Genomic DNA, 46920 nt, shown 5'->3' with positions numbered 1-46920 from the left:
TCCGTAGCGTCTTCCTCTACAGCTTCCTCAGAATCTTCTTCTAATTCTTCCGTAGCATCTTCTTCCACGGCTTCCTCAGAATCCTCTGCGATCTCTTCCGTAGCGTCTTCCTCTACAGCTTCCTCAGAATCTTCTTCTAATTCTTCCGTAGCATCTTCTTCCACGGCTTCCTCAGAATCCTCTGCGATCTCCTCCGTAGCGTCTTCCTCTACAGCTTCCTCAGAATCTTCTTCTAATTCTTCCGTAGCATCTTCTTCCACGGCTTCCTCAGAATCCTCTGCGATCTCTTCCGTAGCGTCTTCCTCTACAGCTTCCTCAGAATCTTCTTCTAATTCTTCCGTAGCATCTTCTTCCACGGCTTCCTCAGAATCCTCTGCGATCTCTTCCGTAGCGTCTTCCTCTACAGCTTCCTCAGAATCTTCTTCTAATTCTTCCGTAGCCGCTTCCTCAATGGTGAATCCGCCTTTTACGACAGCACTTTCACCATTGGGGTTGGTCACAACGACGTCATAACTACCAGTCGGCTGTCCACTGAGATCGAAATTGCAAGTAATTCCAGCGTCATCAACCGCGACATCAGTGCCCGTTATCGTCGTGTCATCGCTGCCGTTCAACTCAACGGTAGCGTCGGGATCAAAACCCGTTCCCGCAATGGTTACGGTAATGACCTCACCATTACCGCCCTTTTCCGGAACGACGGCTGATGTGGAGTCGATGGCGGGCGCAGCAAAAATCGGGACTGCGCAAAGGAGAAAAAGAACCACAGCCAGTCTTGTAATTTTAAATGACATTGTTGAACCTCCTTTTACCAAGTCTAACCAACAATGTAACGGTCCATGGCATCACCTCGCTTGACAAATTCCAAGCCTAGCTTCAGGAAATATCGCATTGGGCCGAAAGCCCCAGAAACTATCCAGTTGGTAAGTAAAATGAGGTTTAAATATCGATAACGAATATTTAGAAAGGATGGAAAAATCATGAAACCCAGGTGAAAGTGAATATCTTGCAAACCTTATCGTAGAACCCGAGCGTTTAAAATGGAAGATACTGTTGACAGAAGACATCTGAATATTGCTAACTTATGGTAACCGATTTCTAATATATTACTTCTACATATCCTGTAATAATCCTGTAAAAATTTTTCGGCTTCGCGTGTTTATTTTGCAATATTTCTCCTAAAAAACCGAGGTCATGGCGGTTACCGGAGCTTTCAACGACCGCCGGACCGTTCAGTGATACGGCAATCCAGCGGCGGCTGCCAAGAAGTCATTGCAGATACGCCGCTCCGAGCCGCTTAGTCTTTTGAGTATCGGGGACCCAATAATATAAGATAGATCGGGTCAAGGGATCCCTGGCATAAGCTGACCGCCCCGGAAGCTGATGATAGCTGACCGCAGCTAAAGGGATCTGCTTGAATGTCCAGGCCAGCTTGAAGAGTTCTAGGTCAGATAGATTGGTATCCAGAATATCGGTTTTGGCCTTCCGAATCAGGCGGAGCAGATCGGAGAAGTGCTCCGGTTTGAGCAATTTCTCTCCCAAAGCTCTTAATACCAATTGCTGATTCCTTTGGCGACCAAAATCCCCATCGGATAGGGAAGCGCGCTCCCTGACCAGATCCAGGGCGGTCGCTCCGTTGATATGGCTTGTACCCGCCGGAAGGGTCTGATGGCCGTAGGTCAACTTCACCGGCTCCTCCAACGTGATATCGAGCCCGTCGATGCTATCGATAAAGTCGGCGAAACCCCGGAAATTGACCTTAATATAGGAAGTAATGGAACAATCCAGCAAGGCGGCGGTAGCCGCCAGCGTCGCCTGGGTTCCAGCCCCGTTGCCACCCGCCATCTCCCCGACGATGTGCGTGTGGTTCAGTTTGGTGTATCCGACACCGGCGACTTTTACCCGGGTATCCCGCGGAATGCTGATGAGGTTAATCTTTTTTTGGACGGGATTCACATGGGCGATCATGATCATATCGGCGCGCGCTTTATTGTCCGACCAGCTATCGACGCCGAGCAGCATCAGGTTAAATCCCTGGGGCCGTTGCGGCTTCCCCTCGGGGCGCTCCCCGGAGGGAGCGGGTTGCGACGGCTCCGCAGTACCTCGTAATGACTGCTGAAGAACGGGCCGCAGCAAACGCTGCGGATCAGCCAAAGCCCAAAGACCTAACGCGAATACCAGCAAAACCGGTATAACAATAGAATAGATTGTCCTGCCTCTCATCATTGCGTTCTCCCCATCGAAACATGCGGCGGGAGTCTTCCACCGGAGCGGTTCCCTGCTCTGCTGACCAAATCCCCGGCAGAATCGAGCCTTCGGAAACGATGTCCAGGCGATGTTCTCCTTCCCCAATTGGCTCCGTAGTGAAACAGCCATTCCAGGAATCAGGATCCGCAACGGTGCTGTGCCGAATCCTCGTCGACTCCCGATTTCTCCTGTTTTGGAAGGCCAAGGGCCCCTGTCCTATTGTCGAGGCGCCTCTCAGAAGCGACGCATCCAAATCCTGACAAAAGATACTATGCCATGATGAATCAAAATATGTCATAAAAGATGGATTGAAAAAAGTTACAAAAGTATCACGAGGACATACTGGGGTTATTCCAAATGCAATCTCGGTATGTTCACTCACGGGCTGCACCGAACGCGCCGGGGCGATGGATTTCTCCCTCAGACTACCGGACTGGGTATCATGAGGCGAGCAGTACTCCTAAATTACGCGCCAAGATCCGGTCCTGGCAATAATCAGTCATGCCCAAGCGTTTCAGGGTCTGCTGTGTCACCCCGGGCAACTGCTCCAAAGCGACGCCGCTCAGAATGGCGGCAGTCTCCGCTTCATGGAAGGTCTCCTTCATCACCACGGTGCGTAGCCGCTCCCGGTTTTGCGGACAGACGGTCTGGCATTTCATGCAGCCTACCAGCGCATGGTGATCATGGGCGTTTACCCAGTCGGGAAATTCGCCGCTGTTCTCATTCAAATAGGTGAGGCACCTCTCGGCATGAATCAGAAACCGTTCCGGATCAATACAACCGGTGGGGCAATTCCGCAAACAAACGCGGCAAGCCTCGCATTCCGGCATTTTGCTTGCTTCCTGCCACGAATCTTCGCTCAACGGCAGGTCGGTGAAGAAGGCCATGATCGTATAAAAGCTGCCCATGCCTTCAATATAGGAGATGTTATTCCGGCCGTAGCGGCTGAGCCCGGACCGGACCGCCAGCAATTTCTGGGGCAGCCGGGCCTGCACTCCATGATATCCTTTGCTTTGCAACGCGTGGGCCACGGTGGCGGCGACGCGGCCATCGTCCTCTGCAATATAGGTGGGGGGAACCAGTACGGGATGGAAACTTCCCCGCCATTCAAACTCCAACTGCATCAGCGGTTGCGCCGCCGCCACCACCAGAATCGAGCGGGCTTCCGGCAACTGCTTTGTATAGTCGAATTGCCAGTCGCTCAAATATCGTTGAATGAGCGTTTCGTCCAAAAGCCCCGCCGCGCGCCGCGCCGCGATCTCCTGCCGCAGCTCCTCCAGGTGCTCGATAGCGACCATCCGTCCCGGATAACCCTCCTCCGCCAGCATCGCGACGATCCGTTCCTCGTCCTGATTCATCAGTATTCCCCCCTCATGCAGTAACTATTGTAAAGTTGTATGGTAGTTACACGATCGTTTCAAGTATATCATTCTCCCGTTTCAGCGTCAAGCCGGCGGGTCAATTCCGAAAAAAGCGCCGCAGCGGCTACAATCCTCTGGCTCGACGGGCCGGGCGGGGGACCGGAAACTGCTGCCGGGCGATTGCGTTTGAAAGAACTCCCAAAAATGCCGATCCATGAAAAAACGCCGCGGATTCGATCGTCTCCCGCGACGTTTTCTTCACTCATCACCCCGTCGGTGATTCGTTATTAAAAAGGCTTTATTCGAACCGCCAGCGCACACCCTGCGGAGTATCTTCGATGAGCACTCCTTTTTGCTTCAACTCATCCCGGATCTGATCCGCCAGCGCCCAATTCTTGGCTCCTTTAGCCTGGGTACGCTGGGCGATGAGGGCCTCCACCTCCGCCGCGTCCACGGTCGCCGCCTTGGCACCGCCCTCGGCCTGGAACAGGCCGAGCACTTCGCCGCCGAGTTCCAGCAGGGTATCCAAAGCCTCCTGGAGCAGTTGCTGAGCCTCCGCCGTCAATTGGAAATCCTGACTCTGCGTCCAACGGTTGACTTCCCGCACCAGATCGTAAAGGCTCGCCAGGGCCTGCGGCGTATTGAAGTCATCCTCCATCCCGGCAATGAAATCGGCCCGGGTTTCGGCGATCTGCTGCCGCACTGCCGGAGCGGCCGCTCCGGCCTCCCCGGGAGTTCCCGCTTGCTTCAGCAGATGCTCCCAATTGAAACGGGCGGTCTCCAACCGCTCCAATCCCTTGGCCGCGGTCGCCAATTCTTCCTCGCCGAAGCTGATCGGATTCCGGTAATGGGTGCCGACCAGCCAAAAACGGACCACTTTGGGTGAGAACTTGCTCATAACATCGCGGATCGTGGAGAAGTTCCCCACCGACTTGCCCATCCGGTTGCCGCCCACGGTCACAAAGGCATTGTGCAGCCAATAATGGACGAATTGCTGTCCGAGATAAGCCTCGGATTGAGCGATTTCGTTTTCATGGTGGGGGAAGACCAGATCCTCGCCGCCGCCGTGCAGATCAAAACCGGCTCCCAGGTACTTCAGGGACATCGCCGAGCACTCGATGTGCCATCCGGGACGGCCCGGACCCCAGGGCGAATCCCAGGCGATCTCCCCCGGTTTGGCGGCCTTCCAGAGCGCAAAGTCCATCGGGTCCCGCTTGGCCTCGTTCACCTCGACCCTGGCTCCGGCCCGCATCTCCTCCAGATCCCTCCCGGACAGCTTGCCGTACTCGCTGAACTTGGCGACCTGAAAATAGACGTCGCCGTTCAATTCATAGGCAAAACCTTTGTCGACCAAAGTCTGGACCATCGCAATGATCTCCGGGATGTGCTCCGAAACCTTCGGATACCTCTCGGCCGGCAATACCCCCAGCTTTGCCATGTCTTCCAGACAGATCTGGGCATACTCCCCTGCCAGCTGCAAAGGATCCTTGCCCAGCTGTTTGGAACGGTTGATAATCTTGTCGTCGACATCGGTGAAGTTTTGAATGAAAGTCACCTGATAGCCCTGGTACTTTAAGAAACGGCGCACGCAATCCCAGAAGACCCAAGGCCGGGAATTGCCGATATGCGCAAAATCGTACGGGGTGACGCCGCAGGCATAGATCGACGCCTTGCCGGCTTCGCGCGGCACAAAATCTTCTTTCGTCTTGGACAACGTGTTAAAAACGCGAATTGCCATTGTTGCCTCCATCATTCGCTAGATTCGTGAAATAATTGCCGGTATGATAATGAAAATAAGTCCATTCAATCCCTTGCTCCGATATTCTCCACTTCCGCTACACTCCAGCGCATGGGCGGCGGAGTGAGTCCGGTCCTAACAGCCATTCCCCGACCGCAAGTTGATCTTTTTCTCCGCCTCCAGTTCCTCGATCCGCGTTTCCAATTCATTGATCTTATGCTGCAAACACTGAAGCATCTGGGCCACCGGATCCGGCAGATTGTTATGGGCCAGATCCGGGCCGTTCACCCGGACGCCGTTCTGAACCACCACGCGGCCGGGAACTCCGACCACCGTGGTATTCGGAGGAACTTCGCGCAATACTACGGCTCCGGCGCCGACTTTCACGTGATCCCCAATCTTGATCGAACCCAGAATCTTGGCACCGGTGGAGATCATCACGCCATTACCGATGGTCGGATGGCGTTTTCCCTTCTCCTTGCCGGTCCCGCCCAAGGTGACTCCTTGAAAGATCGTGACATCATCGCCGATCTCCGCCGTTTCCCCGATCACCACTCCCATCCCGTGGTCGATGAAGAGACGCCGGCCGATTTTCGCCCCGGGGTGGATCTCGATCCCGGTCCACAGCCGGCTCCATTGGGAGATGAAGCGCGCCAATAAAAACCAGTGCCGCTCATAAAGCCAATGGGAGACGCGATGCCAGAACAACGCATGGACTCCCGGGTAGCATAATAGCACCTCCACCCAGGAACGGGCCGCCGGATCGCGGTCGAATACAGTCTGAATATCTTCACGCAGATGATTAAACATGCGCCACCTCCTGATTTCCAAAAAGATCGGCCCTGCCCCAAGAAGGCGGCCGGGTGAAAAGACCATCGAGGTTCGCCCTCCGCCGCTTTCACTGATTCCGGCGATCAAAAAACCTTCGTCTCCGACAGAGACGAAGGCCTGCTTCGCGGTTCCACTCTGATTGGGTGTTATCCACCCCGCTCCAACGCTATAACGGGCTGACCCGTGCCCGACTACTTTTTTTAAGTTCATCGGACCGCTCCGGGGCGCAGGATCTTCACGGTCCGCCAGGTAGTTGCACCCCCCTACCCTCTCTGCGACTTTCCAATGAGATCGTTCCCCATCGTCACTTTGTGTTATCCTATATTATATCCACCGCCTTTTGAATTGTCAATTGAACATCATTGGCCTGACCGAGCGGAAGCAAGAAAAAATCAGCGGCCCATGATTTTGCCGACGAAGGAAAAAAACTTACTGAAGATCGCTTTAAAAAATTCCAGCAACCGGTCGAAAAATGATGGTTCCTCCGGTTGGGCAGGTTCTGGCGGCGGCGCGGAATAGTTTCGGAGCTGTTTTTGAATCGCGTTCAGATTCAGGTTGAGCTGCTTTATCTTGAGCATCAGCTCCGCCAACTGCTCTTTGTCCGATTTGCTCAGCCTGAGGTCCTGCTCCTTGGCAGACTCCTCGATGATCTTGGTGACATTCTCCTTGGTGGCATTCTGCTCGCCAATGACCCGTTCCTTGGCCCTTCCCACCAGCACTGCCGCTTTTTCCTTGCCTACCTTTTCGCCGAGATTGCCGGTGGCGATCAGCTCCTGGGCGGCGGTTCGTTGCACGGAAGAACTGATGGGTTTGCCTGTCAATGATTCGAAGGATTTAAAGATCCCGACCAGTGCGGCGGTTCCGGAGACCGGCTGGGGCGCGGTGGCGAAGATCCGGGCATCGGTTACCCCCGCTGTGCTCAACGCATTGGCGTAGATGTGCGGCGTGATTAAGGTGATGTTTTTGGTGTCGACTTTGATGCCCACGCCGGCGGCCAGCTTTTCAATGTAAGCCGATGATACCGCTTTGACCCCGATCTGCTCATCGGGAACCAAACCGCGCAATAAATTCCATTCTTCTTCATTGGTCACGGTAATGGACTTGATCTCTTCCAATGAAACTCCGGCCGGGAGTGGAAAATCCTTAATAATCTCCGTCCGCTCGGCCGGGGTCAAATCACGCCCGTAGGAGATGATTCGCAGCTCCCCCTGCGCTCCGAAGACCGGGAGAAGCCAGACCAGGCTGAGCCCGAGCCAGAATAGGCAGAATAATTTTTTCATACTGATTCGCCATCCTTCAATCCGCCGCCGCCCCAGCTCTCATGCTTACCTCCTGCTTCGGGCCGCGGCGGCTCCTATAGAATCGATTGCCTACGATTGGGTAGCCGTCTGCAGCGCCAGCACTTCCATTTTCACCCGAACGACCCCCCGGATCCCGATGGAGGCTGCGGCGGACCAGGATAAGTCCAGCAGCCTGCTCTTGATCCACGGCCCCCGGTCATTGATCACCACCACCACGGAGCGGTTATTCATCAGATTGGTCACCCGGATCCGGGTTCCGAAAGGCAACGAGCGATGAGCGGCAGTATAACGGTTTTCGTCAAAGTATTCGCCGCAGGCGGTGCGGCGGCCCCGGAATTTCCGGCCGTACCAAGAGGCCAAGCCGACAGCGCTCTCCACTGTCACATACGGGCGGAGCATCCGGTCCGCCACCGCGGTCAAACGGGTCATCCATAATCTCGCCAACCGTTCCTGGGAGACGCGCTTCCGGTAGGCGGTGTAGGGATCCGCCAGCGCCAGCAATTGGCCGCGATAGCTTATTCCGATCGCCTTTCGGGAGCGGTAGAGCTCCAACGCGGCAGGGTCAAAATCGCCTTGTTCATAGATATTTCTTAGCCGGATCGCGATCAGCCGCACCCGCTGCGCCACGCTCATCCCTTGATAAGCGTGGTCCAGCTCGATTACGGGTTCGTTCTGGATCACCACATAGCCCGTTCCGCCCGAGACGTAGAAAACGACCGGTTCCGCCGCCAGCGCGGGGACCGGCCGGCATAGCAACGCGCCGAGAATGAAAAGCATCTTTACCCATTTCATGGAATTAGGTTATCCATCTTTCTGGGATGCCATACATCCGCCTTGGCGGCCAGCTTATTCGGAACCTTGACCTCCGGCGATTTTCGTGAACCCCCGTAAAACACCGATCAAAAAAACCGCCCCTCGGGACGGTTTTCTGACCTTTCTATCGGCACATCCTATATATGTTGCAACAAGTTTTTGTACTTTCAAAATCATTGCAACATATTTCCTTGATTCATAGGTTGAAATAAATACCGCGATTTGCCCTTTTCCAGCCATGCTTCACAGATGGAAAAGCTTACTCAAATATTTATTTCAACCTATATGCCATCATGATTTCGTGGCGACGACCCCCGTTCGGATCAACGCCGGGTCAATTCATGCCACAACTCAGGAATCTCGGCCTGGATATATTCCAACAACTCATGGTCGCCGATGACCGTATTCCGGCCGCCCTCGTAAAGATGGTCGACCCATTCCTTGATCTTCAACAGGCGCGCGTCACGTTTTTCCAACTTGCGCTCTTCCTTGAGATTGAAGTAACTGTTGACCCAGTGGGCGATCCCGGCGGCTCCCGAGTGTTCGTTGACCGCTACCACCACTTTGCGGTTGAGGAGCTTCTCGGTATTAAAGATGTTATAGATCTCCTCATCTTTTAAAAGTCCGTCGGCATGGATCCCCGAGCGGGTGAAATTGAATTCCCGTCCGACCAGCGGCGTCATCGGAGGCACGGTGTAGCCGATTTCTTTGGTGTAGTATTCGGCAATCTCGGTAATCACCGTCGGCTCCATCCCGTCCAAAGTGCCGCGGAGCGAGGCATACTCAAAAACCATCGCCTCCAGCGGGCAATTGCCGGTCCGTTCACCGATCCCGAGCAGGGTCGTATTCACTCCGGAGCAGCCGTAAAGCCAAGCCGTTCCGGCGTTGGATACCGCTTTGTAAAAGTCATTGTGTCCATGCCATTCCATCTGTTCGCTGGGGAGTTGGGCATGATGCCAGAGCCCGTAAATGATCCCGGGAACGCTGCGCGGCAAGGCTACGCCGGGATAATTGACGCCAAAGCCCAAGGTGTCGCAGGCCCGGACTTTGATGGGGATCTTGGCTTCTTCTTGCAACTTCATCAGTTCCAGGACGAATGGCACCACGAAACCGTAAAAATCGGCCCGGGTGAGATCTTCCAGATGCAGCCGGGGAACGACCCCGATCTCCAAGGCGCTTTTGACGATGGATAAAAACTGCTCCATCGCCTGTTTCCGGGTCATCTTCAATTTCTTGAAGATATGGTAATCGGAACAGCTGGCCAGGATGCCGGTCTCTTTGATCCCCATCTCCTTGACCAGGTAAAAATCTTCCTTCACCGCCCGGATCCAACTGGTGATCTCCGGGAAACGGTATCCAAGCTCCATGCACTTGGTGACCGCTTCTTTATCTTTCTTGCTATACAGAAAGAACTCGGTCTGGCGGATGATCCCCTTGGGTCCCCCCAAACGGTGCAAGAACTTGAATAAATCGACGATCTGCTGGACTGTATAAGGTTCGCGGGCCTGCTGGCCATCGCGGAAGGTGGAGTCGGTAATGAAGATCTCTTCCGGCGGGCGCATCGGCACATGCCGGTGGTTGAAAGCGATCTTGGGAACTTCCTCATAGTTGAATAAATGACGGTACAGATGCGGCTCCGGGACATCCTGGAGGCTGTATAAGTATTCGGTCTGTTCCAGGGTATTGCTGCGTTTGCTGAATTCTAACATTCCTATCACCAGCCATCTTTAAATTTCTCATAATATTCAACCAAGGGGCCGATATTCCTCTTTTGGAAGACAATGAATCCTGTATACAATTTTTTCTGGCCGATTTCAGCCAGTACGATCCCGCCAGGTTTGAAAGCGCCATTGGTCCATTGGGAACGGAAGCCATGAAAATAATTATTTATGATGGAAAAATGTATTTTTATTAACCGACGGCCCTTGAATAACAAACAGCGGCGTCAAGCCGCTGTGGATGAATATCGTGGCGATGCCGGTTTTCACAGCATCCGTTCGACAGCCTTGAGCCAAGCGTGATTCGGGTCGTCATTGGGGGTCAGGGTGCGGCCGCTTCGGCCCGCCATCACCCATAAATAATAAACCTGATATCCGGGAGCCGCCGCCACCGGATGATAACCCCGGGCAATGGCGATCGTGTCGCCGTTCCGCACGGTATAGCTTTCATCCAGCGACAGATCGTCGGTGTAAAGCACCTGAATGCCGAAGCCCTGAGGCGGATCCACCTTGAAATGATAGACTTCCTCCATCCAGACTTCCTGGGGCGGATTATCCCGGTCGTGTTTATGCGAGGGATAACTGGACCACTGCCCGGGGCAGGCGAAAGTCTCCCCCACCAGGATCCGGTCCACCCGTCCGGCCACGTTGTGCGTAAAGATGTCCACCACGTCGCGATTCCAGTTGAGCCGGCCCCGGTGATTGGTGATGGTCTCTTCCGGCCGGATGAGGAATGGTTTCAACTTCTGGCCGGCTTTGACCTTGCAGACGGCGATCTCCAGCGGGCCCGGGCCGGCGTTTTTCACCTCGTACTTTGCGTCCCGGGGAATGTAGACCGCGACTGGTTTGGCGCTGAAAACATCTTTGCGGATGAGATCGGTGAATTTCTCTCCCTCACAGGCGATGTCGCACTGGCCGGAGAGCAGCACCAGACCCAGCTCGTACTCGCCGGAGGTTAAATCGATCGCTTCGCCGGACTCCAACTGAATCAGGCCAAAACGGATTAACTCCAGTTTCGAGGCGTCACCGACCACCTCCGAATAACCTGATTTTTTACGATACTTAAAAAACTTCTCCATAAATCTCGCCTCCGCTGAACATTGATTCGATACCAATTCGAAGCGTTGTGATAAACCCTGCCCGAAGGCCAGTGAACACAAAAACTCAGAGAAGCAAGGGATAAAGTCGATTTTTAAACCTTTTACAGGCTGAATCGGTTGGAAAGAGACTTTATCCCATGGCTTTTAGACTCGGCAGCGGTAAATGAAAGCCTCGATCGTCTTCCCCGCGCCGTTCGTATCCAGCCGCCCAATCTCGGCGACATTCCCAAAAACCTCGTTGAGCAGTTGCATCAATCCCGGCGCCTGGTCCGCCGACCAGAAGGTGGCGATCCCGCCGGGATTCAACAGTGCAGCGACGCGGCTCAGCATGGCCGGGGTGTAGAGGCCGGCGTTCCCGGCGTGGCTCAGCCAGTCGGGACCGTTGTCGATATCGAGCGCAATCAAATCGTAACGGGCTTCGCAACGGGCTAGGAACCGCAGCAGATCGTCATGGACGATACTGGCCCGTTGGTCATTGATCCACGCGGCCGTCTCCGGCAGCAGGCCGCGCCGGTGCCAGTCGATGAGCGCCGCTTCCAGCTCCACCACCCGCACCGCGGCGACCCGCGGCTCAGCCAGCGCGGTCCGGAGTGAAAAACCCAGGCCCAGTCCGCCGATGAGCACTGTCAGAGCGTCCGCGGCTGCGAGTCCCTCCAATCCCAGTCGTACCAGCTCCTCCGAGGACGGACCGCTGGCCGAGGACATCAGAAACTGACCGTCGACGATCAGCTCATATCCGGCGCTGCCCTGACGCAAAATGGTCTCGCCGTGCTCCGACTGTGTTTGGGCAATGATCATCCGTTCTATCCTCCAAAATGAAAACCCGCCCCCAGGGGACGAGCACATTTTCCCATCACGCTATTTCTTTGGTATTTTAGGATTAATTATAATACCGCCGCGCGCTCCAGTCAATCCGGGCTTTGTCCGCAACCCGCCGCCTTTCCGCCGCGCGCTTCCGGCCGGCTTCCCCGATGCTCCGTCCTTCATCCCGGCCCCCGTAATATATTAGGCGATCCCCTCTCATGTAAGGTATGGTCTTCGGTCCAACTCGGATCTTCTTCATCCTTGTTAGGATGAAAGCCATCCTTGTAAGGGATCCCATGATCCTTTCAACGGATCCTTCGATCCTTTCTTCCCGAAAGGTCATCCTAGCTTCCCGGAGCCTCGGGGAACCTTCCCCAAAGCTCCGGGATAAAGGACCAAGACTTGAAGATGCGGGACGAATCCTTCGGGAAAGAGGACCAAGACTTCGGGAAACAAGACCGAGCTTCGCGGATGCATCCCCGGAGTTTCGGGAAACTGCCCCGACTCCCATCCGGCTTCGTTCGGTCATCATGGGTTATCTTTGCTCCACTGATGAAATAGGGTTTGCCGCTTCTTCAAAAAATTCAGCCGTCCCCCAGAATGACAGGAAGGCTTACCCTGCCGGCGCCAACTGTTTGGAGTAGGCATTTCAAAACCATAGGGTTAAAGTGAAGCCGCCGGGGTGTTGATCCCGACGGCTTCAGGGTTCATGATTCGCGATGGACATCCGGAGTTACCATTGCATCTGACACCACAAACATTCTCCGTCTTGATTATAGGTCTCAAATGCATACTCACATCTTTTTGTATTGTAGCATGTTAAGCAAGTGCAGCGATTGATGTCCAATCCTTTTTGGGACCATTCACTTTGCCAGCCGTCTGTCATTTGTAACAAACCCATAATCAACACCTCCCATAGCCATTATATAATATTTGCCATCGCTTCGGGAAGGCTATTATCTTGTTGCCACTCCAATATCGCGTATTCTCTTCCCTTCATTCCAAAGAAAAAGCAGCCGCCATCCTCGGCAACTGCCTGAAACTATCGGAAGCCTTATTTCTTCTGAAGAGGAATGATGATTGCCCATGTCGTGAGAAAAGAGGAGCGGAGCGGCGGAAATCAACGCGGCGGACCGCCCGGAAAGAGCTTTTTCAGGCGCGGGCCGATTTCCACGAAACCTTCTTTACAATAAAAGGCGATGCTGCGGGACCAGTGTTCGCGTTCCGGCGCCCCGACCTCCAGCCTCTGCCAACCCCGGCTGAGGCCGAATTGCTCAACTTCCTCCAGCATCAGCCGGCCGATGCCGGAAGACCGGTATTCGGGCATTACATAAAATTCATTGATGATTCCAAAACGGCCCCGCGCATAGATAGCCAGGGATTGAACGACCGTGATCAGTCCCACCGCTTTCTCCCCGTCCCAAGCGATAAAGGCCCGGTGAGCCGGATTGCCGATCAACTCCTTATAAATCTGGCGCGACGCTTCCCGATCCAGCTCGACTGGGACGCGGTCCAATTCGCTGAGCAACCGGACGACCAGCTCCACAACCCGGTCGGCGTCGGCGATTTGGGCTTCCCTGATTGAATAGGACATTGCCTGCTCCTATAAAAAAATTTCGACCGGATTTGGATGAACGTAGACGCTCAGTCCGCCGGCGACAGTTGTTTCGAATAGGCATTCAAAAACGTATCCGCTTTCCATCCCAGGTGATGATAGTAGGCTTTCGCCGCATCATTGCCTTTCAAAACCAGCAGGCGGCAGCGTTGAATCCCGGCCTCCTTCAGGCGGTCCAGCGCCAACTGGAGCAAGGTCTGTCCGATACCCATTTTGCGGCAGTCGGCGACCACCGCCAGATGATAAATGGCGCCCCGCCGGCCGTCGTGGCCGCAGAGCAGGGCGCCGACGACCCGGCCGTCGCGGCGCGCGATAAAACTAAAACCGGGATTGCGGTCCAAAAAGGCGCCGATGGCGGCGGGCGTATCATCCTGCGGATTCAGCCCCAGTCCCGCAATGGCCCGCCAAAATGCCAGCACCTCCGGACAATCGGCTTTAGAAAACTCCTGATAGGCGATCATTTCGGGGAGTCACGCTCCATAATTTAATTCTCCGTAAAAAAACCGGATCAAGCCACTTTCCGTAAGATAAAAATCATATCCACCGTGATCGACCCGTCCTGTTCCGGATAGTCCTGCCGGAGCGGTTGCAAGATCGCCAGACCGTTCTTCTTGAAGGCTTCCCGCAGGAATTCCTCGGTATAATAATTGACCCAGACCCGGCTGTCCGGGGCGAAACTCATCGTCTCGACGCGGCTGGACGGCCCTTCCATGCAGCTGAGGTACAACAGGCCGTTTTCTTTCACGATCCGGCCGATATCCGCAATGAACTTCAGCGCTTCCGCATGATCCAGATACGGCAGGGCGAAAGCCGCCACCACCGCGTCAAAACTGCCCGGCGCGAAATCCAAGTCGCGGATGTCCCGCACCTGAAACTCGGCCTGCGGAACATTGGCGCGGGCCAGCTCGATCATTGCCGGCGCCAGGTCGAGGCCGGTGATGGCGATGTCGGGGTGAGCTTCGGCGAGGAATTTGGCCACATTGCCGGGGCCGCAAGCCAGGTCCAGCACCTTGGCGTCCCCGGACAACAGCTCGCTGAAGGCGGCGATGCTGTTACGGTAGAGTTTAAGATCCATAAATTTGGCGGCGAAACTCGCCGCCGCGCTATCATACATTTGAATGGCCAGCGCTGTTTTGTCCATATTTCCTCCTAAAATTATAAACCATGCGATAAGGTCTCATTTCAAACGCTATCCATATAATAAGTCGCAAATACGCAATCCTTGCCCCCGGTGGCAAAAGTCTCAACGATCTCCATTTTGCAAATTTTTTCAACAAACACATATTGATATACACTCAGTAGACTGCCTTTGCAGCAATGACACCAAGTAACTGACGGCGGAGCTTTCCAACCGTCTTTTACCACATGGCAACTGCAATGATCGGAAAAAGCAAAATGGGATATGATCTTTCCGTCCACCAGCCCGACTTTTTTCCCGCAACGGCCTCTACCGTTCAAAAAGTTTACAACTTCTCGAAGGTATGTATCATCGTCCGGCGCAGCCTTCCGCAACTCTTGAAACTTTTTAACCAGCGGTGAATACTTGTTACATTTGATACAAGTACAGTTTTCCCTGATCGTCACGAGCCGCTCCTTTTCGATGTTTTCCTCAAGCCGGTAAACCAATTCTTTGGCCCATTGCGAAGCTTGTTCGGGCGATTCGCTCCCATCCACGCCATCCAAGCCTCGCAATATTTCCCGGCTCTTTTCTTTTCCAAACGCCTTATCCAACTGTCCTCTTAACACCAAGTAATGTTTGAGGGCATTATGCATGTTTACACTTCCCGTTCAATGTACCGAGGATTTGGCCGCTCTTTAGTAACGGATAGCTTTGATATCAAAATTATGAAGGAGTATATTTCATTCATTTATCCGAAACTGGCTCCGCTTCATCCACAAATACCAAACCGACCATAACGAAAACAGTGCCAAGGGAAGGAACAGAATATCCCCCGGCGTAATCACACCGGAGTAGCTGTCGCGGACCCATAGATTGGTCATCGAGTAGATCCACAGGATATTGGCAGACTGGGCCGCGGCCCAACCCCAAAAACGCAACCGCGCCAAACCCGGAATGCTTACGGCCATGATGGGAACCGCCCAGATCAGGTCGGAAATCAAAAATCCCAGTGTGGAAGCACGGGATGCCATGGATAGCGCCGTGGGATTTTCCGGCGCCAGGAATACTCTCCAGAGGACCAGCAGCCAAAACAGAAGCGTAAGCACCGTGGCCAGGCAATTGACGACCATGATGGTTCGGATGCCCGGAGGCAATGGCGATTGCGACAATTTCATCATTCAGCGATCCTCTTTTCTTACGGTGTTTTCCGCCCATAGGGGCAAGCCTGAAGGCACATGCCGCAAACCCGAAGTTTCCCCGCCTTTTCCAAGGCATCAAAGTAGGCTTCACACTTGGACACATCCAAGCGCCGGTCGCGCGGCTCGCCGTCATAATAATTGCGGCCCTTGATCGCCTGGGCCGGGCAGGCTTTGACGCATTGCCGGCAGTCGCCGCAGCGGTTCTCCGAGACCCGCAGGTTCTCCGGCAGGGGCGCCGCAGTCAGGACCGTAGTCCAGCGGATACCGGGACCGTAATCGGGGTTGATCAGGAGGCAGTTCTTGCCGATCCAGCCGAAGCCCGCCAAACGCGCGACAATTTTATGGGAGACCGAAGCGCAGACGCGCTCACTGTCGATCCGTTCTGCGGCCGGGACCGGTAGCGTCGGATAGCCGCCGCGTTGAATGACCGAACTGACAATGGCGGCGAAATGGTCCAGCCGGGCGTTGGTGACGTCATAATGATGTTGATACTGGAAGACGTTCTCATAGGTCCCGCGGTCGTTCAAAAGCCGAACGATGCTCTTTTGCAACACGATGCCGATGGCAATGGCCCGGGGATAATCGCGGGACAGCGTCCCGCCGATCGCTTCAATCTGATCGTGATAGGCGGCGATTCCGGCGACTCCGATGAAATCAATGGCATGGAACCCCGCCAATTGTTTGATCTGTTCCAGCAGTTCCATCTCGATTACTCCATGAGAAATTCCAGATAACGATACGATTCAATCGTGAGTCAGGACCGTTCCCACTTTACGTTCGGACTTGGGGATCATCCACCATGAGACGCCCAGGGCCAACACCAAAGCTTGTAAGATAATCTCGGGTTGGACCGCTAAGAAAATGCGCGGATTCATGATTTCGGGCCGCAAATAGATCAACCCCTCGATCCCGCCGGTCGTCGGCCCGGTGGCCGAAAGATGGGAAAAGACGAAGTAAATACCGAAAAGCACCCAAACCCGCTTCCAATACCGCCAGCCTCTGAGTACCTCAAGGAACGGCAACAAAGCCCACCCCATCAACAAACCCCGCAAGATCTGGCCGGGAATCTGCCAAGTCATCACGTGTTGCCACAATAACGGTTCGGACTCGGTCCGCATAAACGTTTTAAAGATCGCTTCAGCTCCCTGGCCTTGATAAAACGGTTTGGTGAGCCATTGGTAAAAGAAAGCCCCGGCCAGAAAATAGCTGAGAACATGCACCGCCATGAATTTGGAGCAGAAGGCCGCCCACTTTTGAAACATCCGCCAGACCCCCTCCATTGAATTGAAAGGTGTTTGAATTGGAAGCGGCATCTACTCATACATTTTCGACCTGTCCCAGAAACTTCCTGCCGTTATTTCGACACGATGAAAATATTGCCATCAGTAGTCGCAGGCACCGGAAACCGCCTCCAGTCTCCGGATTACCGGCCGAACCCGGTGAGGACCAGTTTGGCCTCAAGACGCTCATCGTGGCGGTTGCTCCGCTCTATGGTTGTTCTTTCGCGATAAAGCTGGGCCATTTATCCTGCGCTTCCGTCCGTTCCAGAGTCGCCGGATCGATATCAAAGACCGTGGGAATGAATTCGAAATGAAGCCGCGCGTCTTTCAGAAAGAATCTGGCGGTGGAATCCAGGGCCACCGGGCGGTATCCGCCTTCATTGGCGGTCATGTCCCGGTATAACAGTTGTTTTTCTTCCCAACACAATTCAGCGGCGGAGAGCCGGACCCGATGAAGCCCATAGGCCATGGCGGCGACGGTATGATCTTTTACAGTACTGGAGATCAGGCGCATGATCCCGGTAATCTCGGAAGTGCTGCGTCGTTCGGCCATTTCGTACCGGAAGACGCTCACCCCGTTATAATCGCGGTTCACACCGGCCCGGCTGCCGTCGGCTCCCAACTCATAGACCGTTTCCTTGGCAATCACGCTGAGGTCGAAATAGAACCCCGCTTCCGAAGTGTACAATCCGCCGAAGATCATCTGATCCGAATATACCCCTTCCAGCCTCCCGTTTTCCAAAGAATAAACCAGCGGCTCGGTCGCTAATGTTTTGCCGATCACCCGCGTTTTCAAAAAAACCGCGATTTCTTGCTCTTGTTTTGTCATGAGCGCTCCCCATCCTCTCTTTTTCGCTTCAGTATAACCGATCGAACCTGACAACGGGATGTCATGAACCTGGATGGAATTGTTTCGACCCCCGCCCGTCATCTCCCTTTCATCTCAGAAACCCCATGAAAAACGGAAAAGCAGCCGCCATCATCGGCAACTGCCCGTCTCAAATTCCATCCTGTCCTATCGTTATCTGCTAGACCATGCGCCGGAATCGCATCTTCGCTGCGGTCGTTCCGTCAGGCCTGGCCGAGCGCTTGGTTCCGTTCCAGCCATAACGGATGATGTCCCGGATCGTCGGCCACTATCCGGCCCAGTCCCAAGATCCGGCCGGTGATGCAGCCCCGGCAATGATCGGCCTCCTCGTTGAGGCAGATCTTATTGGGGTAAATCTGATAATCCGCCCGGTGCAGGCGGGGCGTCAGGTTCGGCATCATCACGTTGGCCCCCGACTCAAGCGCCAACTCCCGGCCCTGCGGATCGATGCTGCCCAGCGCGGTCGTGGCCGGGATCAAGGCGTAGGGAAGCGCCAGCCGGGCCAGGGCCACCATCAGGCAGGTCTGGTCGACGATGCCGCCCGGACTGTCCGCCAGCGGCGTGGCCGGATGAGGAATGAACGGGCCGATGCCGACCATCTCCGCCGCCAGCTCCCGGGCCAGATCGATATCGGCCAGCAATGTCTCCGGCGTCTGGCCGGGCAGGCCGACCATGAAACCGGTTCCCACCTGATAATCGAGTTGCTTCAGCACTTTCAGCAAAGCAATCCGTTTGGCCAGGGTCTGGCCGGGATGCAACCGGCCGTACAGCTCGGGGTCGGCAGTCTCGTGGCGCATCAGATAGCGTTCCGCCCCGGCCGATCGCCACAGCTCGTATTCCCGGGGCTCCCGCTCGCCGACGCTCAGGGTGACCACCAGGCCCAGCCGTTTGATCTCCCGAATGATCTCCGCCAGCATCGGGCCGGTGAAGGCCGGATCCTCCCCCGATTGCAGCACCACCGTGCGGTAGCCGAGCGCGGCGCCGCGCTCGGCGGCGGAGACGATCTCCGCCGGGGTCATCCGGTAGCGCGCCAGTCTCCGGTTGTCGCGGCGCAGGCCGCAATAGCAACAGTTATTCCGGCAATGGTTCGAAAACTCGATCAAACCGCGCAGATGGACCGCGTCGCCCACCGCGCGGCGGCGCAAAAGATTGGCGCTCATCCGCAACTGCTGCGCATCCTCTCCGCCGGGTGCGGCGATGGTCCGCAAAATTGCCGGCCGATCCGCCAAAAACTCGGCGCCGTCCGCTATCAGACTGGCCGAATCGCTTCGATCACCGTCATGCCGCTCATGGAACGCTTCCATCATGGAACACCTCAATCAAAGTTTCTTGGTGAGGGTGGCCCTGGCGCTGACTCCGGCGATGTTGCCGAGCCTGCCGGTGAGCGAGTTGATCTCGTTCTCGGTGCCGTCCACGATCAACGCCAGGACCCCCACATTCTTCTCCCGGTAGGGAATCCCCATCCGTCCCACCACGATCGTCGAGGCCTCGCTGATATAACCGTTCACCTTGGCCTGGGAATCGTGGGGATTCTCAAGAATAATGGCAATCACGCCCAACCGTTTGTCTTCGCTCATGATATCCTCCTGAAGAAGTGTTTCCGCTAACTTATAACGTAACCCGCCGGGTCCGCTTCATTTCATGATATCATGAAAAACGCCTTCCTCCTACTCCCCCGCGCCGGGTCAGCCCCCGGATGCTTTCGCCATCGCTCCGGTCTCCAGCAGATCCCGGACCTCCGGGAAAGGTTCCAGCACCCGCGGCAGAATCCCCTGGACATAAGCGATCAACACCCCGTAATTGACCATCGGCACCCCCTGCTCCCGGGCCAGCGAGAGCCGGTAGAGCATCTCCTTGTGGTTGAGCATGCAGGCGCCGCAATGGACGATCAGCCGGTACCGGCCCAGACAGGTCGGCAGGCTGAGCCCGCTGGCCCATTCGAACTCCAGCTCGCCGCCGACCAACTGCCGCAGCCAGCGCGGGATCTTGACCGTGCCGATATCGTCCGACTGCCGGTGATGGGTGCAGCCCTCGGCGATCAGCACCCGGTCGCCCGGCCGCAGCCCGGCGACGGCCATGGCCCCCTGTGCCAGTTCGCGCAGGTTCCCTTTGTAGCGGGCAAACAAGATCGAGAAAGAGGTCAGGGGAATCCCCGGCGGCGTATCCGCCGCTACTTTCAGGAAAACCTGGGAATCGGTGATCACCAGGGCCGGCCGGCGGCCCAAGGATTCCAGGGTCGCCCGGAGTTCGTGCTCCTTGGTCACGACAACGATGGCGTCACGCTCCAGCAAATCGCGGATCACTTGCTGTTGCGGCAAGATCAGCCGGCCCTTGGGCGCGGCCTTGTCGATGGGGACCACCAGCACCGCCAGATCGCCCGGGCCGACCAGATCGCCAGTCAGAAACAGCTCGGCGTCATCGGCGGGCGCGAAACGGATCAAGGCGGTCTTCAGATCACGGATCCCGACACCGCCGGCCGCCGCCACTTCCACCAGTTCCAATTGGAGCCGGCGCTCCCACTCCAACCGTTCTTCCCGGGTATAGGCGGCCACGTCCCGCTTATTGATCACCCCGACCACCGGCAGGTTCTTGGCCCGAATGGCCCGAAGCAGCTCTTCCTCGAACCCGGCCGGTCCCACCGTGCCGTCGATTACCAACACCGCCAGATCGGTCCGGTTCAAGATCTGGTAGGTCCGCTCCTTGCGCAGCTCGCCAAGCTCCCCCTCGTCGTCCAGCCCGGCGGTATCGATGAGCGTCACCGGGCCGAGCGGCAAGAGCTCCATGGCTTTAAAAACCGGATCGGTGGTGGTCCCGGGAACGTCGGAGACCAAGGCCACCGCCTGGCCGGTCAGGGCATTAATCAGACTCGACTTCCCAGCGTTGCACCGCCCAAAGATGGCGATTTGCAACCGGGCCGAATTCGGGGTTTGGTTAAGATTGTTCATGGGAGACCTCCGTTTTCCGTATCGCTTATAGAAGTACAGTAGCGATATAGTTTAAAAAAGAAATCATCGGTAAGACTGAAAGCTTTGCCGGATTGGCTGTTGCGCCGTGAAAAGTCGCACATTGCGGCGTCACTCGGTCGCTGCGGTGCTCGATATACGGCGAGTATGATCTGCGCTCCTCGCTCGGTCGTTCCTTGCACTGTACGGCTTTTGACGACGCGAATGTGATTTCTGAAAGACAGCCAATCCGGCAAGGTTTCACCCCGGCGCGCTGGGGTGAGGCGCCGGACTACATACACGTGGTATAAAATAGATTTTTTCCTCGCACGCGAAATAATCTCCCAAACCATAAAACATTTTCGAACGGCGAAACAGTTCAATTCTTCCCCGCGATCCCCGGCCGGGTCAACTGGTAGGGGTCGAAGATCCGCTCCAGCTGCTCCGGGGTCAGCCAGCCCGATTCCAAGGCCGCCTGGCGGATGGTCCGGCCCTCCCGCCGGGCCCGGCGCACCAGTTCGGTGGCCCGTTCGTAACCGAGGTACGGGACCAGCGCCGTGGCGTAGCCGAAGCCCGCCTCCAGCAGCGCCCGGCAACGCTCGGGATTAGCGGTGATCCCCTTGATGCAGCGCTCCCGGAAGACTAGCGCCGCCCGCTGCAACAGATCCACCGATGTGAGCAGGTTATCGGCGATCAGCGGCAGCGTGGCGTTGAGTTCCAGCTCCCCGGCCTGAGCGCCCAGGGTGATCGCCAGGTCGTTGGCCATCACCTGATAGGCCGCCTGGCGGACCGCCTCGGGGATCACCGGATTGACCTTGCCCGGCATGATCGAGGAGCCGGCCTGGAGCTCCGGCAGGTTGATCTCAGCCAGGCCGGCCGCGGGACCCGAGGCCAGGAGCCGCAGATCGTTCGCGATCTTGGCCAGGTTGACCGCGGCCGCCTTCAACATCCCGGAGACCTCGGCGAAGACATCGTTATTCTGGGTCGGATCCATCATCTGCTCGGCCCGGGCCAGCCCCAGCCCGGTCACTTCACGCAGCTTCTCGATGACCGTGTAGATATAGCGCCGCTCGGCGTTGAAGCCGGTGCCGACGGCGGTGCCGCCCAGGTTCACCTGGCGCAACCGTTCCTCGGCCTTGTAGATACGCCAGCGGTCCCTGGCGATGGCCTGGGCGTAGGCGCCGAATTCCTGGCCCAGCATCACCGGGAGGGCGTCTTGCAATTCGGTGCGGCCCATCTTGATCACCCCGGCGAATTCTTCCTCCTTCCGCTGCAGCGCGGCCTGGAGGTCGGCCAGGGCTTCACTGAGCGGTTTCAACCGTTGCAGGACGGCGATCCGGATCGCCGTGGGAAAGACATCGTTGGTCGACTGGCTCAGGTTGACGTGATTCAGCGGGTGGATCAGCCCGTAATCCCCCTTGGCCGCGCCAAGTAATTCCAGAGCCCGGTTGGCCAGCACTTCGTCCAGGTTCAGATTGGCCGAGGTACCCGCTCCGCCCTGCAACGCGTCGACGATGAACTGCTCCCGCCATTGTCCGGCCAGCACTTCATCGCAAGCCGCGGCGATGGCCGCCGCCAGCCGCGGTTCGAGCAGCCCGGCCTCCCGGTTGGCCAGGGCGGCCGCCTTCTTCACCGCGGCCAGGGCCCCGATCAGCTGCGGATGGAGCGGCCGGCCCGCCAGTTCAAAATTCTCCGCCGCCCGCAGCGTGTGGATCCCGTAATAGGCGTCGGCCGGGACTTCCCTTTCTCCCAATAAATCATGTTCGATCCGGTATGTCATGCTCTTCTCCTCCAACGCCACTCAGAGATAGATGTCCCGCTCGCCCGCCTCGTAGCGCGTCAAAGCCTGCTCCACAAATTGCTTGGTCGTCTCATCCTCGATCTCCGCCACATATTTTTGGATCACCGGCTCGCCGGCGGCGCGCGTCTCGGGGCTGGCGTAATCCATCAAGTATTCCTTGAAGGTCAGGATGGCGTTGGGGATACAGAAATGATGCACGAAGCTGGACTTGGCGACCCCCATGAAATGCTCGCCGGTCCGGCCCTTCCGGTAACAGGCGGTACAGAGCGACGGGATGCTCTTGCCGCAGGTCTCCCGGATCACTTCGTCGAGCGAGCGGGTGTCGCCCAGTTGGAACTGTTCCTTGTCGGGCAATTGGTTGGCCAGCGACTCCTGGTAGCCGCCCACTCCGATCCGCGAACCGGCGTCGATCTGCGAGACCCCGAACGGGATCACCGCGCGGCGGACCTCCGGCTTTTCGCGGGCGGTTAGAATCAGGCCGGTATAGGGTACGCTCAGCCGCAGGATAGCCACCAGTTTCTTGAAGTCGGCGTCGCTCACCGCGTATTCGGGATGCTGGGCGTAAGGAGTCTCAAACGCCGGCTCGATCCGGGGGAAGGAGATGGTATGCGGCCCCACGCCGTTATACTTCTCTTCCAGATGGATGGTGTGGTAGAGCAGGCCCATGGCTTCAAAACGCCAATCGTACAGCCCGAAAAGCGCCCCGATTCCCACGTCGTCCACCCCGGCGTCGAGCGCCCGGTCATGGGCGTACAGGCGCCAGCGGAAGTGGCTCTTGATGGTGCCGGCCGGATGCAGCCGTTGATAGGTCTCACGATGGTAGGTCTCCTGGAAAACCTGAAAGGTGCCGATGCCGCACTCCTTCAACCGGCGCAATTCGTCCCGGGTCAGCGGCGCGCAGTTGATATTGGCGCGCCGGATCTCGCCGTGTTTCAGCTTGACCCCGTAGACCTGGCGGATGCTCTCGCAGATGTAGTCGATGTCCGTCTCGGGGGATTCGCCATACACCAGCACGGTCCGCTTCTGCCCCTCGTTGGTCATGATCCTGACTTCGCGGACGATATCCTCCATGCTCAAGGTATGGCGGCGAATGCCATGATTCGAACTGCGGAAGCCGCAGTAGACGCAATTGTTGGCGCAACGGTTGCTGATGTACAGCGGCGCGAAGAAGACGATCCGGTCGCCGTAGACTTCCCGCTTCAAGCGATGGGCCAGCTCGAACATTTCGGTGATGGAATCCGGGTCCTGATTCTGAATTAGTACCGCCATCTCCTCCGGCTCCAGCCGTTCCCTGCGTGCCGCCTTGTCGAGCACCCGCCGCACGGCGGCAGGTCCGGGGTTCTCCCACTTGCGCAGCTGCTCCCAGATCCGGTCCTCATCGATAAAATCGCGCTCCATGGCGTCGTACTCCGCGAAATCCTCTCGGTACTTCTCCAAGAAATTCATCCGGCGTCAGCCTCCTTAAAAAATGTTCGTGGTTGGTGGTTGGTGGTCGTTGGTTATTGGGTGTTCGTTCGCGGTCGTTAATTGGAATAACCAGGATCCGGTTTCGTTGGTCGGATGGGCGACCAAAGAAAAACAAAAAACCCTTTTTGAGAACGGAAACATTCTCAAAAAGGGTTATGAATACAGAGAACCGGCTATCGAGCTAATTCTCACGAAATTCACGCGCCTGATCGAATGTCCCCCGCCTCAGAAAACCTCTTCGGTTTCGGAACCCAATCATCCACCGATGAATTCATCACGATGACCGGAAACGCCACCCATGACAAATTGTTTCTTTCAGTATAGCAGATTGTGATGAAAATCACAATCCTGTTCCAAAAATTTTCCGCCCGTTCCCCTACCGGAAAGTCCGTCTCCACCCACCATCATAATTTCGCCAATTCCGCTTTTCTGGTCCGGAATTTAAGTTTTCAGGCCGGATATTTTAATTATCGGAGCGGAAAATATGATTTTATCGGAGCGAAATTCCATTTTCCCGGAGAGAAAATAGAATTATCAGGATTACTATTTTAATTCACCGGAGCAAAAATATACTTTCCATGAGCGAAATTTTGATTTTTCAGATCGAAAATCGAATTTCAAAAAGCGCATTTCGATTTTACCAGCCAAATTTATCATTTCTCGGAGTCCCGAACCATAAAAGAAATCCTCGTCGCCATAAAGAACAGCGGCGGAAGGGCAACCGAGCTTTTGGCTCCTCGCCTCCGTTCATCTGCCCGGCGGAGCATCAACCCCGGGAATGATTCACCGCGATGGCGATCTTCGTTAAACCGCTTTGCTGAATGGCATCAAGCAGTTCGACGACCCGGCCGTGCCGGACGCCGCGGTCGGCATTGATGATCACCGCCAGGGACGCCGCAGATTTTTTCCGTTCGAGCAGCCGCAGCACCGCTTCCCCGGGCGAAGCGATCGCTTCCTTATTATAAAACAGCTTGCCGTCCTGGGTGATGGTCACCGTCACCACCTCGGGAACCTTGTCCGGCACGCCGGCCGCCTTGGGCAGATTCACGGGCACGCTGTACTGGTGGGTCATGGATAGGCTCGCCAGCATGAAAAACACCAGCAAAAAGAACATCGTATCGATCATCGGAATGATTTCGATCCGCGCCTTGCGCGGCGCGCTTCGCGGCAGTTTCATCGCGCTCTCTCCGGTAACGGCTCATTGAACGCCAGTTCGAGCCGGGTCGCATATTGCTCGATCGTCTCCGTTTCCTGCTCGACGCGGCGCAGGAAATAGTTATACGGGATCAGGGTAACGACTGCCACGGTGATGCCGCTCGCCGTGGCGATCAGCGCCTCCGCCACCCCGCCGGTGACCGCGTGGGGCTGGCTCGATCCCGCAAGGGTCATGATCTGAAACGAACCGATCATCCCGATGATCGTCCCCAATAATCCCAACAGCGGCGAAAGGGTGATGATGGTTTCCAGCGCCGTCAAGCCCCGCTTCATTCCCGATATTTCAGCCAATCCCGCCGCCTCCATCGCCTTGCCCGGATTGCGGCGATGGCTCAAGCCGGCTTGTAATACCTTGACGACCGGCAGCTGGTTCCCGTCCGCCTTCGCCAGCGCTTCCTCATGCCGTCCTTGTCGGACCAGGGCCAGAACTTCATCGGCCGGTTGCCGGAAGCCGGTCCGGCGGAAGAAGATCAGCCTTTCCACGATGATGGTCACCGCCACCAGCGAGCAGATCCCCAGCGGCGCCATGACCCAGCCTCCTTTGATCAATACTTCAAACATATCAGTGCTCATCCTCTCCTATCGATTTCGGGGAAAATCCCTGATTCCGCCAGATCATGGTTTATGGGTCGGTGAGACGGAACCGGACCCGGACATCATGAAAACTGGCGATTGCTTTCCCGTTTTGGGTCGCCGGCGCGAAGCGCCATTTTTTCACCGCCCGGAGCGCCGTATCGTCCAGCAATGGAAAGCCGCTGCTCTCGCGAATGGTCACCGTGGCCGCGCCGCCGCGGGGGTCAACCAGCACCCGCACCACCACTACGCCTTCCCAACCCGCCCTGCGGGCCGCCTGCGGATAGCCGGGCGCCGCGCCGCGAACGATCCGGGCCGTGCTTCCGCCGGTTCCTCCACCCATACCGCCAGGCGCATTCGCTCCATTTCCGACCCCGTTTCCTCCGGTTCCGCCGCCCATACCGCTAAAGGCTTTTGAACCGTCGGAGCCGGCTTGACTGAAGCCTCCCGCCGGAGCCTCCCCGTTTTCCGGGGCTGTCCCGCCGGGCGCGGCCACCGCCGCGGTCGCTCCGTCCAATGCCGCGTTTCCGGACTCCGGCGCGACGATGAACGGTTCGACGGCATTCCCGTGCAAAACCGGAGGCAGCGGCGCAGCCGCGGCAACGGCTTCGGGAAGCGCCGCCGGAGGATGGGAGGCGCTCTCGGGTTGCGGTTCCAGCGGATCCGGGACGGCCGGTTGCGCCTGCGGCGGCGCGGATTCGATGCGATTGGGGCTACTCGCGACGGCTTGGCGCTCCGGCGGCGGTGGCCCGGATTCCGCGGCTCCCGCCGTGGTCCCGGTTGGGATTTTCAGACCATCCCCATCACCTGTCTCACCCGTGCTTAACAACTTGGCGGGCATAATCTCCACCAAAGCGGGGGGAACCTCGATACGCGGCGCATCCGTAACCAACCGTCCAAAGGAAGGCGTTACAGCCAATAAAACATGGACCAACAAAGAAATCGCTGCCGCCATGCCATATGAGCCCTTGCTTTTGATCGTTGCATCCCCTTTCTTCCCATGTCCCGCCATTCGTCTCTACTCCTTCCCGATGATCCTCCAAAATTACGGCCTGGTTTGTCCGGCCGTAAGCTCCTTGAGCGAAGCTACTTGGCAAACAGCCATTGCAAGGCGGACGGAAAACGCTTGGTGAAAAACTCCTGACGATGGACTGCGCCCTCGTCGATCACCAGTTTGCAATCGCCTGCCGTGAACCCTGCGGATCGCAGGATTTGGTGCGCTTTTCGGGTTTGGGGAACCATCTCTTTTTGAACATTCGTTTTGACGGTGCCCTCCAGGCTCCCCACATCCAGATAGATCTTCCGTCCGGCGGGCGCTATCCGTTGCGCCGCCATAAACTCGATCCATCCCTGATACCAGAAAGAACCGGAGATCGAAGCGATCCGGCCGAAGACGCCCGGATACAGGTAAGCGGCGTAGGTCGCGATCAGTCCCCCGAGCGAAGCGCCGGCGATTCCCGTATCCCCGGGCTGGCGGAGCGTATTGTATTCGCCGTCGATATACGGCTTTAATTCATGGGCCAAAAACGCAAGATAGTCGGCCCCCCGGCCGCCGAAACCGCCGTACCGCTCCGCCAAGGCCGGCGCGGGCCAAGGGGTATATTCGCTCCGCCGGTCGTTGCTTGCGACGCCGACCAACACCAGTTCAACCAGCCGGGCTTGTTCAAACAGGGCTTCCAAGTCCGCCAAGGCATGGCTGCCGGACGGATCGAACAGATCCCCTTTGTCCTGAACATAGACCACCGGAAACCCTGCTCCCGTCCTGCGGTACGAAGGCGGAAGATAGACGATGATCTCCCTGTCCATCACGTTGCCAGTCAATATTTTACCTTTCATATCGCTTCTCCCGAATGAAATCTAAATCTACCGGCGCATGGTCATAACCGAAGCAGACCGGCGTTCCGCGAAGCGGATCCGCCATCACCCGCGCTTCGATCTGAAAAACGCTCCGCAACACTTCCGTCGTGATCGTCGCTTGGGGATTGCCGGCCGCAAGAATCCGGCCCTGTTTCATCGCGACGATCGTATGGGAAAAACGGGCGGCATGGTTGATATCGTGCAACACCATCACAATGGCGCAGCGCCGTTCCTGATTCAGCCGCTCCACGATCTGCAGCATCTCCAACTGGTGGGCCATGTCCAAATAGGTCGTCGGCTCATCCAATAGCAGAATTTCCGTCTCTTGCGCCAACGCCATGGCCAGCCAGATCCTTTGGCGTTCGCCGCCCGACAGGCTCCCGATGGGCCGCTCCCGGAACGGGCTCACCCCCGTGAGCTCCATCGCCCGGGCAATGGCTTCCTTATCCTTGGCTGTCAACTGATTCATCTTTTGCTGATGGGGAAACCGCCCGAAAGCCACCAGTTCTTCCCCGGTCAATTCAGGGGGCGCGACCGGATGCTGGGGCAGGACCGCCAGCCGTTGGGCGACCTGGCGGGTGGGGAGCCGGCTGAGATCGGTTCCATGCAAATAAACCGCGCCCTGCTGCGGCCGGATGATCCGGCCCATGGCTTTGAGCAAGGTCGATTTGCCGCAACCGTTTGGCCCAATGATCGCCGTGATTTTCCCCGCCGCCACGGTCAGATCGAGATCGTGCAAAATGACATTTCTTCCGTAACAGACCCGCAGTTTTTCCACGCGTAAAATACTCATCTTCGTGAACCTTGCAAACCTTTCCTATGCTTTGGCAGTGAATAGCAGATAGATGAAATACGGCGCTCCGATTAAGGAAATGATGATCCCGACCGCGATCTCCGCCGGGGCGAAGAGGGTCCTGGCGATCCAATCGGCGCTGATCACCAAAAGCATCCCCAACATTCCGGAGACCGGGATCATTCGCCGGTGGGCGATGCCTGCCAGACGCCTGGCCATGTGGGGCGCGATCAAGCCGACAAAACCAATTCCCCCCGCTACTGAAACGCACGCGCCCACCAGTCCGACCGCGCTCAAAAGGAAAAAGGCTTTCTCCTTTTCGGCGGCCACTCCCAGGCTCCTCACGCTGCTCTCCTCCAATTGGAACACATCTAGCAGCTGCGCCTTGCGGATTAGTAACGGAATCAAAATGCCGAGCCAGGGCAGGAGCGCCGCAAGCTGCCGCCAGTTGGCCTTATCGACGCTTCCGGCGAGCCAGATCGCAGCCATCTGAAAATCCCCGCTGCTCATCTTCAACGTTACATACAGGATCACGGCGCCCAGGCCGGAACTGACCGCGATCCCGGTCAGCAATAACCGCTGCGGATCCAACCGGCCGTTTTGCCGCGCCAGATAATAGATGAGCAATGCCGCTCCCAGCCCTCCCATCAAGCCGCAGAAGGGCATGGCCATTACGGCAAGCCAGCCGGTGCCGGCGATCTTCTCCTGAAAGAAAACGATATACGTTACGATCCCCACCCCGGCGCCGGAATTGATGCCCAAAATTCCGGGATCGGCCAGTCCGTTGCGGATGATCCCCTGGATCGCCGCTCCGGCCACGCCCAACGCCGCGCCGACCAATCCGGCGGTGACGATTCGCGGCAAGCGGAACTCCAGGATCAGCAGATCGTACCGGCGGACCGGATCGATCCGCAGCAGCGTTTTCAAAACATCCCGGGCGGTCATTTCCATTACTCCATGAGTCAGGCTGAAATAAGTCACGAGCAAGACCAGCCCCAATCCGGTCCATAACACTGTCCGGTACCGTTTCCACGCTTCCTCCCTAGGCATCCTGGTTGCCACCCCGCTTTCGCGCGAGGTACAGGAAGAAAGGCACGCCGATCAAGGCGGTGACCACTCCGACCGGTGTTTCAAAGGGATAATTCAAGAAACGGCTGAGCAGATCCGAGCCAGCCAGAAAGATCCCGCCCAACACTGCGGCGCAGGGAATAACCCGTTTATAATCGACGCCCACCAGATAACGGACGATATGCGGGATGATCAGGCCCACAAAACCGATTTTCCCGGCCAAAGCCACTGCGACCCCAGTTAAAAGCATCACGGCCAAGGCGGCCACCCCTTTGATCAGCGCGGTCCGCTGGCCCAGACTGAGAGCCACCTCTTCTCCCAAGCTGAGCAAGGTGATGGACCGCGATGCCCAGAGCGCGATGCCGAAGCCCGCGGCCATGAAAAGAAGCGCCGGTTTGAGATACTCCGGGTTCAGCTGGTGGAGCCGCGCGTTATACCAAAAACTGATATCCTGGGCGACGTGGTAATAAAGGGCCAGGGCCGCCGCAACCCCGCTCAGGAAGGTCCCGGTGATCGTCCCCAGAATCGCCAGCCTGACCGGAGACAATCCGTTGGGCACCAGGGAGCCCATTCCGAACACCAGACCCGCGCCGAGGGCTGAGCCGAGAAACGAAAAAGCCATCTGTTCCAAAACCGTCGCATCGGGCATCACCAGCAGGCAAAGGGTGATCGCCAGAGCGGAACCGTCCGTCACTCCCATGAGGCTGGGAGAAGCCAGATAATTCCCGGTGATCCCCTGCATCAGGGCTCCCGAGACCGCCAGGGCGGCTCCGATCAGCAGCGTCCCGGCGGCTCTCGGCAGCCGAGAACCGATAATGATCTGGTGATTGACATTGTCCGGATCAAAGTGCAGCAACGCCGTTTGGACGGTATCCCAGTCCATCTGCTTCGCCCCGTAACGGATCGATAAGAAGACCATCACCAAAATCAGAACCGGCGCGGCGAGCAAAATCAGATACGGAAGATAAACTTTTAAACGCATTGTCTTGGACCCGCTTATCTTGAAAGAATTCGGAATTGTTGGATGCATGAAATCCGCCTATATGAAATTTCGCATCAAGGATCCCCATCATTGAATCAAGAGTTAACCATACCGCAACACTTCCAGGATTGATTTGTACGTTAAGTTAGTTTAAACTAACTTTAGGCCGCAAATCGCTCCCTCTTGCGGCGCCGGGATCCAGTGCGCAAGTATCGCGAAAAGCCGCCCTGAAAAGGTATGCTGTTGAGACTGTCCGTTGCGACGTAATTCATCATACCATTTTTTCAAAGGGTTCCTTATAACGATATTGCGATTTTTATAACCATATTTCAGAAGTTAAAGGAGGGATTGACAGTGCTGGTTCACGAGCATATCCGGGAGACGATTGAGAAGTTTTACGTTTGTACCCACATTCCCATCCGGTCGGTTGATTTTAATGGCATCCCCATCCATTCGGCGGGGTATTCCGGGGCAATGGATGAACTGTTTGAGCGCCAGCATGTTTTCGAGCAAGCGAAAAAGGAGTTAACGGCAGTTCACACCCGCTTTGTAACCATCACTGCGCCGGAGCATATTCATTTCACCGCTTGCCAGATTTGCGGCAAAAATATCAACCGGGGCTTCCATATCATCGGGCCTTATGCATCACAGCCCAAAGCCGCGAGAGATTCCCTCGTCTACAAGCCGGCTTATTGCATTCCGTACCTATTGGAGTTGTTGCGAACCATCGCCGCGGATAGCGCCTATTTTAAACAAAAGCTCAAAACCTACTACGAGCAACCCTATAGCTTGTATGTGAAAAAGGCCATTGACTACATGGATGCCCGTTATCACGAGCCGATGACGTTGGAGGATACCGCGCACTACCTTAAGATCAGCAAATCCTATCTGTGCAATCTCTTTAAAAAAGAAACCGGGAAGACTTTCTCCCAGTTTCTGAATGAATTGCGGATTGAAAAGAGTAAAAAAATGCTGGCCGAGGAGGATCTGCCGGTATTAGATATCGCCCTTGCGGTGGGTTTCAATAATCAGAACTATTACAACCTGATCTTTAAAAAATTAATGCGCCGGACGCCTTTGGAATTCAGAAAAAACAGCCTCCAGCGGAACGACGCGGTGTAAGCGCCGTCATTCCGGCGGTCAGCAATCGGGGGGCGGGCCGGCCCCGGCCCAACCGGCGCTCAATGCGATGAGGCCGTCGGCCAAGGTGCCGCGCCAACTCAAGAAGTCATGCCCGCCGACAAATTCGCGGTAATGGACTTCATAGCCTTTGGCCAGCAACACGTCGCGCAAATGGCGGTTCGCGGCCAGAATCGAGCGCCCGTTCCCCGTACGATCGATTTCCCCGGTTCCCGCATCCAGATAAAAACGCAACGCAAGTTTCGGACGTTGAATCACCAGCGCGGCGATATAGTTTCCTTCCCGGTAGGGGTTGAACTCATTCGACCGATCCGGTTTTACTGGCGGTTGCCACCAATAGGAACCCGATTGCGACAGCACATTGCCAAACCGCTCCGGGTAGCGCAGCGCGACATAGGTGGCTGCCAAACCGCCGTAGCTTGCCCCGGCAATGATCGTGCGGCCCGGCTCAGCCGTGACATTGTAATGCCGCTGAACCCAGGGGATCAGCTCTTTCACCATAAAATCGGCAAACAACGGATGGCACGGCAACTGCCGGCTGCGCGCGTCGCCGGGGCCGTTGCCGATCAGGATCGCCACCAATGGCGGTATCTTCCCGTCCGCCAGCAGGTTATCGAGAATGGTCGGTGTCGGTACGCGCGACAGGTACCACTGCTCGTCGAATACGAAAAGCAGTCCGTAAGGTTTGGCCCCTGCGGAGTAGCCGGACGGCGTATAGACCGATACATGCCGTTCATCTTGCAACAGTTCGCTTTTGAAGGTTACCCGCCGCAGCGCGCCCCGGGCGACATCCGGACGCTCCTGTGTCCACGGCTGGGGCGGCGCATCCGGCAATACCAGCGGCGACAGCGCCTCATAACGGCTGCCGGGCTCGTCGAAACAACGCCGGGGATTCAGCGGGTCCGCCTGAGAGACGGCAAAATAGAGCAATTTATGCTCCGGCGCGCTGTCGATATCCGGTGGAGCCAGCGACGGCGCGTTCACCAGCAACGTATAGGCAAACCGGCCTTGGGACGGCAAGCGAATGGTGGTGTGCCAGACATCGGTTCCCGGCAACAAGGCCAGGTCATAATCATTGGGAAGGGTCGTCCGGTATAAAAGATGAACCCGGACATTGCGGGTTGCCGCATTCCCGCGCCAGAGAAACGTACAAAGGGTCATCCGGGGATCCCGGGGGTCGGCCTCCCGGAGGGGCGTCCCTTCCGCCGCGGCCTCCCGCCAAAAGGAGGCTAGCGCCCGCTCCGGCCGGACTGTCAGAGCGGCGCGCAGCTGTTGGATGCGGGAACTCTCCAGGCGCGGGTTGGCTACGGGCCGGACCCGTTCCTCCAGGGACAATGTTTGAATGAGGGTTAGACGGTAGTTTCCCGCTCCGGCCCCGGCTGCCAATTGGACGCGGTATGTCCCGGCCTCCTCCGCCACAAAAGCAAAGGAACGGCTGCCGTCGTCATCGATGGTCCAGCCCCGTACCCGCCGCGCTTGCGGATCGAGAATGGTTAAAATGCCGCGTAAACCTTCGGCTTCGAGCGCGATCAAAGCGATCGCTTGGAGCGGCAAATCCAGCGGATGCTCGGTCGCGCTTCCGCCGCCGAGGAAACCTCGGACCGGTTCCGCTGACAACCGCGCGCCCCGGGTCGCCCGGCCCGGCTTCGCTTGTCGCTTCAAAATCCGTCCTCTCCTTATTCTTCAGATAATTTTGCGACAGCCGCTTTCAAAAACTCCAGTTTCCCGCCGAAGGACACCCCTTGGAGCAACGGATCCACCACATTGATGAAGACATGGCCGTTTTTCACAGCCTTCATGTTGCGCCAGACCGGATTCTGCCGCAATTCGTCCAAGATTTTGGGATGGGCCGGACTTTCGGCGACGGCGTATTGCACAAAAATATAGTCGGGATCCATTGCGCTGAATTTTTCCAGTGAGATGACTTCCTGGGTTTTGGCGGTTTTGAGCTCCTCCGGCACCGGCAGGCCCAAGTCGGTGTAGAGCAGGTCGTTGAAGAACAGCTGCGGCGGATAGACGCTGATATTGCCCGCCCGAATCCGCACCGCGACCACTTTCTGGTCCTTGACTTTTTCCGGCAGGCGCGCCTTGGCTGCCGCCAGGCTCGTTTGATACTCCTTGAGCAGTTCTTCCGCCAATGCTTGTTTGCCGGTCAACTCTCCGAGCAAACGGAGGTTGGCCGCACCGTCATCGGGAAAATGGGAGATCGGAATCGTCGGGGCGATTTTCTGCAATTGTTCCGCCGTCGCCGCCGGGAATTTATCGCTGCTAAGGATAACATCGGGTTGCAACTTGAGGATGGCTTCCAAATTCGGCTGCGTCCTTTCGCCAATCGGCTTGGCGTCCCGTAGAATCGCGGTGAACAGGGGCGGAAAACTCCCGCCGATCGTCATCGCGCCGGCGGGTTGAACCTTTAGCGCCAGCAGATCCTCCAGCGCCTCCAAAGCTCCGGTGACGACAATTTTCTCGGCTTTGACAGGAAGAACGTATTCTTTCCCGAGATAGCGAAAAATCTTTCTATCCTCTTCTTGATGTTCTGTTGCGACCGGTATCTTTGGCGGATCGGTCCGGCGGGGCTTCAAGGTTATGTAGACTCCGATAACCAGGCCGAAGATGGCGATAAATATCACCGGGTGTCTATTCCACATTTTTTTCAATCCAAATTGCTCCTTCTCAAATCATAAATATCGAAACAGCCAATTCAGGCCAATCCATTATTGGGATCAGCCTGAATTTAACGTCTTTGCTCGCCCGGTTTAAAACTGAAGCTGGGTGATGATAGCCCTGTTGCTCAGAACTTCATGGTTGCCGACAGTTTAACAGTACGGGGGGTGCCCAAGGTGGCATAATATTCGTTGAAGCAACCTGCCCAGTAGTGTTCGTCAAACAAGTTGATCACACTCAGCCGGTAGGTGACCGGGATCGTAGAAATGACGCTTTTGTATCGCGCGCCGATGTCATAACGCATCCAGCTCGGTATTTTGATGGTGTTGGCATTATCGATATATTGGGAACTGGTGTATATGGCCTGGAGCGAAAGGGCTAAATCCTGAACCCACGGCGTGTCCCACTCCGCGCCGATATTCGCCGTCCATTCCGGTACGCCAAACGAGGTATTGCCCTCATTAGCGCTTGCGCTTGTGCTGGTACGGACTATTTCAGCCTTCGTATAGGCAATGCCGCCCAAAAGGCGGAGATCCTTCGCTATGCTGCCAAAGATATTCCATTCAATGCCGCGGTTTCTCTGTTCGCCGTCATAAGAATAATAGTTTCCGCCGGAAGTCGTCGTAGTAATACCATTTGGCTTTTCGATTTGGAAAAAGGACAGCGTATTAGTGATTTTTCCCTTGTCCCACTTAACGCCGATTTCATGCTGTTTGGTTTTATACGCTTCCAGTAATTCACCGTAATTTACATACGACGAACTAACTACAGTTCCCGGTGAAAGCGCTTCAATATAATTAGCGTAGAGTGAAACCGATTCGTCCCACGGTTTGACGATGAGGCCGACCATCGGTGTAGTGGCGTCGGAGTCGTAATTGGTGATTGAAGTCGGTTCTCCGGTCTGGAGATTACTGGAGTACTTGTAGGTTGTCTCATCTATCTCTTGCCGACGTACTCCCAGCGTTAACTGTACTTTTTCCTCGTTAAAGGAAAGCGTGTCAGCCATCAAAAAACTGGAAAGTTCAGTAACGCGCGTCTTATTACCCTTGGCTGGCTGCGTTACGCTGTCATAGTAGTCGGCAACTGAGATCGGGTTATCAATGTTCGTTAAAATAGACCAGCTATTAATAGTAGGGAAGTAATTAGCAAAAGCATTGGAATAATCCGCATCCATAAGGTTTGCGCCTAAAACAAACTGATGCTTTACTCCACCGGTCTGGTAAGTGCCGCGCAACCCCAGTTCGGATGAGGTGTTCTCGGTCCAGAAGTTTTGCTTAAAGATGTTCCGGAGTTTAGCCGTTCCGTCATCGGACTGGAGCTGAACATGATTGCCGTTAATAAAGCCGGTTGCGTTGGCTGATAAGGTACCGATACCGAAATAAGCGGTTAAATTGTCCCGGATGTCATATTCACCTTTCAACAGGACACCCGTATTCTCCATCGTGGCTGATGTTCCCCTGTACATATTGGTTGAGCCGTCCGGCGCCTTCACGTACCCATTATTTAGGTAATACATGGAGACGGCGCCATTGTCATTCGTTACTTCTGAACGGTAGGCATCCAGGGAGAAACGCCATTTATCGCTGCGATAATCCACGGCCAAAGCGCCCAGCATCCTTTCCCCGGACTGGTCGTCGGTTGCGGTCTCGCCGTCCGCGTATACGCCGTTGAAGCGAACGCCCCATTCCTTGTTTTCGCCGAAGCGGCGTCCAATGTCAAGATGGCCGCCCCAGTGGGACGATGAGGCATAGCTGGTGGTAAAGTTGGTGATGTCCTCTTCGCCGGCGCGTTTGGGCACCAGGTTGATGGCGCCGCCCACCGAGGTGTTCACGCCGCCGTAAAGAAAGGAACTGGGCCCTTTGAGCACTTCCACCCGTTCCAGAAATTCGACCGGAACCTGGTAGTGCGGTGCCAAACCCTGCATGCCGTTAAAATAGAGATGCTCATAATTTACATCTAAACCGCGGATCATATAGTTTTCATTGTTATGGCCGCTAGAGGTAGCATAGCGAACGGACGGATCATTGACCAGCACGTCGTGCAGCGTGTCGGCCTGCTGGTCTTCGATGGTCTCGGCGGTATAACTGGTGACGTTAAAAGGCGTGTCCATCAGATCCTTGTCGCCCAGTACGCCGATATTGGCGTCGCGCGCCACCGGTCCGTCTTTGGTTCCCGTCACTTCCACTTCAGTGACCGCGACTTCGGTGGCGGAATCACCCGGTTGGGTCTTGTCACCGCCAGTCTCCTCCGTTTGCGGGGTCGATTCGGCGACAGCGGCCGTTGCCGCCTGAGCGTTACCCAGTGAACTAAAGGCCAGGGCGACGGCCAGCGCGATACAATACAGAAAAAGCTTCCGCTTCTCCTTTTTAGTGGTCATTTTGATTCTCCTCTCTTTTTATTCCGAACTATTTTTAAAAGCGAACCCATTCTCAGCTCTGCTTTCATTCGCCCCACTCGTAAGTTAGCCAAGACTAACTTATAAACCGAGCGAGCCCCTTTGGCGTTAACATAGCACCATAAACTCTTAAGTTCAGCGCTTGAACTTATGATCTAGGATAGCATTTTTTGCGGCAAACTCTTACAATCATATTGAGATTTTTTGCATCATATTTTCTATTTTTCGCATTCCATTGCGGATGCGTTGATCGTTGCCGTGTGCCTGGGGACGGGCATCACCATCCAAGTATGGGATAACAAGAAACGCCGCGACGGCCGTAGCATCCTTCCGGATTGCCCCGAACGCGCGGCGTTGAGTCAACTATACCCATTACCGAGTGGATCATTTGAACCCATCGACTTTCATAGTATGGAATGTAGCATCCACTGGCTCGAACCCAATTTTCTCTCCACCTAAAATCGACCGATGTTAGGAAGGTCTCCGCAATATGACTTCTTTCGGGGACCCTCCACCATCCGCCATGGGGGCCATACGCGAAGAAGGCGTCATTATAAAGCCAGAACTTGTAACAATCGTAAAAATCGTCCCATTCGAAATCCCAATCGTCAGTTTTCCAATTGCCATCGGCATCTTGATGTACAGTACCCTTGGGATCGTTTCTTGTCAGCGGTGTGTTTTCACAATACCCATACCAGTTAGTCCCATCCTGGGCGGGATCCCCCGCCACAAATCTTCCCAGCTCCAGATCATACCATCTCGCGTTGAAATAATATAGACCCACATCCGCATTGTATTCTTTACCGGTAAACCGGTGGCTTTCCTCGATGGTATTCTGCTCAATCGTAATGCCGTCAAAAGGTTTATATTCGGCGTTCCAAACCATCTGACCGCCTTGGTTGGTAATCGCTTTGATTGAACCAATCTGGGCTCTTTGCCACTCTTCATTTAGCCCATATTACTCGTATTCGATTCCGTCCTCTTTCATCTTGGTATATTTGAATTTCTTTAACAGCACGTTCCATCGGCTCATTAGTAAGCTGTGTGGCAAGATCTCCATTAAATATCATCGCTGTAGTTGCAGGTAATTTCATCACATTCTCAATCTCTTCATGACCACCCAATAGTAGCGATGGATTATACACAATATGAAAACGATTATCGAGATCACCTAACCGCTTTCTAGCTATCGATATCATTACATCATAAGGTGCAATTGCACATCGTAAAAACTCTTTCTCAAAAAATTCCTCAAAATCATTACAAATCATTTCTGCTTCCATGGTTGCAGCATATAGAAAATAAACCTTTGATGAATTGCCTTTAAGAAGTTCATCATAACGATATGCGTACTGATCTCCCCAAGCTGTCTCCCCGAAACACCAGAAATCAGCAACTTTATCCAACCAAGCAAATTTCCATTTCTGGTAATCATTCCAGTTTATCATTTCTAAATCGTTTTTGGGATCTAGCCCAAATAATCTGAAATACCCCCCATACACTTCTATCCCGTTGCTATAGGCAAGTAGTTCCTGGTGTTTTTGGGGTAGCCATATATTTTTTTCTTCTATGTTCCGTACAAGTTTGTCTGTTGCACCGAAATATAGCCTTGTGGATGAAAATTTTTTTAATTCATTAATCATCATATCTACTGTCATTGTTTCACCCCATCAACTAATATAACTTTTATTGTTTGCCCAACTCTACTTCCAAGTACTCCACCCACAACTTGATTAGACACTCCCGGCATATCAAGCCATCCCATAGGTGGTATTGCCGAGCCTGAAATTGCAGTATCAGGAACATGTCCTACTTGGCCGATATAAGGTTGACCAGCACGTGAAGCTCGTAACCTTTCTATTTGTGCCGCAGCAGATGCATCCCTTCTTAATTGTCCGGCAGTTGATTTAATAACTTGCGGGCCTGCTTGCTCGATATATTGATTTGCCCCTCGTGCATACGCTCTGATAGCTGCTGCCTCTTCAGCTGATAATCCAGCCGTTGAGATATTAATAGCATTTCCGGTTTGGGTTACAGCTGCTTCAGGAAGTAATTTTGAAAGTAAAGCCTTCCCTCCGCCAAAGATCGCCGCATTTACTAATAAATCTCCTAGAAATTCCCGCCATCTTGCCTCGGCTACTCTTAGATTGTACTCCTGATAGAATTCATGATACTTCCCTGAATGATCCTGGCTGTTACTAATCGAATCCATTGCACGCCAACTATTAAGACCAAAAACCGAATCCCTGGCGTTCTTAACTCCATACATATCCTGTAGTGTGCCGACTGCTATTGCCGTCTGATCATCATACCATCCGGTAACATCAATACCCATTTTTCCTTGGATGGTTTGCACCCTACGACTTTCATAGTAAGGAATGTAATATCCTTTGTCTGTAACCCACTTCCTTCTACCGGAAATGTTTTGGGAATCAAAATCTACAGCCCCTAAGAAGTCCCAAGCCGCATTTAGTTTTGCGATATCATTCCACCAACCACCGTTAGAACCATAAGAAAAGAAATCATCGTTATAAACCCAGAAGTTGTAACAATCATAATCATAATTCCATTCGTAATCCCAGTCATCATAATCCCAATTTCCATCTTCGTCCTGATGTATCATTCCAGTGGAATCAGTATTGATTAATGGGTTATTGACTCCATAAACGTACCAGTTAGTCCCATCCCGGGCGGGATCCTCCGCCACAAATCTTCCCAGCTCCGGATCATACCATCTCGCGTTGAAGTAATATAGACTCACATCCGCATCGTATTCTTTACCGGTGAACCGGTGGCTTTCCTCGATGGTATTCTGCTCAATCGCAATGCCGCCAAAAGGTTTATATTCGGCGCTCCAAACCATCTGCCCGCTTTGGTTGGTAATCGCTTTGATTGAACCAATCTGGTCGGTATGGTAGTAATAAACTGGCGTCCCACTGCCGATCGGCCCATCGACTCGGGCTAAATGTTTCCCTACGGCATAGATATAAGACCTAGTAATACCATCGGATCTTTTCTCTAAGATAGGTTCGGTTCCTTCAAAAACGTAACGGGTCTTTACTCCATCAATACATTTACTGACTCTTTGTCCTAACGGGTTATAAGTGTACTCAACGACCAAACCGTTTTTATCGACCTTGACCAAACGATTGAGTAAATCATAAGTGAACTTCCAATATTCAACTCCCGCGCCATTGGTGGTAAAAATGATATTACCGTTGCTTTCGGTATATCGATTACCCTTTTCAACTAAATTTCCCGCCTCATCGTAAACATAAGCATATTTCCCGTCCTTCTTTAACAAATTACTACCGGGATAATATTCATAGTGAACCGTGGCCGATGATCCGTCGACTATCAGAACCTTTTCGCTTCGGTTTCCATTGGCGTCATAATGGTACTCATCTTTCGAAAGGCTCGGAGCCCTGTACACCAAGAGTATCTTGGAAAGCTCGTTCAAAAAAGAGGCGCTATATTTCGCGTTAAAATCCTCGTCCCGTTCGTCGTAAAGAACGTGAACTTTAAAAAATCGCGCGGATACCGGGTTTTTTAAATCAAATTCCATCGTTCCGTCGGAGTTCTTTTTGAAATCCCATTGTTCGTTTGGGATATATGTATAATTGGAATTGTCCGCGGAAGTAAGAAGTTCAAACGATTCCCGGGATAAACGATGTCCCACATGAGAACTGTCAGGTACCAGTTTAATCTTTTTGATGTCAGAGATCTCAAAACCAAAGTCCAACCCAATGCTCGATGACTTATAATCCAGGTTGATAATGGCTGAAGGGTCCAACTCGAAGTTCAATTGGTTTCTTCCCGAAAAATCATTCTCTTTTAAACCTGCCGCTCCGTTAGCCGGGTTGCTCTCGACAACATTGCCGGTTTGAGTGTAACCGATTAACTGATCGACATCATCGTAATTATAAACGATATTCCGTTTGGTGACCTCATTACGAATACCGGTAATATTTCGTCGCTTATCGTAGGCAAAGTTTATATCTAGAATATCCGACGAACCGTTATTCACCTTTAATTCTTTTAACCCGCGATTCTCATCGTAGGCAAAAGATCCGCTCAACCCATTGTTATACAGGATTCTCTTTAGGGTACCGTCAATATTCAGCGCAATCCCTTTTGGCTTCGTAAAACCTTTGACCTCTTCAATTTCATTATATTGGTTATATTGATAAATGATTTTTTCGGTGGCTTCCGGGTATTTAATACCAGTTAATTGCCCGGCTTTGTTATAACTATATTCAGTGCGGTATGTTTGACCATCAAATTGCCATAACATTGAATTGATTCTGTTGGAAGGATCGTATACACCGTCATTGTAAATAATTGTATTGGCCGGATTACAGCTATCCATAACCCTCAGACGGTTGCCGGCCTTATCATATTGATATTGGATGGTAAAGACCGAGGTATCCTTTCCTTTTAAGCTCAACTGTTGTAATTGATTGTTTTTATTGTAGCTATAGCTCCTCAATGTTCCCCGGCGGTCCAATACCAATTCGACATTGCCGCTCAGATCATAATTATACTTTTCAGATCTCCCTAACGAGTCTACCCTTTCAATCAATCGATCCCGCTCATCATAGAGATTGATTTGATAAAGGTTATTCGGCGATATGACGGCAACTTGGTTGCCGTTTAAATCATATCGATATAGAATCTTGTTGGATAACGCATTTTGCGTCTCAATAAGCCAGCCCAACTTATTATATACATATTTCGTGGTTATCGGATGCCCATTATTGGTTATTATCCGCGTAGTTTTACCAAAGGCATCATATTCATAGTCAACGATATTCATATTCGGGTTGATGATCCGGCGTAGCCTGCCCAAGCTATCACAGATCCGCCTCGTCCCCATATAAACGTTATCCTGAACCCGGGTGTGAACTTCTGTTTGATTTCCAACCTTGTCATATTTAAAAAATTGACGGATTCCTCTGGGGTCCGAAACACTCTTCAACCAATTGCGAGGAAAATACTCATAGGAAAGTATCAAGCCATTCGGATCCCGTTCCGTTAGTTTATTCCCCACTAAATCAAATGTAATCTCCGTATAAGGATTATCATAGCTTGGCATGCCGGCAAAAGGGTTGACCGGGGGAGTGGTGTCCGGCTGAACGACCCGGTATAAACGGTTAACATCATCATAAAGATACCATGTCGTGAAGGTTTTATTGCTTCGCGGATCTTCCAATATTAATTGATTCTCAGCAAAACGATACCAAATAACCGGTGCATTTTCACCATTTCGCGGATCGATGACGGCAATTTTATTTCCTACTGGGTCGTACCGGTATTGAGTAATGTTACCGAGAGGATCTTTTTCACTCAATAACCAATTACGAGCGGAATACACATACTCGTTTACTTTATCCCTGCTTCCATCGTTGGGATCCATGATAATTCGAGTAGTGATTTTATTGCCGTTTGCATCGTAATAATTTTTTGTTATGGATGTTTTAATTTGAACCGTATTGGTCTGAACATCTTTTCGAGTCGTTTTGAAAGATGTCTGAATTAAACGGTTTAACTGATCATACTCGTACTTTATTTTATAATTATCCGGATTAGTTCCCGTCTCGATATTTCCATTGGCGCTAATTTCAGTAACAAGATTCCCCATCAGATCGTATTCAAATTTTATTACGGGAGTAACTGACTCGGGCGCGCGTAGGATGTTTTTATCAACTGTTCCCGGTTTTACTAGTGAACCGGTAACTGTCGGTTTTTTTATTTTCACCAAATGACCCCAAGCATCATATTCCTGGGTGGTTTCCCCGTAAGGATCCTTAATATATACTGTATTGCCCAAGGAATCATATTCATAGTTCCATGTATAGGTTTCTATACCATCGCCATATTTGCAATCTTGGATAACATTGAATATATTACCGTTCCAGTCTTTACTTATTTTTACTTTTCCACCATTTTCGTCTATGATTGTTTCAATTGTCCCCCACCAGTCTTCTATACTATAATCAATCTTGGCATAATTCGTCTTCGAACCCGGCTCTTCTCCTGGGAAAATTATTTTCGTAACTCGATCAAGTCCATCATATTCGTACCAGGTAGTATGAGCATCCGCGGTATCGGTATTTACCCCCAATGGACTGACTACTCTAGTGATTCGACCAAACTCATCCCGCCCATACATCGTTGTGGCTTCACGGATAGAACCACTTTGATCACGTAGAAATTCTGTTTTGTTTATTAAACGGCCTAGTCCATCAAAAATAAATCGAGTTTGTTGGCGATTTTCATTGTAATAATCACAGGTGTTTTGAGCATCATTGAATATATATTCCTGAAAAGGATTTTCAGTTTGAAACTTATTAACGGTTGAAAACGGTACATCGTTGTCATCAGGAAAAATAACCTTGACTATTCGATCTAAATTATCATATAAATACCAGGTAACATACCCTCGCGAGTCCATTTCCCATTCTTTCATCCCATATTGATTATAGCCATACTGACTGGTAATGTTTTTTGCATTACCGTCGGCATCTTTTACTTGGTAAGCTGTTTTTCTTGACAAAAATGCTTCATTGATATCATAAAAATATTCGGTGATTAGGCCGTTCGGTTCTGTTTTCGTCTTCAAATTACCATTCGAGTAGTAAGTATAACTGGTTACCAAAATTTTTGTCTCATCACTGATATGAATCGTCTCCGGTTTTCCGATAGCATCATTATATGTATATGTAGTCGTAATAACAGTAGTTTGCTGAGTTACCGGATTAAAGTTTTCCACTGTTTTCGTATCAATTAAGTCTTTAATTGTTGAATGAGGATGATATAAATACTGTTCAACATAATTATCGCCATAATATTCCACCCAGCTATATTCCAATATATTTCCCCACTCATCAGTTTTGTATTTTTTAGAATATGCCTCTTCGAAACCCGATGGAGAATGTATTTCTGATTTAAGGCACTGTGTAGCTAAGTCATACTCAAAATATATCTCGTCGTCGAAATAATTGATAATATACTGCAGAGGTAGAGAAGTTATATATTGGTCGATTTTTGGATACTCTCCCAAAGCGTCGTAACCGTAGTAACCATTTTTATCTTTATAAATATGAAGATTTATCTGTCTTCGAGTTTTTTCCCCGCAACTAACTCCGACATAATCAATAAAAGTATAGCTTGGTACAAAAGTTCCATCCTCCATAGAACCGAATTGATTATTTGTTTCATAATCATACAATTCAATCTTATCAGCAACTTGGTGTTGCTTTACTGTAATGGCATAACCGTAATAGCTTGATGTTATGTCTAGGACGTCTTCAATCATCCAACCTTCTTCAATCCAATTATTCCAGCTATATTGATTTATAAAGTTATAATCATAAGTAGACTTTACTGTGGTTGGATAAGTTATTTCCTTCAATAAATCCAAACTATAATTGATATATTCACCAACAACATCATCATTACCATAATAATCAATCCAGAAAATCTCAGTACCTGAATTCAAGTTTTTATTAATATAACTATAGGATGTTATTCGATTGAGGGGATCACGATATTCTTTAAGAAGCCCCGGACTATTATACTCATAACGATATACCCGGTCTCCAACCTGAATAGTATTGATAACGCGCTTTGAACTCACGGTTTTATATCCAAATACAATTTCCCGTTTAACCGAATCGACAATCTTACTGATTTCTCTACCATTATAAGAATAACTGATCTTGCTTTGCCCACTTGGGCTCCATTGCTCAATTACCTTGCCGCCTCGATCAAAAACATATTTAACTCCGTTTTTCATTATTAATACATAAGAGTTTGCTTCAGGATGATCTTCAAAAGTAAAATGAATTCCTTCATGACAGATAAACTTTCCATTGGTAAAACTAACTTTTTTCAAACCTCCGTTTGGCAACCGTAAATACATGACATCTTTAAGATATTCAATCCATGGAATATTTAGGGACCAGTCATAGCCAAAAGTATCAATTGGAAACGATCTTTTACGAAAACTTTCGTATATTTTCTCCTGTTGGGCAAGTTTTGAATTATAAATCCGTTTGATAGTCAAATCCATGCCTTCTCTTCCAAGCAAGGTAAAATCAGTGGCCTCAACACTTAAACTACCATTTGCTAAAGAAACATCCTCAATGTTGTTCTTAAAATAAGAATTATACGGGCTATATTGCGACTGAGCAATTTGCGGCGTTGAATATTTACTGACAATCGATTGAAAAAACTCTTTCGGACTGCTTGTACTGGTGGCATTCAAAGGTGACTTCATTGTGATATGAATTTGTATTTCTGATTGATGCCCGACAGCATCTTTAGCAGTGATTACAATGTTATTTTTACCGGGGTTAAGAGATACGATCGAATCAAATTGGTCTCCATGAATGTTATTCGGCTCTTTATTAATGAATAAATCTACTAGACTTGCATCTTTACAGAAACCATGAATTATTAGTTTATCGGAACTGGTTGTGAGTTCTTTTTGTTCCGGTTTAGTCAGCTTGATAACAGGTGCGTTTAAATCACAAATCACCAGCCGTTTAAGCCTTGATAAACCAAAACTATTTTGAGCTTCAATTTGTAAGATATTTTCGCCCTCAAATAAGTTTAAATTCGTTCGATACTGGCCTGCTTGTAGAGGTATTTGAATGGAATTTATCTTAACATTGTAAGCTGACCGGACGGTTCCATTGATAATGATTTCGGAGCTTCCCACGTAAAATATTTCCGGTAAATTACAGGTGATTTCCGGTTTGCCTTGTTCTCCTTTATAATAAGTCACGAAAGTTTTACCGTTTAGACCGCATTCATCCGTCGCTGATATTGTAAATGTCTGCTTAATATCCGAAGTTGTAAATTCCAAAGGTATTTTAAAATGATGACCATTTAATAAAACATTTTTGCTATCCACAGTAACGATTGCTCTTGGATTGTCCACATATCCTTGTAAAATAAAATTACTCGATTCCAAAATAGAATTATCACTGGGATCAAGGATCGTCACTTTAGGAGGTCCTTGGCTTTCTTCACTTCCTATAACCTCAACCTCTAATAAACTTTCAATATATTCTGGCCGTGCTTGAATCATCAATTTGGAAGTAGGAGGTGTTCCATTGGGGAATGTAAAACAGTTCTTAGGGGATAGTTGACTATTAATCGGGATCCAATAATTATTTTCCCATACCCAAAACTTTACTTCATTAATTGAGTTTGATGAGAGGTTATACAGCTTAATAGCATCAATTACTGCGATAGAACTTAAATTTATCTCAAGTGTATCCACTAAAGCGGATTTTCCTGAATAGCGAAGGCCATTGCAAATTTCTTTCAGCTCTATGTCCGAGGCAACAACCGACGAGATCGAAAGCGTTCCGTTATTTTCTGTAGTTACAAATTGGATATCTGAGGCCGAGATATTTCCGATATTTAAATTTATAAAATTATCTCCTGGCCTCAACTTATTGGTAGGAACATCAAACACCACCCTCGTTCCCATAGGCGTTGTTTGGCATTGAATTCTAGGAGTAATAATCTCTCCGTTGATAATGAGACCAAACTTTGTATGTGAGAGGACTTCTAAATCGTTATTCGTCATCAGAAATAGTTTTGCATCTTCCCACTTTTGATCCAAATTTATTTTAAATGCAACTGACCCACTTACATTTTCCGCTAAAAGAATAGCCTTTTTGTAGGAAAAGGATGTTTTTCCCCATAACTCCAATTCAGCAATACCGCCGATATAAGCGTTACTATCGTTGTAAATTTTTATTTTGATTGTTCGCGTAACCAAGTCGGGAATGTTAATAATATTCCATCCATTAGGCAATGAAGAAAGATCAAGCTTTTCACCAAAGGCAACCCACTTCCCATCAGTGGTATACGAAAATAGAGTAATCGTACCTGTTCCCGATTGATTATATATTTTAATCCACTACTGTCCGGTTAAGAATCGAATAGAATTAACTGTTTGTCGATAGTAGGGTCTGAAATATTGAAATTGGATTTTAAAAATACTTGATTTA

The 46920-nt window shown here is 52.7% G+C and carries 35 protein-coding genes and 2 pseudogenes; 1 reads left to right on the top strand and 36 read right to left on the bottom strand.

Going from position 1 to position 46920, the window contains the following annotated elements; all coding sequences use genetic code 11:
- The 30 genes and pseudogenes from EDC14_RS26750 to EDC14_RS09080 form a co-directional block, all read right to left on the bottom strand.
- Positions 1 to 791 (bottom strand): annotated as a pseudogene (locus EDC14_RS26750) (bacteriophage T4 gp5 trimerisation domain-containing protein); the annotation flags it as partial.
- Positions 792 to 1266: 475 nt separating this feature from the next.
- Positions 1267 to 2220 (bottom strand): LCP family protein, encoded by a 954-nt coding sequence (locus EDC14_RS09220; protein ID WP_207930728.1) that lies wholly within the window; start codon positions 2218 to 2220, stop codon positions 1267 to 1269.
- A 464-nt stretch (positions 2221 to 2684) separates the two neighbouring features.
- Positions 2685 to 3602, bottom strand: coding sequence for a 4Fe-4S double cluster binding domain-containing protein (locus EDC14_RS09215; RefSeq protein ID WP_132013998.1), 918 nt, complete (start codon positions 3600 to 3602; stop codon positions 2685 to 2687).
- 301 nt (positions 3603 to 3903) lie between these two features.
- Positions 3904 to 5343 (bottom strand): cysteine--tRNA ligase, encoded by a 1440-nt coding sequence (cysS, locus tag EDC14_RS09210; RefSeq protein WP_341540152.1) that lies wholly within the window; start codon positions 5341 to 5343, stop codon positions 3904 to 3906.
- A 135-nt stretch (positions 5344 to 5478) separates the two neighbouring features.
- Positions 5479 to 6153 (bottom strand): serine O-acetyltransferase, encoded by a 675-nt coding sequence (gene cysE, locus EDC14_RS09205; RefSeq protein ID WP_132013997.1) that lies wholly within the window; start codon positions 6151 to 6153, stop codon positions 5479 to 5481.
- A gap of 413 nt (positions 6154 to 6566) precedes the next feature.
- The gene (locus EDC14_RS09200) at positions 6567 to 7454 is read right to left on the bottom strand and encodes a DUF1002 domain-containing protein (RefSeq protein ID WP_132013996.1); all 888 of its coding nucleotides are present in this window, start codon (positions 7452 to 7454) and stop codon (positions 6567 to 6569) included.
- 90 nt (positions 7455 to 7544) lie between these two features.
- Positions 7545 to 7838: pseudogene (locus tag EDC14_RS27655) on the bottom strand (septal ring lytic transglycosylase RlpA family protein); the annotation flags it as partial.
- A 773-nt stretch (positions 7839 to 8611) separates the two neighbouring features.
- Positions 8612 to 9997 carry a 2-isopropylmalate synthase gene (locus EDC14_RS09190; protein ID WP_132013994.1) on the bottom strand — a complete coding sequence of 462 codons (1386 nt, stop codon included), beginning with the start codon at positions 9995 to 9997 and terminating at the stop codon, positions 8612 to 8614.
- A 275-nt stretch (positions 9998 to 10272) separates the two neighbouring features.
- Complete coding sequence (gene iolB / locus EDC14_RS09185) at positions 10273 to 11085, bottom strand: 5-deoxy-glucuronate isomerase (protein WP_132013993.1); 813 nt, start codon at positions 11083 to 11085, stop codon at positions 10273 to 10275.
- Positions 11086 to 11250: 165 nt separating this feature from the next.
- Positions 11251 to 11904 (bottom strand): spermidine synthase, encoded by a 654-nt coding sequence (locus tag EDC14_RS09180; RefSeq protein WP_165907910.1) that lies wholly within the window; start codon positions 11902 to 11904, stop codon positions 11251 to 11253.
- A 1126-nt stretch (positions 11905 to 13030) separates the two neighbouring features.
- Complete coding sequence (locus tag EDC14_RS09175) at positions 13031 to 13504, bottom strand: GNAT family N-acetyltransferase (RefSeq protein ID WP_132013991.1); 474 nt, start codon at positions 13502 to 13504, stop codon at positions 13031 to 13033.
- Positions 13505 to 13554: 50 nt separating this feature from the next.
- Complete coding sequence (locus EDC14_RS09170; protein ID WP_132013990.1) at positions 13555 to 13986, bottom strand: GNAT family N-acetyltransferase; 432 nt, start codon at positions 13984 to 13986, stop codon at positions 13555 to 13557.
- Positions 13987 to 14033: 47 nt separating this feature from the next.
- Entirely contained in the window at positions 14034 to 14666 is a 633-nt protein-coding gene (locus EDC14_RS09165; protein WP_132013989.1) for a class I SAM-dependent methyltransferase, read from the bottom strand.
- Positions 14667 to 14707: 41 nt separating this feature from the next.
- Positions 14708 to 15298: a DUF6144 family protein gene (locus EDC14_RS09160; RefSeq protein WP_132013988.1), complete on the bottom strand. Its 591-nt coding sequence runs from the start codon at positions 15296 to 15298 to the stop codon at positions 14708 to 14710.
- 87 nt (positions 15299 to 15385) lie between these two features.
- Positions 15386 to 15823, bottom strand: coding sequence for a hypothetical protein (locus EDC14_RS09155; protein WP_132013987.1), 438 nt, complete (start codon positions 15821 to 15823; stop codon positions 15386 to 15388).
- Between the two features lie 17 nt (positions 15824 to 15840).
- Complete coding sequence (locus tag EDC14_RS09150; RefSeq protein WP_132013986.1) at positions 15841 to 16548, bottom strand: 4Fe-4S double cluster binding domain-containing protein; 708 nt, start codon at positions 16546 to 16548, stop codon at positions 15841 to 15843.
- A 39-nt stretch (positions 16549 to 16587) separates the two neighbouring features.
- Positions 16588 to 17106, bottom strand: a complete 519-nt coding sequence (locus EDC14_RS09145) for a hypothetical protein (protein ID WP_132013985.1) — start codon at positions 17104 to 17106, stop codon at positions 16588 to 16590.
- A 226-nt stretch (positions 17107 to 17332) separates the two neighbouring features.
- The gene (locus EDC14_RS09140; protein ID WP_132013984.1) at positions 17333 to 17953 is read right to left on the bottom strand and encodes a hypothetical protein; all 621 of its coding nucleotides are present in this window, start codon (positions 17951 to 17953) and stop codon (positions 17333 to 17335) included.
- A gap of 242 nt (positions 17954 to 18195) precedes the next feature.
- Complete coding sequence (hydE, locus tag EDC14_RS09135; protein ID WP_132013983.1) at positions 18196 to 19296, bottom strand: [FeFe] hydrogenase H-cluster radical SAM maturase HydE; 1101 nt, start codon at positions 19294 to 19296, stop codon at positions 18196 to 18198.
- A 15-nt stretch (positions 19297 to 19311) separates the two neighbouring features.
- Positions 19312 to 19569: a TM1266 family iron-only hydrogenase system putative regulator gene (locus EDC14_RS09130; RefSeq protein WP_132013982.1), complete on the bottom strand. Its 258-nt coding sequence runs from the start codon at positions 19567 to 19569 to the stop codon at positions 19312 to 19314.
- Between the two features lie 108 nt (positions 19570 to 19677).
- The gene (gene hydF, locus EDC14_RS09125; protein ID WP_132013981.1) at positions 19678 to 20937 is read right to left on the bottom strand and encodes a [FeFe] hydrogenase H-cluster maturation GTPase HydF; all 1260 of its coding nucleotides are present in this window, start codon (positions 20935 to 20937) and stop codon (positions 19678 to 19680) included.
- A 376-nt stretch (positions 20938 to 21313) separates the two neighbouring features.
- Positions 21314 to 22714 (bottom strand): aspartate ammonia-lyase, encoded by a 1401-nt coding sequence (locus EDC14_RS09120; protein WP_132013980.1) that lies wholly within the window; start codon positions 22712 to 22714, stop codon positions 21314 to 21316.
- Between the two features lie 21 nt (positions 22715 to 22735).
- On the bottom strand, positions 22736 to 24181 hold the full coding sequence (gene hydG / locus EDC14_RS09115; RefSeq protein WP_132013979.1) for a [FeFe] hydrogenase H-cluster radical SAM maturase HydG: 1446 nt from the start codon (positions 24179 to 24181) through the stop codon (positions 22736 to 22738).
- A 787-nt stretch (positions 24182 to 24968) separates the two neighbouring features.
- Entirely contained in the window at positions 24969 to 25379 is a 411-nt protein-coding gene (locus EDC14_RS09110) for an ExbD/TolR family protein (protein ID WP_132013978.1), read from the bottom strand.
- Positions 25376 to 25978 carry a MotA/TolQ/ExbB proton channel family protein gene (locus EDC14_RS09105; RefSeq protein ID WP_165907909.1) on the bottom strand — a complete coding sequence of 201 codons (603 nt, stop codon included), beginning with the start codon at positions 25976 to 25978 and terminating at the stop codon, positions 25376 to 25378. The genes EDC14_RS09110 and EDC14_RS09105 overlap by 4 nt, the downstream gene beginning before the upstream one ends.
- Before the next feature lie 61 nt (positions 25979 to 26039).
- On the bottom strand, positions 26040 to 27002 hold the full coding sequence (locus EDC14_RS27525; protein ID WP_132013976.1) for an energy transducer TonB: 963 nt from the start codon (positions 27000 to 27002) through the stop codon (positions 26040 to 26042).
- A gap of 74 nt (positions 27003 to 27076) precedes the next feature.
- Positions 27077 to 27826, bottom strand: a complete 750-nt coding sequence (locus EDC14_RS09095; RefSeq protein ID WP_132013975.1) for an alpha/beta hydrolase — start codon at positions 27824 to 27826, stop codon at positions 27077 to 27079.
- A complete protein-coding gene (locus EDC14_RS09090) occupies positions 27816 to 28640 on the bottom strand; it encodes an ABC transporter ATP-binding protein (RefSeq protein ID WP_132013974.1) in 825 nt (274 codons plus the stop codon). Before EDC14_RS09090 ends, EDC14_RS09095 begins: the two co-directional genes overlap by 11 nt.
- Positions 28641 to 28664: 24 nt before the next feature.
- Complete coding sequence (locus EDC14_RS09085; protein WP_132013973.1) at positions 28665 to 29690, bottom strand: FecCD family ABC transporter permease; 1026 nt, start codon at positions 29688 to 29690, stop codon at positions 28665 to 28667.
- Entirely contained in the window at positions 29683 to 30690 is a 1008-nt protein-coding gene (locus tag EDC14_RS09080; protein ID WP_132013972.1) for a FecCD family ABC transporter permease, read from the bottom strand. The genes EDC14_RS09085 and EDC14_RS09080 overlap by 8 nt, the downstream gene beginning before the upstream one ends.
- Positions 30691 to 31044: 354 nt before the next feature.
- Here EDC14_RS09080 and EDC14_RS09075 point away from each other — a divergent pair, with 354 nt between their 5' ends.
- Positions 31045 to 31812, top strand: coding sequence for a helix-turn-helix transcriptional regulator (locus tag EDC14_RS09075; protein ID WP_132013971.1), 768 nt, complete (start codon positions 31045 to 31047; stop codon positions 31810 to 31812).
- A gap of 18 nt (positions 31813 to 31830) precedes the next feature.
- Here the strand turns inward: EDC14_RS09075 and fes are convergent, their stop codons facing one another.
- The 6 genes from fes to EDC14_RS09045 form a co-directional block, all read right to left on the bottom strand.
- Positions 31831 to 33492, bottom strand: a complete 1662-nt coding sequence (fes, locus tag EDC14_RS09070; RefSeq protein WP_165907908.1) for an enterochelin esterase — start codon at positions 33490 to 33492, stop codon at positions 31831 to 31833.
- A gap of 14 nt (positions 33493 to 33506) precedes the next feature.
- Positions 33507 to 34478 (bottom strand): ABC transporter substrate-binding protein, encoded by a 972-nt coding sequence (locus EDC14_RS09065; RefSeq protein WP_132013969.1) that lies wholly within the window; start codon positions 34476 to 34478, stop codon positions 33507 to 33509.
- Between the two features lie 143 nt (positions 34479 to 34621).
- A complete protein-coding gene (locus tag EDC14_RS09060; protein ID WP_132013968.1) occupies positions 34622 to 36871 on the bottom strand; it encodes a TonB-dependent receptor in 2250 nt (749 codons plus the stop codon).
- 295 nt (positions 36872 to 37166) lie between these two features.
- Entirely contained in the window at positions 37167 to 37775 is a 609-nt protein-coding gene (locus EDC14_RS09055; protein ID WP_132013967.1) for an RHS repeat-associated core domain-containing protein, read from the bottom strand.
- Positions 37776 to 37833: 58 nt separating this feature from the next.
- Positions 37834 to 38547: an SMI1/KNR4 family protein gene (locus EDC14_RS09050; RefSeq protein ID WP_132013966.1), complete on the bottom strand. Its 714-nt coding sequence runs from the start codon at positions 38545 to 38547 to the stop codon at positions 37834 to 37836.
- Complete coding sequence (locus EDC14_RS09045; RefSeq protein WP_132013965.1) at positions 38544 to 46724, bottom strand: RHS repeat-associated core domain-containing protein; 8181 nt, start codon at positions 46722 to 46724, stop codon at positions 38544 to 38546. Before EDC14_RS09045 ends, EDC14_RS09050 begins: the two co-directional genes overlap by 4 nt.
- Positions 46725 to 46920 lie beyond the last annotated feature (196 nt).

It is taken from the genome of Hydrogenispora ethanolica (genome assembly GCF_004340685.1).
In the GTDB taxonomy this organism is placed as follows: Bacteria; Bacillota; UBA4882; order UBA8346; family UBA8346; genus Hydrogenispora; species Hydrogenispora ethanolica.
This window is presented reverse-complemented; position numbering and strand designations above follow the sequence as displayed.

Excerpts from the sequence above, each read along its gene's own strand:
- EDC14_RS09220 (WP_207930728.1), bottom strand. The coding sequence starts at position 2,220 with ATGAGAGGCAGGACAATCTATTCTATTGTTATACCGGTTTTGCTGGTA.
- EDC14_RS09215 (WP_132013998.1), bottom strand. The coding sequence starts at position 3,602 with ATGAATCAGGACGAGGAACGGATCGTCGCGATGCTGGCGGAGGAGGGT.
- cysS (WP_341540152.1), bottom strand. The coding sequence starts at position 5,343 with ATGGCAATTCGCGTTTTTAACACGTTGTCCAAGACGAAAGAAGATTTT.
- cysE (WP_132013997.1), bottom strand. The coding sequence starts at position 6,153 with ATGTTTAATCATCTGCGTGAAGATATTCAGACTGTATTCGACCGCGAT.
- EDC14_RS09200 (WP_132013996.1), bottom strand. The coding sequence starts at position 7,454 with ATGAAAAAATTATTCTGCCTATTCTGGCTCGGGCTCAGCCTGGTCTGG.
- EDC14_RS09190 (WP_132013994.1), bottom strand. The coding sequence starts at position 9,997 with ATGTTAGAATTCAGCAAACGCAGCAATACCCTGGAACAGACCGAATAC.
- iolB (WP_132013993.1), bottom strand. The coding sequence starts at position 11,085 with ATGGAGAAGTTTTTTAAGTATCGTAAAAAATCAGGTTATTCGGAGGTG.
- EDC14_RS09180 (WP_165907910.1), bottom strand. The coding sequence starts at position 11,904 with ATGATCATTGCCCAAACACAGTCGGAGCACGGCGAGACCATTTTGCGT.
- EDC14_RS09175 (WP_132013991.1), bottom strand. The coding sequence starts at position 13,504 with ATGTCCTATTCAATCAGGGAAGCCCAAATCGCCGACGCCGACCGGGTT.
- EDC14_RS09170 (WP_132013990.1), bottom strand. The coding sequence starts at position 13,986 with ATGATCGCCTATCAGGAGTTTTCTAAAGCCGATTGTCCGGAGGTGCTG.
- EDC14_RS09165 (WP_132013989.1), bottom strand. The coding sequence starts at position 14,666 with ATGGACAAAACAGCGCTGGCCATTCAAATGTATGATAGCGCGGCGGCG.
- EDC14_RS09160 (WP_132013988.1), bottom strand. The coding sequence starts at position 15,298 with ATGCATAATGCCCTCAAACATTACTTGGTGTTAAGAGGACAGTTGGAT.
- EDC14_RS09155 (WP_132013987.1), bottom strand. The coding sequence starts at position 15,823 with ATGATGAAATTGTCGCAATCGCCATTGCCTCCGGGCATCCGAACCATC.
- EDC14_RS09150 (WP_132013986.1), bottom strand. The coding sequence starts at position 16,548 with ATGGAACTGCTGGAACAGATCAAACAATTGGCGGGGTTCCATGCCATT.
- EDC14_RS09145 (WP_132013985.1), bottom strand. The coding sequence starts at position 17,106 with ATGTTTCAAAAGTGGGCGGCCTTCTGCTCCAAATTCATGGCGGTGCAT.
- EDC14_RS09140 (WP_132013984.1), bottom strand. The coding sequence starts at position 17,953 with ATGACAAAACAAGAGCAAGAAATCGCGGTTTTTTTGAAAACGCGGGTG.
- hydE (WP_132013983.1), bottom strand. The coding sequence starts at position 19,296 with ATGGAAGCGTTCCATGAGCGGCATGACGGTGATCGAAGCGATTCGGCC.
- EDC14_RS09130 (WP_132013982.1), bottom strand. The coding sequence starts at position 19,569 with ATGAGCGAAGACAAACGGTTGGGCGTGATTGCCATTATTCTTGAGAAT.
- hydF (WP_132013981.1), bottom strand. The coding sequence starts at position 20,937 with ATGAACAATCTTAACCAAACCCCGAATTCGGCCCGGTTGCAAATCGCC.
- EDC14_RS09120 (WP_132013980.1), bottom strand. The coding sequence starts at position 22,714 with ATGACATACCGGATCGAACATGATTTATTGGGAGAAAGGGAAGTCCCG.
- hydG (WP_132013979.1), bottom strand. The coding sequence starts at position 24,181 with ATGAATTTCTTGGAGAAGTACCGAGAGGATTTCGCGGAGTACGACGCC.
- EDC14_RS09110 (WP_132013978.1), bottom strand. The coding sequence starts at position 25,379 with ATGAAACTGCCGCGAAGCGCGCCGCGCAAGGCGCGGATCGAAATCATT.
- EDC14_RS09105 (WP_165907909.1), bottom strand. The coding sequence starts at position 25,978 with ATGTTTGAAGTATTGATCAAAGGAGGCTGGGTCATGGCGCCGCTGGGG.
- EDC14_RS27525 (WP_132013976.1), bottom strand. The coding sequence starts at position 27,002 with ATGGCGGGACATGGGAAGAAAGGGGATGCAACGATCAAAAGCAAGGGC.
- EDC14_RS09095 (WP_132013975.1), bottom strand. The coding sequence starts at position 27,826 with ATGAAAGGTAAAATATTGACTGGCAACGTGATGGACAGGGAGATCATC.
- EDC14_RS09090 (WP_132013974.1), bottom strand. The coding sequence starts at position 28,640 with ATGAGTATTTTACGCGTGGAAAAACTGCGGGTCTGTTACGGAAGAAAT.
- EDC14_RS09085 (WP_132013973.1), bottom strand. The coding sequence starts at position 29,690 with ATGCCTAGGGAGGAAGCGTGGAAACGGTACCGGACAGTGTTATGGACC.
- EDC14_RS09080 (WP_132013972.1), bottom strand. The coding sequence starts at position 30,690 with ATGCGTTTAAAAGTTTATCTTCCGTATCTGATTTTGCTCGCCGCGCCG.
- EDC14_RS09065 (WP_132013969.1), bottom strand. The coding sequence starts at position 34,478 with ATGTGGAATAGACACCCGGTGATATTTATCGCCATCTTCGGCCTGGTT.
- EDC14_RS09060 (WP_132013968.1), bottom strand. The coding sequence starts at position 36,871 with ATGACCACTAAAAAGGAGAAGCGGAAGCTTTTTCTGTATTGTATCGCG.
- EDC14_RS09055 (WP_132013967.1), bottom strand. The coding sequence starts at position 37,775 with ATGGTTTGGAACGCCGAATATAAACCTTTTGACGGCATTACGATTGAG.
- EDC14_RS09050 (WP_132013966.1), bottom strand. The coding sequence starts at position 38,547 with ATGACAGTAGATATGATGATTAATGAATTAAAAAAATTTTCATCCACA.